This is a genomic window from Bacteroides pyogenes DSM 20611 = JCM 6294 (assembly GCF_000428105.1).
In the GTDB taxonomy this organism is placed as follows: Bacteria; Bacteroidota; Bacteroidia; order Bacteroidales; family Bacteroidaceae; genus Bacteroides; species Bacteroides pyogenes.
In genome coordinates this window covers 1-57,671 of record NZ_ATZH01000018.1, presented here as the reverse complement: position 1 = coordinate 57,671, position 57,671 = coordinate 1, and the positions used below count along the sequence as shown (strand labels likewise).

Annotated in this window: 49 protein-coding genes, 1 other RNA gene and 1 pseudogene; 16 read left to right on the top strand and 35 right to left on the bottom strand. The window is 46.1% G+C overall.

Annotated features, from left to right (window positions below):
- Positions 1-600 precede the first annotated feature (600 nt).
- The 5 genes from C234_RS17355 to C234_RS0105610 form a co-directional block, all read right to left on the bottom strand.
- Positions 601-1,041 carry a hypothetical protein gene (locus tag C234_RS17355; protein WP_148730741.1) on the bottom strand — a complete coding sequence of 147 codons (441 nt, stop codon included), beginning with the start codon at positions 1,039-1,041 and terminating at the stop codon, positions 601-603.
- 406 nt (positions 1,042-1,447) lie between these two features.
- The gene (locus C234_RS0105625) at positions 1,448-2,308 is read right to left on the bottom strand and encodes a sigma-70 family RNA polymerase sigma factor (protein ID WP_027324973.1); all 861 of its coding nucleotides are present in this window, start codon (positions 2,306-2,308) and stop codon (positions 1,448-1,450) included.
- A 178-nt stretch (positions 2,309-2,486) separates the two neighbouring features.
- Positions 2,487-3,995 carry a Do family serine endopeptidase gene (locus C234_RS0105620; RefSeq protein ID WP_021644983.1) on the bottom strand — a complete coding sequence of 503 codons (1,509 nt, stop codon included), beginning with the start codon at positions 3,993-3,995 and terminating at the stop codon, positions 2,487-2,489.
- A gap of 220 nt (positions 3,996-4,215) precedes the next feature.
- A complete protein-coding gene (locus tag C234_RS0105615; protein ID WP_027324972.1) occupies positions 4,216-5,367 on the bottom strand; it encodes a dipeptide epimerase in 1,152 nt (383 codons plus the stop codon).
- Positions 5,357-6,322 carry a C40 family peptidase gene (locus tag C234_RS0105610; RefSeq protein WP_148295168.1) on the bottom strand — a complete coding sequence of 322 codons (966 nt, stop codon included), beginning with the start codon at positions 6,320-6,322 and terminating at the stop codon, positions 5,357-5,359. The genes C234_RS0105615 and C234_RS0105610 overlap by 11 nt, the downstream gene beginning before the upstream one ends.
- A 250-nt stretch (positions 6,323-6,572) precedes the next feature.
- On the opposite strand from C234_RS0105610, the gene rnpB reads away from it, so the two are divergent.
- Together rnpB and C234_RS0105605 are read left to right on the top strand one after the other, a co-directional pair.
- Positions 6,573-6,941, top strand: an RNA gene (gene rnpB / locus C234_RS16745) — RNase P RNA component class A.
- A 73-nt stretch (positions 6,942-7,014) separates the two neighbouring features.
- Positions 7,015-8,340, top strand: coding sequence for a YihY/virulence factor BrkB family protein (locus C234_RS0105605; RefSeq protein WP_027324970.1), 1,326 nt, complete (start codon positions 7,015-7,017; stop codon positions 8,338-8,340).
- 118 nt (positions 8,341-8,458) lie between these two features.
- On the opposite strand, the gene C234_RS0105600 is transcribed toward C234_RS0105605, so the two are convergent.
- Positions 8,459-9,007 (bottom strand): nitroreductase family protein, encoded by a 549-nt coding sequence (locus tag C234_RS0105600; protein WP_027324969.1) that lies wholly within the window; start codon positions 9,005-9,007, stop codon positions 8,459-8,461.
- Between the two features lie 19 nt (positions 9,008-9,026).
- Positions 9,027-9,629 carry a riboflavin synthase gene (locus tag C234_RS0105595; protein ID WP_027324968.1) on the bottom strand — a complete coding sequence of 201 codons (603 nt, stop codon included), beginning with the start codon at positions 9,627-9,629 and terminating at the stop codon, positions 9,027-9,029.
- 480 nt (positions 9,630-10,109) lie between these two features.
- On the opposite strand from C234_RS0105595, the gene C234_RS0105590 reads away from it, so the two are divergent.
- The 3 genes from C234_RS0105590 to C234_RS0105580 are packed head-to-tail and all read left to right on the top strand — an operon-like array spanning position 10,110 to position 13,956.
- Positions 10,110-11,849, top strand: a complete 1,740-nt coding sequence (locus tag C234_RS0105590; protein WP_027324967.1) for a glutamine--tRNA ligase/YqeY domain fusion protein — start codon at positions 10,110-10,112, stop codon at positions 11,847-11,849.
- Between the two features lie 7 nt (positions 11,850-11,856).
- Positions 11,857-13,287 (top strand): tetratricopeptide repeat protein, encoded by a 1,431-nt coding sequence (locus C234_RS0105585; RefSeq protein ID WP_027324966.1) that lies wholly within the window; start codon positions 11,857-11,859, stop codon positions 13,285-13,287.
- Between the two features lie 33 nt (positions 13,288-13,320).
- Positions 13,321-13,956, top strand: coding sequence for a DedA family protein (locus tag C234_RS0105580; RefSeq protein ID WP_027324965.1), 636 nt, complete (start codon positions 13,321-13,323; stop codon positions 13,954-13,956).
- An 88-nt stretch (positions 13,957-14,044) separates the two neighbouring features.
- On the opposite strand, the gene tpx is transcribed toward C234_RS0105580, so the two are convergent.
- Positions 14,045-14,545, bottom strand: a complete 501-nt coding sequence (tpx, locus tag C234_RS0105575; protein WP_027324964.1) for a thiol peroxidase — start codon at positions 14,543-14,545, stop codon at positions 14,045-14,047.
- Between the two features lie 202 nt (positions 14,546-14,747).
- On the opposite strand from tpx, the gene C234_RS0105570 reads away from it, so the two are divergent.
- The 3 genes from C234_RS0105570 (at position 14,748) to C234_RS0105560 (ending at position 16,972) form a co-directional block, all read left to right on the top strand.
- On the top strand, positions 14,748-15,227 hold the full coding sequence (locus C234_RS0105570) for a DUF4494 domain-containing protein (protein ID WP_027324963.1): 480 nt from the start codon (positions 14,748-14,750) through the stop codon (positions 15,225-15,227).
- A gap of 6 nt (positions 15,228-15,233) precedes the next feature.
- Positions 15,234-15,905, top strand: a complete 672-nt coding sequence (locus C234_RS0105565) for a YggS family pyridoxal phosphate-dependent enzyme (RefSeq protein ID WP_027324962.1) — start codon at positions 15,234-15,236, stop codon at positions 15,903-15,905.
- Between the two features lie 89 nt (positions 15,906-15,994).
- A complete protein-coding gene (locus tag C234_RS0105560; protein ID WP_027324961.1) occupies positions 15,995-16,972 on the top strand; it encodes a dihydroorotate dehydrogenase-like protein in 978 nt (325 codons plus the stop codon).
- Between the two features lie 154 nt (positions 16,973-17,126).
- On the opposite strand, the gene C234_RS0105555 is transcribed toward C234_RS0105560, so the two are convergent.
- Entirely contained in the window at positions 17,127-18,452 is a 1,326-nt protein-coding gene (locus C234_RS0105555) for a PhoH family protein (RefSeq protein ID WP_027324960.1), read from the bottom strand.
- A 148-nt stretch (positions 18,453-18,600) separates the two neighbouring features.
- Here C234_RS0105555 and C234_RS0105550 point away from each other — a divergent pair, with 148 nt between their 5' ends.
- The gene (locus C234_RS0105550; RefSeq protein ID WP_027324959.1) at positions 18,601-20,028 is read left to right on the top strand and encodes a bifunctional folylpolyglutamate synthase/dihydrofolate synthase; all 1,428 of its coding nucleotides are present in this window, start codon (positions 18,601-18,603) and stop codon (positions 20,026-20,028) included.
- Here C234_RS0105550 and C234_RS0105545 read toward each other — a convergent pair.
- The 17 genes and pseudogenes from C234_RS0105545 to C234_RS0105470 all read right to left on the bottom strand — a co-directional run bounded on the left by C234_RS0105545 (position 19,996) and on the right by C234_RS0105470 (position 40,726).
- Positions 19,996-20,370 carry a RidA family protein gene (locus C234_RS0105545; protein WP_021644966.1) on the bottom strand — a complete coding sequence of 125 codons (375 nt, stop codon included), beginning with the start codon at positions 20,368-20,370 and terminating at the stop codon, positions 19,996-19,998. The two genes, C234_RS0105550 and C234_RS0105545, sit on opposite strands and share 33 nt — an antisense overlap.
- A gap of 229 nt (positions 20,371-20,599) precedes the next feature.
- Positions 20,600-20,986: pseudogene (locus tag C234_RS15905) on the bottom strand (DUF805 domain-containing protein); the annotation flags it as partial.
- Positions 20,987-21,399: 413 nt separating this feature from the next.
- Complete coding sequence (locus C234_RS0105535) at positions 21,400-22,161, bottom strand: creatininase family protein (RefSeq protein WP_027324957.1); 762 nt, start codon at positions 22,159-22,161, stop codon at positions 21,400-21,402.
- Between the two features lie 344 nt (positions 22,162-22,505).
- The gene (locus C234_RS0105530) at positions 22,506-23,537 is read right to left on the bottom strand and encodes a discoidin domain-containing protein (RefSeq protein WP_027324956.1); all 1,032 of its coding nucleotides are present in this window, start codon (positions 23,535-23,537) and stop codon (positions 22,506-22,508) included.
- A 20-nt stretch (positions 23,538-23,557) separates the two neighbouring features.
- Positions 23,558-24,814, bottom strand: coding sequence for a BT_3987 domain-containing protein (locus tag C234_RS0105525; RefSeq protein ID WP_027324955.1), 1,257 nt, complete (start codon positions 24,812-24,814; stop codon positions 23,558-23,560).
- Positions 24,811-25,995 carry a glycoside hydrolase family 18 gene (locus tag C234_RS0105520; RefSeq protein ID WP_034540748.1) on the bottom strand — a complete coding sequence of 395 codons (1,185 nt, stop codon included), beginning with the start codon at positions 25,993-25,995 and terminating at the stop codon, positions 24,811-24,813. Before C234_RS0105520 ends, C234_RS0105525 begins: the two co-directional genes overlap by 4 nt.
- A 19-nt stretch (positions 25,996-26,014) precedes the next feature.
- Positions 26,015-27,685 (bottom strand): SusD/RagB family nutrient-binding outer membrane lipoprotein, encoded by a 1,671-nt coding sequence (locus C234_RS0105515; RefSeq protein ID WP_027324953.1) that lies wholly within the window; start codon positions 27,683-27,685, stop codon positions 26,015-26,017.
- Positions 27,686-27,700: 15 nt separating this feature from the next.
- A complete protein-coding gene (locus C234_RS0105510) occupies positions 27,701-31,012 on the bottom strand; it encodes a SusC/RagA family TonB-linked outer membrane protein (protein WP_027324952.1) in 3,312 nt (1,103 codons plus the stop codon).
- A gap of 173 nt (positions 31,013-31,185) precedes the next feature.
- Positions 31,186-32,190 (bottom strand): FecR family protein, encoded by a 1,005-nt coding sequence (locus C234_RS0105505; RefSeq protein WP_027324951.1) that lies wholly within the window; start codon positions 32,188-32,190, stop codon positions 31,186-31,188.
- Between the two features lie 48 nt (positions 32,191-32,238).
- Complete coding sequence (locus C234_RS0105500; RefSeq protein ID WP_027324950.1) at positions 32,239-32,778, bottom strand: RNA polymerase sigma-70 factor; 540 nt, start codon at positions 32,776-32,778, stop codon at positions 32,239-32,241.
- A 123-nt stretch (positions 32,779-32,901) separates the two neighbouring features.
- A complete protein-coding gene (locus C234_RS18155) occupies positions 32,902-33,036 on the bottom strand; it encodes a hypothetical protein (RefSeq protein ID WP_278961143.1) in 135 nt (44 codons plus the stop codon).
- A 633-nt stretch (positions 33,037-33,669) separates the two neighbouring features.
- Complete coding sequence (locus tag C234_RS0105495; RefSeq protein ID WP_027324949.1) at positions 33,670-34,791, bottom strand: AMP-binding protein; 1,122 nt, start codon at positions 34,789-34,791, stop codon at positions 33,670-33,672.
- 31 nt (positions 34,792-34,822) lie between these two features.
- Entirely contained in the window at positions 34,823-35,863 is a 1,041-nt protein-coding gene (locus tag C234_RS0105490; RefSeq protein ID WP_027324948.1) for an o-succinylbenzoate synthase, read from the bottom strand.
- 23 nt (positions 35,864-35,886) lie between these two features.
- Positions 35,887-36,714, bottom strand: a complete 828-nt coding sequence (gene menB / locus C234_RS0105485) for a 1,4-dihydroxy-2-naphthoyl-CoA synthase (RefSeq protein WP_021644948.1) — start codon at positions 36,712-36,714, stop codon at positions 35,887-35,889.
- A gap of 11 nt (positions 36,715-36,725) precedes the next feature.
- The gene (menD, locus tag C234_RS0105480; RefSeq protein ID WP_027324947.1) at positions 36,726-38,387 is read right to left on the bottom strand and encodes a 2-succinyl-5-enolpyruvyl-6-hydroxy-3-cyclohexene-1-carboxylic-acid synthase; all 1,662 of its coding nucleotides are present in this window, start codon (positions 38,385-38,387) and stop codon (positions 36,726-36,728) included.
- Between the two features lie 18 nt (positions 38,388-38,405).
- Positions 38,406-39,497, bottom strand: a complete 1,092-nt coding sequence (locus C234_RS0105475; protein ID WP_027324946.1) for an isochorismate synthase — start codon at positions 39,495-39,497, stop codon at positions 38,406-38,408.
- Positions 39,494-40,726 carry a Cof-type HAD-IIB family hydrolase gene (locus C234_RS0105470; RefSeq protein WP_021644945.1) on the bottom strand — a complete coding sequence of 411 codons (1,233 nt, stop codon included), beginning with the start codon at positions 40,724-40,726 and terminating at the stop codon, positions 39,494-39,496. Before C234_RS0105470 ends, C234_RS0105475 begins: the two co-directional genes overlap by 4 nt.
- 392 nt (positions 40,727-41,118) lie before the next feature.
- Between C234_RS0105470 and C234_RS18150 the strand changes: the two genes are divergently transcribed.
- A complete protein-coding gene (locus C234_RS18150; RefSeq protein ID WP_282705524.1) occupies positions 41,119-41,250 on the top strand; it encodes a hypothetical protein in 132 nt (43 codons plus the stop codon).
- Positions 41,251-41,311: 61 nt separating this feature from the next.
- On the opposite strand, the gene C234_RS0105460 is transcribed toward C234_RS18150, so the two are convergent.
- Both C234_RS0105460 and C234_RS0105455 read right to left on the bottom strand, forming a co-directional pair.
- Complete coding sequence (locus tag C234_RS0105460; RefSeq protein WP_027324944.1) at positions 41,312-42,208, bottom strand: LysR substrate-binding domain-containing protein; 897 nt, start codon at positions 42,206-42,208, stop codon at positions 41,312-41,314.
- A 275-nt stretch (positions 42,209-42,483) separates the two neighbouring features.
- The gene (locus tag C234_RS0105455) at positions 42,484-43,068 is read right to left on the bottom strand and encodes a DUF6621 family protein (protein ID WP_027324943.1); all 585 of its coding nucleotides are present in this window, start codon (positions 43,066-43,068) and stop codon (positions 42,484-42,486) included.
- Positions 43,069-43,422: 354 nt separating this feature from the next.
- On the opposite strand from C234_RS0105455, the gene clpB reads away from it, so the two are divergent.
- The 6 genes from clpB (at position 43,423) to C234_RS0105415 (ending at position 53,302) form a co-directional block, all read left to right on the top strand.
- A complete protein-coding gene (gene clpB, locus C234_RS0105445) occupies positions 43,423-46,011 on the top strand; it encodes an ATP-dependent chaperone ClpB (RefSeq protein WP_027324942.1) in 2,589 nt (862 codons plus the stop codon).
- A gap of 401 nt (positions 46,012-46,412) precedes the next feature.
- Complete coding sequence (gene pheS, locus C234_RS0105435; protein ID WP_021644938.1) at positions 46,413-47,432, top strand: phenylalanine--tRNA ligase subunit alpha; 1,020 nt, start codon at positions 46,413-46,415, stop codon at positions 47,430-47,432.
- Positions 47,433-47,620: 188 nt separating this feature from the next.
- Positions 47,621-48,820: an MFS transporter gene (locus C234_RS0105430; protein WP_027324940.1), complete on the top strand. Its 1,200-nt coding sequence runs from the start codon at positions 47,621-47,623 to the stop codon at positions 48,818-48,820.
- Positions 48,817-49,494, top strand: coding sequence for an endonuclease III (nth, locus tag C234_RS0105425; protein WP_027324939.1), 678 nt, complete (start codon positions 48,817-48,819; stop codon positions 49,492-49,494). Before C234_RS0105430 ends, nth begins: the two co-directional genes overlap by 4 nt.
- A gap of 92 nt (positions 49,495-49,586) precedes the next feature.
- Positions 49,587-50,846 (top strand): phosphoglycerate kinase, encoded by a 1,260-nt coding sequence (locus C234_RS0105420; protein ID WP_027324938.1) that lies wholly within the window; start codon positions 49,587-49,589, stop codon positions 50,844-50,846.
- Between the two features lie 248 nt (positions 50,847-51,094).
- Positions 51,095-53,302 (top strand): tetratricopeptide repeat protein, encoded by a 2,208-nt coding sequence (locus C234_RS0105415; protein WP_027324937.1) that lies wholly within the window; start codon positions 51,095-51,097, stop codon positions 53,300-53,302.
- Positions 53,303-53,404: 102 nt separating this feature from the next.
- Here the strand turns inward: C234_RS0105415 and C234_RS0105410 are convergent, their stop codons facing one another.
- The 7 genes from C234_RS0105410 to C234_RS0105380 form a co-directional block, all read right to left on the bottom strand.
- A complete protein-coding gene (locus C234_RS0105410; RefSeq protein WP_034536983.1) occupies positions 53,405-53,989 on the bottom strand; it encodes a Maf-like protein in 585 nt (194 codons plus the stop codon).
- A gap of 28 nt (positions 53,990-54,017) precedes the next feature.
- Positions 54,018-54,539, bottom strand: coding sequence for a KdsC family phosphatase (locus C234_RS0105405; RefSeq protein WP_027324935.1), 522 nt, complete (start codon positions 54,537-54,539; stop codon positions 54,018-54,020).
- Positions 54,526-55,314 (bottom strand): Rossmann-like and DUF2520 domain-containing protein, encoded by a 789-nt coding sequence (locus tag C234_RS0105400; RefSeq protein ID WP_027324934.1) that lies wholly within the window; start codon positions 55,312-55,314, stop codon positions 54,526-54,528. The genes C234_RS0105405 and C234_RS0105400 overlap by 14 nt, the downstream gene beginning before the upstream one ends.
- 14 nt (positions 55,315-55,328) lie before the next feature.
- Positions 55,329-55,664, bottom strand: coding sequence for a hypothetical protein (locus C234_RS0105395; protein ID WP_027324933.1), 336 nt, complete (start codon positions 55,662-55,664; stop codon positions 55,329-55,331).
- A 3-nt stretch (positions 55,665-55,667) separates the two neighbouring features.
- Positions 55,668-56,204 (bottom strand): nitroreductase family protein, encoded by a 537-nt coding sequence (locus C234_RS0105390; protein WP_027324932.1) that lies wholly within the window; start codon positions 56,202-56,204, stop codon positions 55,668-55,670.
- A 462-nt stretch (positions 56,205-56,666) separates the two neighbouring features.
- The gene (locus C234_RS0105385) at positions 56,667-57,320 is read right to left on the bottom strand and encodes a MarC family protein (RefSeq protein WP_027324931.1); all 654 of its coding nucleotides are present in this window, start codon (positions 57,318-57,320) and stop codon (positions 56,667-56,669) included.
- Positions 57,321-57,400: 80 nt separating this feature from the next.
- A partial coding sequence (locus tag C234_RS0105380; protein WP_154656391.1) for a transposase occupies positions 57,401-57,671 on the bottom strand: 271 nt, incomplete at its 5' end.

Below are 57,671 nucleotides of genomic sequence, written 5' to 3'. Positions count from 1 at the left end.
AAGAAGACCTAAGGTTACTTCAAACATGAGATATAGCTTCAGACATGAGATGTAGTTTTAAACATGAGATACAACTCCGGACATGAGTGTAGCTCCGGACATGGGATGCAACTTCAAACATGGGATGTAGCATCAAACATGGGATTTAGCTTCGAACATGAGGTGCCGCTTCGAGCATAAGATATAGCTTCGAATATGGGATATACCCTATGCCTGCTGCTACGAACACCGCCGATGGTTACTCACTCTCATGGGCTGGGAGAAGCCGGCTATTTCTTTGAATAATCCTGACAGGTGAAGGAATTATTTTAGCCTTCATCCATCCTTTTTTACCACAAAAAAGGTATACGAAGTAGCTGCACCGACGAACTGAGAAACAGCGTGGACATAAGAGGGAAAAATCATATAAATAAATTGATAATCAATAATATAACCCATCATCCCCATGAAAGGTATCAAAAAAAAGGGGACATAGTGACTTTTTGGCGTTTTGGCGTTTTCAAAAACCTGAAAAATCTCCGGAACGCTTCTTCAATCAGCCTGAAACAGCACCACCCATAATGGTAATTTATTATTACTCCTAGAATGTGATTAAACGTTTTATAAGAAGCTCCGTCGGGGTTCGTCCGGGTTTGGAGAAGCTCCGTTTGCAGAACGCTCCGGAACGTCGAAACTGTTCGGAGATAAATCCGGTGTGACGACGAATTCGGTTGAAGAGATGGAATGGAACATCGAAGCTGTACAGGACACAGCTCCGGGTGACGGGTAAGCTTTTGGTGAAACCACACACGCGCACCGGGTAGCGAGCAAGCTTTCGGTGAAACGGCCACCTAAATGCTTAAGATGCTTCGGAGTAAATTTTAAGGTGGCGACGAATTCGGTTGAAGAGATGGGATGCGACATCGAAGCCGTACAGGAGACAGCTCCGGGCGGGAGATACGCTTTCGGTGATGACCGACCGAGTCCCTGCCCCCGAAGCCTGCGGAGTTTCATCACAAAGCCCGCCGTGTCTGTTTCCAAAGCCCGCCGGCTTTTTTTCAAAGCCCGCCGTGTTTGATCTCAAAGCCCGCCGCCTTTTTTTTCAGAGCCCGCGGGCTTTTTAGCCATACGCTGCGTCTGTTATTTTACAAAGAAATATTAGTGTCCACTAATATTTAAAGCTGCGCAGTGAACAGAGGGCGCATCAAAACCGAATACGACGGAAACAAACTTCGAATCTGAAACTTGACGATCTTCAGTGGCTGTAAGAATGGCCTTATCATTACCTCAAAATGAAGTTTGATAGGGCTGTTTTATCGGTGTCTATCACAATCCGCAACTTTTCCGGGAACTCAGTTTTGTTTTGATATACCCTCATGAAAAAAGCCGCAAAAGCACCGATCCGGGAAATACCTTCCATCGCGACACTTTATGCGGCTTTATTTTTTCGGAAATTAATATTTCTTACTTATCCCAAGTAAGATTTGAGCAGATTACTACGATTACCTTGTCTTAGTCTTCTAATTGCTTTTTCCTTAATCTGACGAACGCGCTCACGTGTGAGGCCAAACTTATCGCCGATTTCTTCCAATGTCATTTCCTGCTGTCCGATACCGAAAAACATCTGAATGATTTCTTTTTCCCTATCGGTTAACGTAGAAAGAGCTCTATCAATTTCCCTCGCAAGAGACTCATTAACCAGAGAGCGGTCCGCCATAGGCGAATCATCGTTCACCAACACATCCAACAGGCTGTTGTCCTCTCCTTCCACAAAGGGGGCGTCCACCGAGATGTGGCGTCCGGACACCTTCAATGTATCGGAGATTTTGTCAACCGGAATTTCCAGTTCGTCTGCCAACTCTTCGGGAGACGGGCGCCGTTCGTTCTCCTGCTCGAACTTGGAGAAGGCTTTGCTGATTTTATTCAGCGAACCTACCTGGTTCAACGGAAGGCGAACGATACGCGACTGTTCTGCCAACGCTTGCAGAATAGACTGGCGAATCCACCATACAGCATAACTGATAAACTTGAACCCACGTGTTTCATCAAACTTTTCGGCAGCCTTGATCAGTCCTAAATTGCCTTCATTAATCAAGTCGGGCAAACTCAAACCCTGGTTCTGGTACTGTTTGGCTACAGATACGACGAAACGAAGATTGGCACGTGTCAGTTTCTCCAATGCTACACGGTCACCCTTACGAATGCGTTGAGCGAGCTCCACTTCTTCTTCCACAGTAATCAGGTCCTCGCGACCGATTTCCTGCAAATACTTGTCAAGAGAAGCACTCTCTCTGTTAGTGATACTTTTGGTAATTTTTAGTTGTCTCATTCTTAAAAAACAGATTTGGAGTGCAAAGTTACTACAAATAATCTGTTCAATGGCATACTTGAGTAACTTTTTCATTATATCATGCACATAATAAAACAAAAAAGACGCCAACAAGTTGCATGCCGGCGTCTTTTTTCTACTTTATTAGCTTATCTTACAATCTTCTTACCTAAAAAGACTAATCCTGTGTCAAATCGACCGCAAAGTATCCCCGTTTACCTGAGGGGAACACGCCCGTCAAGAACAGCACTTGATTGGGAGATTTGACAGCCGCTTTCAGCACCTCTTCCAAATCGCTGACCTTGCGCAACGGTTGGTCGTTGGCTCTTAAGATGATAAATCCTTTGCGAATGCCGGCATCCGCCATCTTACCCGAAGACACTCCGGTCACTTGCAAGCCGTAACCCAGATTCAGCTGCTTCTTCAAATCGTCGGAAAGTTCCTTGAAGGCTGCGCCGAGAACCTCCATTCCGGCATCTTTCACGATTTTAGTCGTTCCCTGCTCATTCTTCAACAGCACTTCGACTGTTTTCTCTTTCTTATTACGGATCAACTTCACTTTAACTTTATCACCCGGACGGTGCTTGGCAAGGGATTCTTGCAAGTCGGCCATATTTTTCACACGCTTGTTATCGATCCCGATGATCACATCGTCTACCTTAATATCGGCTCCGGAAGCGGAACCGCCGTCTATAACCTCAGCCACCAATACTCCTTCCACTACTCCAAGCTCTTTCGCTTTCTTTTTCAATTCGTCGCTGAATTGCTCGTCGGTGATAGATCCTCCGCGAATGCCCAACAAAGCGCGTTGCACGGTTCCGTATTTCTTCAGGTCCGAAACCACCTTTGTCATAATGCTGGTCGGAATGGCAAAACCATAGCCGGCGTAAGCGCCCGTAGGAGACGAAAGCACAGAGTTGATACCCACGAGTTCGCCCCGGGCATTCACCAACGCTCCCCCACTGTTGCCCTGATTAATTGCCGCATCTGTCTGGATGAACGATTCGATTCCGCCATTGTAGACCCCCAATGTACGAGCTTTCGCACTCACGATGCCCGCCGTGACGGTGGAAGTGAGATTGAACGGATTGCCTACCGCCAACACCCATTCTCCGACTTTCAACGCGTCCGAGTCGCCCACCGGAATGGTCGGAAGATCGTCTGCTTCCACTTTAACCAAGGCCAAATCGGTACCGGGATCAGACCCGATTATCCGTCCTTTAAATTCACGGTTGTCATTCAGCTTCACACTGATTTCATCGGCTCCTTCCACCACGTGGTTGTTCGTTACTATATATCCGTCTTTCGAAATGATTACGCCCGAACCGAACCCTACACGGGGCTGAGTTTGTATCTGACGCTGTTGCCCGCGCCCGTCACCGAAGAAAAAATCAAAAATATCCGGTGCCTGCTGAATGGTTTTTGTTTTCGACTCTTGCGTGGATTTTATATGCACAACAGCATGAAGAGAGTTCTCCGCTGCTTGAGTAAGGTCGACAGGCTGACTGCTTACGGCATCGAAGGCAGCCAGTTTCACATTCGAATTCTGTTTAAACAAGTCATTGAAAGAAATTTCTTTCGACTCTTCATGAGCTTTCACCAGCTTATAGGTCGTCAACCCCGCAACTCCCGAACTCAAAAGGATTATCGCCCCTATACCCAGAATGTTTCTCGTTGTCTGTTTCATGATTTATAATTCTTTTAAATGTTAACACCAAGATTTGTTTTAACTTTTACGACGTTAAAATAATAACAAAAAACAGTCTATTATCTCACTTGTCATACATTTTTGTTCACTTTTAACAGAGACAGTTTAAGGGTTAACAGCGATTAACGGCAGCGGCTGACAAATTTACATTCATTGTATGCCATATTTGACTTAACATTAAGAAGGTCATTCCGTCGGATCAGAGTGGCACCACCCCGATTCCCGGCAAATCATTCAATGCGATTTTGCCTTTCACCACCTGCATGCCTTTAAACCGGTCGTTGGAAATCAACAAATTTCCATCCAAATCGGCAAAATCCGCCAATGGCGACAACTGTGCCGCCGCAGACACCGCGCAAGAAGTTTCGGTCATACACCCTATCATCGCACGCATGCCCAAAGCATGCGCCAAGTTCACCATTTTCCACGCCTCGCGCATGCCCGTACATTTCATCAATTTAATATTGATGCCTGTAAACACTCCCCGCAACGCCGCCACATCTTTCAAACGTTGCACAGACTCATCGGCAAACACCGGCAGCGGGCTGTGCCCGGTCAACCAGGCAGTGTCATCGATCCGCTCTATCGGCATGGGCTGCTCCACCATCACCACTCCTTTTTCTTTCAACCAATGTATCATATCCAGCGCAAATTGCCGGTCTTTCCAACCTTGGTTCACATCCACCGCTAACGGAAGAGAAGTGACGGAACGGATCGTCTCAATCATCTCCTTGTCATTCTCCTTGCCCAGTTTCACCTTCAATATATTGAAAAGGCCGGCGCACTCTTGGGTTTTCGCCCGAACCACATCAGGCGTGTCGATACCGATCGTAAAGGTGGTAGACGGAGCGTTCTCTTTATTCAGCCCCCATATCTTATACCAAGGAGCTCCCAACAGCTTTCCCGCCAAATCATGAAGGGCGATATCGATAGCCGCCTTGGCAGCGGTGTCTCCGGGAGAAAGGCTATCGACATACGCCAATATTTCTTCCAGCCGGAAAGGATCTTCAAACTGATCCAAGTTCACCTTTTTAAGAAAGGCCATTACCGTTTCTACCGTTTGTCCCAGGTACGGAGGAAGCGAAGCCTCTCCATATCCGGTAATGCCTTCGTACCGGATTTCCACCTGCACGTCAGGGGTGGTGGTGCGCGAATGTGCGGCTACCGTAAACACATGCTTCAACTTCAACTCGTAAGGAAAGAACGAAAGTTGCATCTTCCCTTTCAGGCCGGTGCGGTTGATGGAAAACCCGGCGGGCACGGAAGCTGCACGCAAAGCATCGTCGATCATCATTCCGGAACCGGCGACTGCCAGAGCTGCGGTTTTCAAAAAATCTCTTCTATTTTGCATCCGAATCAATGGTAAAGTCCGTATAATAAGAATTGGTGAGCGTTGTATTTATCTCTTTCTCTTTATTGATATATGGTAAGAAACGTACAGCAAAAAGCAAACGTTCCGTATTGCTTTCATCATAATCGCTGTCTTCCGGATTGAAGCTGTTGACATGCACATCCCCCAAAGCATGGATGAATCGTTTGCCTCCCAGATAGATGCCGACATGCGAAACATTTTCGTCGGACTTCTCCGTCGCCCTTCGCCCAAAGAATACCAAGTCTCCCCTCTGCACATTCGAAAAATCGGGAAGAATCTCGATACGCCTCCCGACAGCGGCTTGCTGAAAGGCGTCTCTGGGAATAATAATATCGTGCATGAACAAGACGGTGCGGACAAAGCCGCTGCAATCCACCCCTTTCGTAGAGGTACCCGCCCACAGATAAGGAATCCCTATCATGGTGTAAGCAGTCCGGACGATGCTTTCCGCATCTTGCTTCACCCCTGCCCTCCACTTCGTTTCGGGCTGCGAAAGCGATTTCGCAATGTATCCTTTTCGCCCGTCCGGATAAGAAACCTTATAAAAGTCTCCTTCGCTTCCTTCCCATTTCAACCGATTGCCCGCCACCGCGTCCGAGACGCATTGAGAACGTTCGTCCGGTTTTTCATATATAAAGCCATAATGAGAGGTAACCACAATTTTTTCGGAGCGGTTCCAGTCGTCGTACTCTTTTTTAGACATGGGAGTTATCACCAGGCGGTGCACCCATCCGGTATAGTCGTCAGGGGTCTGAATTTCGTACCAACCGGTATACTGCAATATCCTGACGGGCATTCCCAATAAGGCCTGCGTGGTCATGCCCGAAGTAAACTTCCCTTCTGCGCGCAAATTGCAAACAGATATGCGGACTACTCCATAGGCAGAATCCGCCGGCATGGCGTTTGTGTCTTGAGCTTTCAATGCCGTGAACATCACCGGCAGAAAACAGCAGAGCGTAAAACTTATTTTTCTTAAAAAAGCATTCATATATTACCTCATTCAATCGTTCAGCAGGAATCGGGTTGCTTGGTATACATTTGCCACACATCTTATTATACGACAAATATCGAGCGGTTGCTCGTCATAACCATAAGAGTTAGCGGAAACAAAGATAGAAATTTTTTCGATTTATGACGCATTCTTTGGCTAAAACCAAATAAATGACGTATTTTTGCACACTAAAGCAGTCGGTCGGTCTGTCGCGTGCACGGTTTCGTGCAGGAGGAAAGTCCGGGCAACACAGAGCGTCCTACTTCCTAACAGAAAGCTGTCCGCGAGGGTAGAGTAACGCAGAAGAAAAAAACCGCCGCTTCTTTCGGGAAGAGGCAAGGGTGAGAAGGTGGGGTAAGAGCCTACCAGCCAGATGGTGACATACTGGGCTGTGCGTCTTAGGAGTTGTAAGGTCATGTATACCGGCGTTATGAGAGTTGCTCGCTCCATGTCGGAGGGTAGACCGCTAAAGTGTCGTGGCAACACGCCACTCAGATAAATGACAGACACCTCGTGTCATCGACATGAGGAACAGAACCCGGCTTACAGGCTGACTGCTTTTCTTTTATCCAAACTGCCAACAGGTCGTTACACATATTGTTTACTTTGCAATTTGAAAATGCCCGGAGATACCTATGAAGAAAAAAATAAACGATATCTGGAGATTCCTGACTTATGACATCTGGCGTGTCAGGGAAGGTGAGGTGACAAAAGCCAAATTTTCACTATATAATATCATCAAAGCGCTTTATCTCTGCATTGTACGCTTCAACAAAAACCGCCTTATCGATCAGGCATCGGCGCTAACTTACAGCACTCTCTTAGCCATTGTTCCCATATTGGCCATCCTGTTTGCCGTAGCGCGCGGCTTCGGCGTTTCGGCGCTGCTCGAACAACAGCTCCGTACCGGCTTTCGCGGCAACGACGAGGCTACGGAAACCATCCTGCGTTTTGTCGACTCTTACCTTGCGCAAACAAAGACCGGCGTATTCATAGGCGTAGGCTTAATCACTTTATTATGGACCATAGTAAATCTGGTAGGAAATATAGAAACTACCTTCAACCGCATTTGGGAAGTAAACAAGGAGCGATCGATCTACCGCAAAATTACAGACTACTTCTCGATGTTTCTGCTCATGCCCATACTCATAGTCCTGTCGGGAGGTATTTCCATCTTCATGACCACCGCGCTGAAACAAATGGTCGATTTCATCCTTCTGGCTCCCATCCTGAAGTTTCTGATACGGCTCATACCCTTTGTGCTCACTTGGTTTATGTTTACCGGACTGTACATTTTCATGCCCAATACGAAAGTCAAGTTTAAACACGCATTTATCTCCGGAATTGTCGTGGGAACGGCTTATCAGACGTTCCAGTTCATATATATCAGCGGCCAGTTGTGGGTGTCGAAATACAACGCTATTTACGGAAGTTTCGCCGCTTTACCGTTATTCCTGCTGTGGCTGCAAATCTCGTGGACAATCTGCCTCTTCGGCGCCGAGCTGACTTACGCGGGACAAAACGTGCGGAACTTCAGTTTCGACCAAGAGACACAGAACATCAGCCGCAGATATCGCGACTTCATATCCATCCTGATCATGTCGATCATAGTGAAACGCTTTGAAAAAGGCGAACAGCCTTATACGGCTTGCCAGATTTCGGATGAATATAAAATTCCTATCCGGCTGACCAATCAAACTCTTAATCAGTTGCAGAAAATAAACCTCGTATACGAAGTAGTGACCGACGCCGATCCTAAAAGCGAAGACATCTCTTACCAGCCGGCGATGGATATCAATCAACTGAATGTCGCAATACTTCTTGAACGTTTGGATACTTACGGCTCTGAAGACTTCAAAATAGACAAGGACGAAGAATTCAATGCCGAATGGAAAATCTTAATCGAGTCCAGAGAAGAGTATTACAAAAAAGCAAGCGACGTTTTGTTTAAAGATTTGTAATTTTGAGATCGGAATAATCATCCGAAGCATAAATCAGGAATAGAGATTCGAGGCATTTACCGAATATCCCAGAAGAATCATCGGTGATAAGATTCTTCTAATAAAATGCTTATCAACTCTATTTGTAGCTGTTGTAAGAGATCACTTTGTCTTTAGGCTTCCTGCTCTTCTTGCGCTTCTCCTTTACCGGATACCCGATCACGACATCCAGCAGCAAACGCTTGGAAAGGGGGATACCCGCAAGTTGCTTTACCTCTTTTTCGTCCATCCAACCCAAGATACAGGACCCCAGCCCTTCGCTTTCGGCAGCCAGCGTAATGTAAGCAGCGGCTATCCCGATATCGATGAGCGGAAAATATTTATCTTTCACCTTTCCGCCCAGCATCGAAGAGATGTTGGCCGATTCCTCTACAATCAAGATATGCACGGGAGCGTCTTTGGCAAACTTATTCATCCCCAATCCCGCCGTAGCCTTGCCGATTTTGAACGACAATTCCCGTTCGGTGATCACCACAAACCTCCATGGCTGCGCGTTGCATGCCGAAGGAGCCATGCGGGCAGCTTCCAATATCCGCTCCAACTTATCGGCTTCTACCGGGCGTTCCTTGTCATACGCCCGGTCGCTCTGGCGCGAGAGCGCCAACTCCAGAAAACTCTTGTATTCCATCATCATCACGAATTTACGCTTACTTGTATTGAATCATCCGGCTGATATATTTTCCTATGATATCGAACTCAATATTCACCACACTGCCTATCGTGAATGTATGGAAGTTGGTATGTTCGTAGGTATAAGGAATTATCGCCACCTGAAAAGTATCATCCGTCGGATTGCAAACCGTGAGGCTGACGCCGTTTACCGTCACCGATCCTTTGTCCACGGTAATGTAGCCGCGCTGCGCCATTTCTTTGTCGAACGCATAACGGAAAGTGAAATACCAGCTTCCCTCCGCGTCGTTAATGTCTATGCACGTAGCCGTCTGATCGACATGCCCTTGCACGATGTGCCCGTCGAGCCTTCCGTTCATCATCATGCTGCGCTCCACATTTACCTTATCTCCCACTTTCAGCAACCCCAAATTGGAACGTTCGAGCGTTTCCTTCATGGCGGTAACCGTATACGAATCGTCCGTCAAACTCACTACCGTCAGGCAGACGCCGTTGTGTGAAATACTCTGGTCGATCTTCAACTCATCAACAAACGAACACTTGAAAGTGAAATGTATATTTTCCTGGTCTTTCACCAGAGCCACCAGAGTGGCATATTCTTCTACAATTCCCGAGAACATATGAATTATGGTTATTAGTTATCAATTATTTCAGGCTTCAAAGATACGAAATCAAAAGAAAGTGGGAAAAGAATGGAAATAAAAAATGGAGCTTTTCACAAAGCTCCATTTTTCAGTTTTCAATAGGTATTAGTTTTTTTTAAGGTAAAAAGATTGTTTTCAGGATAACGGTGCAAAGATACTTGCTTTTAATGATACTATCCAAATTCTAAAACATGTCTTATAACATCTTTTTGAAATATCTTTGAAATTATTATCATTTTGTGCAAAAGCTTCGATAACTCGACCGTTACAAAGGACAAATATACAACTTTTTTCTAAGCAGAGCTAATTTTTGTTTAAAAGAGAAGTATGATTTTCCTCTTTTCCGAATATTCGACAGATGAAAGGCAAGAGAAAGAAAAAAGAATAGATATATCTCTGTAAAATTAAAAAAATACTCTACTTTTGCAGTCTAATAGACAGTTAACACAGATCGTTATGACAGAGATTAAAAACGAAGATTCGGGCGAAAAGAAAAGCCTGAACTTTATTGAGCAAATGGTAGAAAAAGATTTGAGGGAAGGAAAGAACGGCGGAAAGGTACAAACCCGTTTCCCGCCCGAACCGAACGGATACCTTCATATCGGACATGCGAAAGCCATCTGCCTTGATTTCGGCATTGCCGCCAAGCATGGCGGCGTATGCAACCTTCGTTTCGACGATACGAACCCGACCAAAGAAGACGTGGAATACGTAGAAGCCATCAAAGACGATATCCGATGGTTGGGTTATGAATGGGGAAACGAATATTACGCTTCCGATTATTTCCAACAATTATGGGATTTCGCCGTCCGTCTTATCAAGGAAGGCAAAGCCTATATCGATGAGCAGAGTTCCGAACAGATTGCACAGCAAAAAGGGACTCCCACACAGCCGGGTATAGAAAGCCCATATCGCAACCGTCCGGCAGAAGAGAGCCTGGAACTCTTCCGGAAAATGAACAGCGGTGAAATAGAAGAAGGGGCTATGGTGCTTCGTGCCAAAATAGATATGGCAAATCCCAACATGCACTTCCGCGATCCTATCATCTACCGGGTAGTGAAGCATCCGCACCATCGCACGGGCACTACGTGGAAAGCGTATCCGATGTACGACTTCGCGCATGGGCAAAGCGACTTTTTCGAAGGAGTGACTCACTCTTTGTGTACCCTCGAGTTTGTGGTGCACCGCCCGCTTTACGACCTTTTCATCGACTGGCTGAAAGAAGGGAAAGACTTGAACGACAACCGTCCCCGCCAGACTGAGTTCAACAAACTAAACCTCAGCTATACGCTGATGAGCAAGCGAAACCTTCTTACTTTGGTAAAAGAAGGGTTGGTGAACGGATGGGACGATCCGCGCATGCCCACTCTTTGCGGGTTCCGACGCCGCGGTTATTCGCCCGAATCGATCCATAAATTCATCGATAAAATCGGCTATACCACTTACGATGCCCTGAATGATATCGCATTGCTGGAAAGCTCTGTACGTGAAGACCTCAACAACCGTGCCACACGCGTATCCGCTGTGATAAACCCGGTGAAGCTAATTATCACCAACTATCCGGAAGGTCAGGTAGAACCATTGGAAGCTATCAATAACCCCGAACGCCCGGAAGACGGAAGCCACCTTATCGAATTCGCGCGCGAATTGTGGATAGAACGGGAGGATTTCATGGAAGACGCACCGAAGAAATATTTCCGCATGACTCCGGGACAGGAAGTACGACTCAAAAACGCATACATCGTAAAATGCACCGGATGCAAAAAAGACGAAAACGGAACGGTAACGGAAGTTTATTGCGAGTACGACCCGAACACACGCAGCGGCATGCCCGACGCGGGACGCAAAGTAAAAGGCACGCTACATTGGGTAAGTTGCGCCCACAGCCTGAAAGCAGAAGTTCGTCTGTACGACCGGCTTTGGAAAGTAGAGAATCCCCGGGATGAACTGGCGGCCATTCGTGAAGCCAAAAACTGTGACGCGCTGGAGGCGATGAAAGAAATCATCAATCCCGACTCCCTGAGAGTTCTGCCAAACTGCTATATAGAAAAGTTTGCAGCCACGCTACCTAAACTCTCTTACTTGCAATTTCAGCGTATCGGCTATTTTAATATCGACAAAGAATCAACCCGGCAAAAAATGATATTTAACCGCACAGTGGGTTTGAAAGACAGCTGGGGAAAAATTAATAAATAAACGAATAATGGGAAGAAAAAATTCAAAAACGGAAAATAAGGAAATCGAGCAACTGATGGCCCGATACGAAGAAGCTAAAGCCCAAGGGCAACAACTCTATCTCGATCCGGACCAGCTGGCCGACATCATTAACCAATATGCCTATCAATCTCTCTTTGAAAAAGCACAAGAAGCCGTCACATACGGTCTCTATTTACATCCGAGGAGCACAAGGCTGCTGATAGAACAAGCATATCTTTATCTGGATGAAAGAGAGATAGATTTAGCCGAGCAGGTAATCGAAAGTATCTGTGAAGAGTATGATCCGGAAGTAAAATTGTTGAAAGCAGAGCTGTTGCTGAATAAAGGGGATATAGAAGGCGCCTACGAATTATTGATCACGGTAGGTACGACGGAAGGCATTGATGTCTTTATCGATGCCGTGTATCTTTTCTTAGACTCAGGATATCCGGGCATTGCCAAAGAATGGCTCGACAAAGGAGAAGCCAAGTATGGACAAGAAAAAGAGTTCATAACGGCAAAAGCCAATTACCTGACGATGACCAATCAGATGGAAAAAGCTGCCGCTTACTATAACCGATTGATCGATGATGAACCTTACAACCCTTGTTATTGGGTAGCCTTGGCAAAATGCCGTTTTTCGGAAGACGAATATGAAAAAACGATCGAAGCCTGCGATTTCGCTTTGGCTGCCGATGAAGAATATGGGGAAGCTTATCTTTACCGGGCCCATAGCCTCTTCTATGTAGGTAATTCGGAAGCAGCCGTTGCCGATTACAAGAAAGCCATCGCACACAAAGTCATATCTCCGGCCACGGGATACATGTTTATAGGAACAGTTTACATGGGCGATGAGAACTGGGAGAAATCGAACCTGTACTTCGAAAAAGTGATTCACACACTTGAAGAGAAACAGGAGAACGACCCCTCGTTATTGGCAGAAGCTTACATCAACAAAGCGAAAGTCGCTTTCAATTTGGGCAACAATGAAGAGGCTCACCACTTGTGCGAGCAAGCCAAATCCATTGATCCGGAAGAAAAAAGCATCTATCTGACAGAAGGGAAGGTTTATCTGGATGAAGATATGCCGGAAAAAGCGGCGGAGGCATTTCAGCAGGCGCTAAAATACGACGCTGACATAGAGACACGGTATATTATCGGCTCAATTTATACGAATCTAGACATATTGGAAGAAGCCAAAGTGTATTATAATGAAATATTCGAAGAAGACCCTCATTATGCGGATGTCGCTGAAAAATTAACAGCTATCTCTCTCGTACATAACGAAATTGACAACTTCTTCAAATACAACGAGGCATCGCCCAACCCTCTGAACGAAGCCACTATTACAGAAATGCTGAACCTGCCCAATCATACCGAAGAAAGCAGGAAAATGCTTCACGAAATTATCAGACGAATGAGAAACAAAGAAGAATAATCGTCCGATAATCAAACAACATCACTATCATATATGGAATCGGTAGCCTTTATTCAATGGTGTCTGGACCATCTTAACTATTGGACAATCAGCCTGCTGATGGCAATAGAAAGTTCGTTTATCCCCTTCCCGTCGGAAGTTGTGGTTCCGCCCGCAGCGTATAAATCAGCTGTAAACGACGAACTCAATGTGTTTCTGGTGGTTGTGTTCGCAACCTTGGGAGCCAATATCGGGGCGGTAATCAACTATTATCTGGCCAAATGGCTGGGACGCCCCATTGTCTATAAATTCGCCAATAGCCGAATCGGGCATATGTGCCTTATAAATGAAGCGAAAGTGCAACGTGCCGAGAATTATTTCGACAGACACGGCGCTCTGTCTACTTTTATCGGGCGTCTGATTCCCGCTGTACGCCAGTTGATTTCCATTCCGGCAGGTTTGGCAAAAATGAAACTATCGACTTTTTTGCTCTATACCACCTTAGGCGCAGGAGTTTGGAACAGCATTCTCGCAGCCATCGGATACAGTTTGTCGACCGTTGTCAAAAGCGAAGAGGAGTTGTTGTCGAAAGTGACCGAATACAGCCATGAGATAGGTTATGTGTTTATCGGGGCAGGCATACTGATTGTGTCTTTTCTGATATACAAAGGCATGAAAAAGCCCGCATAAGCCAAGTTATGACCGTGAAACAAAAAAGCGGAAATGCAGATAGAAAAGTCTATCATACATTTCCGCTTTTTGTTTATCCTTCGTAATCTCACTTAAGGGCTGCCAAGGCTTTATCGTAATCCGGCTCCTGAGTGATTTCAGGCACCAATTCCGTATAAGCCACTTTCCCGTCTTTCCCGATTACCACCACAGCGCGCGCCAATAATCCGGCCAACGGACCGTCTGCCATGCGCACCCCGTAACTTTCATCAAAATCGGAGAAGCGGAAATCGGACAAAGAAACTACATTCTCAATACCCTCCGCAGCACAGAAACGCGCGGCCGCAAAAGGCAGGTCTTTCGAAATAGCCAACACGACCGTATCTTTCAGCCGTGCCGCCTCTTTGTTGAATCTACGCACAGATGCGGCGCAAACACCGGTATCCAGACTGGGGAAAATATTCAAAACCACATTCTTGCCACTCAGTTCCTTCAATGAAAAGGAAGACAGGTCTGTCTTTACCAATTCGAAATTCGGAGCTACCTTACCTACTTGTATAAATTCACCGATCAGTTTCACCGGTTGTCCTTTAAAATTCGTTGTTGCCATAATTACTTATTATTTAAAAAATGCTTTATATACGAAACAACCGAATCGGCGAATATGTTCATCGGAAATCTTCTCTCCCCCGCCCGGAACAAAAGAAAGATTTAGCGTTTTTTGAAAAAGCTTTCGGCACACACATCGGTATTTTGCTTATCTTTGTAGACAAATTACAACATTCAAAAAAACTAATAAAGAAGAAAGAATTATGGCAATGCATACTTGGTTTGAGTGCAAAATACGTTATGAAAAGGTAATGGAAAACGGAATGCAGAAGAAAGTTACGGAACCTTATCTGGTCGATGCACTCAGCTTTACAGAAGCGGAAGCCCGCATCATTGAAGAGATGACTCCGTTTATTACCGGCGAATTTACCGTTTCGGATATAAAACGAGCCAACTACAGCGAACTCTTCGCCAGCGATGAAGAGAGCGCAGACCGATGGTTCAAATGCAAGCTCATCTTTATCACACTCGATGAAAAGAGCGGAGCGGAGAAAAAGACTTCCACGCAGGTCTTGGTGCAGGCGGCGGACTTGCGCGACGCAGTGAAAAAGCTCGATGAAGGCATGAAAGGCACTATGGCCGACTATCAAATCGGTGCGGTGGCGGAAACTCCCATCATGGACGTCTATCCTTACAGCGCAGAACCGAATGACAAACCGGAGTTCGATCCGAATAAAGCATAACCGGCTATGAGTATTGCTGACAATTTAAAGCAAGTGACAGTCGGACTCCCGCAAGGAGTCCGACTGGTTGCCGTTTCAAAGTTCCATCCCAACGAAGCGATAGAGGAAGCCTACGCGGCGGGACAGCGTATTTTTGGAGAAAGCAAAGCGCAAGAAATGACAGCTAAATACGAAAGTCTGCCGAAAGACATTGAATGGCACTTCATCGGGCACCTGCAAACCAACAAAATCAAATACATGATACCCTATGTGGCGATGATTCACGGAATAGACTCTTACAGGCTGTTGGAAGAAGTAAACAAGCAAGCCGCCAAAGCGGGACGCAAAGTCAACTGCCTGTTGCAAATCCATATTGCCCGGGAAGACACCAAATTCGGTTTCACTCCGGACGAATGTAAAGACATGCTGAACCGGGCTCAATGGAAAGAGTTGTCGCACGTGCGCATCTGCGGGCTGATGGGAATGGCAAGCAATACCGACGATGTCGAACAAATAAAAGCCGAATTTTGTTTTCTAAATAGTCTTTTTCAGGAAATAAAGGCCACTTGGTTTGCCGACTCGACAGATTTCCGGGAACTATCGATGGGCATGTCTCACGACTACCATGAAGCCATAGCTGCGGGAAGCACATTGATACGAGTGGGAAGCAAGATATTCGGAGAAAGAGAATACAAGTAATTAACCTGTTTGCCCGTATGTTTCCCCACCATGATGTTTCGCAGAAGCATCTGCATACGGGGCAATCAGCAAATAAAGCATTATTTACCATGACCGATTTAAAAACGACTTTTGCAGGGCTTTCGCTTAGAAACCCTATTATCATCAGCAGCTCGGGACTGACCAACAACGCCGGTAAGAATAAAAGGCTGGCAGAAGACGGAGCCGGAGCGATTGTGTTGAAATCATTGTTCGAAGAGCAGATCACGATGGAAGCCGAACAGCTGAAAGATCCCGTCTATTTTCCGGAAGGCAGCGATTATCTGGAAGAGTATATCCGCGAACATAAGCTGTCGGAGTATCTTACTTTAATCAAAGAAAGCAAGAAGGTATGCGATATTCCCATCATTGCGAGCATCAACTGCTATACAGACTCGGAGTGGATCGATTTCGCCAAACAGATAGAAGAAGCCGGAGCCGACGCACTGGAAATTAATATTTTGGCTCTTCAATCAGACGTACAATACACTTACGGCTCATTCGAGCAACGTCACATCGACATCTTGCGACATATCAAGAAAACGGTCGGGATACCCGTAATCATGAAGTTGGGCGACAACCTCACCAATCCCGTGGCATTGATCGACCAACTGTATGCGAACGGAGCGGCCGCCGTAGTGTTATTCAACCGCTTTTACCAACCCGACATCAATATCGAGAAAATGGAGCATGCCTCGGGCGAAGTATTCAGCAAACCTTCCGACCTTTCCACTCCGCTTCGCTGGATAGGGATAGCGTCTGCGTCGGTAGACAAAATAGACTATGCCGCCTCCGGAGGCGTGTCCACTCCCGAGGCCGTTGTGAAAGCCATCCTTGCAGGAGCGTCCGCCGTGGAAGTTTGCAGTGCCGTCTACCTGAAGACGAACGCTTTTATCGGAGAGGCCACCGCTTTCCTCGCCTCATGGATGGAACGCAAAGGATTCAGCAGCATCGGGCAGTTCAAGGGAAAACTCAATGCGGCGGATATTCAGGGCATCAATATGTTCGAACGTACACAATTCCTGAGATACTTCGGAAAGAAAGAATAATCGCTCTGCTGCGGCTTTGTGAAAAAAAGACGGCGGGCATTTATATTTGAAGCCGAATGATGTGTGAGACGAACCGGAAAGGTTCTGTAATATACATCATTCGGCTTCAAATATAAATGCCCGCTATCTGCATTCCCGCAAACAAGATGCGGGATTACAAAAGATTGCTTGCCAATTCGCTCAATTCACTGCGTTCTCCTTTTACCAGATTCACGTGGGCAAAAATGTGCTGGTCTTTCATCCGGTCGATCATGTACACCAGCCCGTTCGACTGGCTGTCCAGATAGGGTTGGTCGATCTGCTGGATATCACCGGTGAACACCATCTTGGTTCCTTCGCCGGCACGTGTTATGATGGTTTTTATCTCATTCGGAGTCAAATTCTGCGCTTCGTCCACGATACAGTAAGTCTCGCTCAGGCTTCGCCCGCGAATAAAAGCCAAAGCCTCGATCACCAGTTGCTCGTTCTTCTGCATGTCTTCCAAGCGTTTCGCTTCCGGTGAATTAGAAGCAAACTGGCGTTTGATGACATTCAGGTTATCGAACAACGGCTGCATGTAGGGAGCAACTTTCTCTTGAGCGTCTCCCGGAAGGAACCCGATGTCTTTGTTGGAAAGAGCCACAATCGGGCGTGCCAGCAACACTTGCTTATAATCGTTCACGTTTTGAAGAGCCGCCGCCAACGCCAGCAACGTTTTTCCCGTCCCCGCTTTTCCCGTCAATGCCACCAGCTTCACATCCGGATCGTTGAGCAACTCGAAAGCAAAGCTCTGCTCGGCATTACGAGGCTCTATCCCATAGTTTCTTCCTTTCGTCACCCTCCCGATGGTACGAGTAAAAGGATTATAACGCGCCAACACACTGTTGCGGTCGCTCTTCAAGACGAAGCATTCGTTGGGATGAATCAACTCTTTGAAATCGAACTCACTTATATCGATACCCTCTTTGGTGGAATAAATGCGATCTATCAGCGCCGGATCTACACTATCGAATATTTCATTCGATTTTTCGAAGATATCTACATTTATCACCTTATCGGTAATGTAATCTTCGCTGACAATGCCGATAGAACGAGCTTTCACACGCAAGTTCACATCTTTGGTTATCAAGATCGTTTTCATTTTCGGATACTTCGCCATAAGATATTCGGCAGTGGCAAGAATCAAATGGTCGGGTTTCCTCGTCGGAAACGATTCTTGCACGTTCGGAGCTTCGGGATTACCTGTGATGATAAACAAATTTCCCAGTCCTTGTCCCAAGCTTACCCCTTTGGTGAAAAGCTCTTCTCCGGTGAGCAAATCTATCTCACGTACAAACTCACGAGCATTGTAATTTATTTGTTCATTCCCCTTCTTGAACATATCCAATTCTTCTAACACGACTATAGGCAGATAAATGTCATTTTCCTGAAAGTTCTTCAAACAATTCGCGTCGTGAAGGATTACATTCGTGTCGAGTACAAAATTTTTCTTGGTTCCCATGATTTCTTAGATTTTAATGTTGATATTTGCAGTTCCATTACTTTATTCATTAACCAATCATCAGCATATTAATCCGTATGATTGATAATTTAAAGATAAACAAATTACCGGGCAATAAAGATTTCTCGGTAGTTAAATATTACAAAACATGGACTATCAGAACACTTTAAAGTACTTATATGAAAGCATACCTATGTTTCAGCAGATAGGCGCATCCGCCTATAAGCCTGGACTGGCGACGATGAATAAACTGGACGAATACTTTAAACATCCGCACCGGCAATTCAAGACCATCCACATAGCGGGAACAAACGGAAAAGGTTCATGCTCGCATACCGTTGCGGCAGTGCTTCAATCGGCGGGCTACCGGGTAGGTTTGTTCACTTCTCCCCACTTGATCGACTTCCGAGAGCGCATCCGGGTAAACGGAGAAATGATTTCCGAAGAATACGTAGTCGGTTTCGTGGAGCAACATCGTGCCTTCTTCGAACCGCTTCACCCTTCTTTTTTCGAACTGACCACCGCCATGGCGCTCCGTTATTTTGCCGACGAGGAAGTAGATGTGGCGGTGATCGAAGTAGGCATGGGAGGACGGCTCGACTGTACGAACATCATCCGTCCCGACCTGTGCGTCATCACCAACATCGGCTACGACCACATGCAGTATTTGGGAGGTACGCTGCCCGAGATAGCGCAAGAGAAGGCCGGCATCATCAAAGAAGGCATTCCGGTGGTTGTGGGCAGGGCGGAAGGAGACGTCAAAAAAGTGTTGAGCCACAAGGCCCGGCAAATGAATGCTCCTTGCTTCTATGCCGAAGAGGCGAAAGACACAGACGCCGAATACTTTGCCCGCCCCATGCAACGGGAGGAACTGAAAGCGTATAGGGAGCGATTGGGGGAAGCGTTCTTTGCCGGATTGCCACCCATGGAATACTTCAAGGCCATAGATGAGATACTCGAAAAGCAGAAAAGCGTAGTCGCCATCCGCACATCGAGATTCCCGCACGGGTTGTTTATGGAAATGGGAGGACACTATCAGACGGAAAACTGCCTGACGATTCTCACCGCCCTGCAAATTCTGGAACAACTCGGATATGAACTGAGAAGAAAAGACTACCTGAATGGCTTCGCTCATGTATGCGATATGACAGGCCTCATGGGGCGTTGGCAGAAACTCCGTTCGCACCCCGACCTGATATGCGATACGGGACATAACGAAGACGGAATCAAGTGGATCGCACAGCAGCTCGACGACATCCACCGGAAGCAACAAAAGGAGCTTCATATCGTATTCGGCATGGTAAACGACAAAGATATCAGCGGAGTGCTTCCGTTGCTTCCACCCTATGCCACCTACTATTTCACGAAAGCCGGCGTCAAAAGGGCTTTGCCGGAGAACGACCTGATGGAAATGGCACGAAAAGCCGGATTAAAAGGAGAAGCGTACCCGAATGTGCCGGAAGCGGTGAAGGCAGCCCAAGAAAAATGCCTCCCGGAAGATTTTATCTTTGTGGGAGGCAGTACCTTCATTGTAGCCGATTTGTTAGCGAACCGCTATACACTCGATCTCGACTAACGCGTTTTTAGGCAGGGCTTTCACGGCAAAAGCCGAACGTGCCGGGAAAGCTCCGTCGAAATACGTGCTGTAAACACTGTTCATCTCGGCAAAGAGACTCATGTCTGCAAGGAATACGGTTGTTTTCACCACATTCGCCATCGTCAGACCGGCCTCTTCCAGAATATGTTTCATATTCTCCAATGACCGGCGCGACTGCTCTTTCACACCCTCCGCCATGTTTCCGGTAACGGGGTCGATAGGCAACTGCCCCGACACAAATACCATTCCGTTAGCCTCTATCGCCTGACTGTAAGGGCCGATGGCTCCCGGAGCTTTTTCACTGCAAATTACTTTTTTCATTATAATATAAATATTTAATCGTTCATTTTACCTGCGAACTCAATTTAAGAAGGCACTAAAAAATCAGTACTTTTATGGGAGATATGCTTTCGCATCTTTTTCTATGCCCCACACAACTTTCTTAGTACGCTCTTTTCGTCATTACCGAATTTCAACCTCACCACATTCTGTGTTTTCAAGCTTTCCGACATCAACCCGCACAGCATCAGAAGCATGATGCAGGTTACAGCCGATACGGCATCCGGTTTTTAGGGTCATCGCCATATCTGTTCGGACCTACCGTACCGTCGGCAAACAACATATAAAGCGCAAATATCCAACCGACAACAGGAATAAAGCATAACAAAATAAGCCAACCAGATTTATCCAAGTCATGCAACCGCTTTACGCCTTGCGCCAAAGAGAACCAAATGATGGCTCCCCAAACGAAACAGCCAAACAGACTCCCCAAAGTGGCCCCAATCCCTAAACTGAGATTAGAATCCGAAGCGGGAATTATCCATAAAAGAGCTGAGAGCAATATAATCACGCAGACAATCAAAGCTACAATTAAGCCTGAAAGAAAGTATTCTATTCTTCGAATACGCCCACTAAAAGAAAAAGGAGATTTAAACATAGTATATAAAGTTTATATAATATCCATATATATCAGACAACAAAAACAAAGATATAAAAAAGTAAAGGAAAGCCCCCCTCTTCTTCTCAAGAAAATGCAAAAAATTCCAACAGAAGCCTTCATTGTCATTCAAAAAAGAAAAAAAGAAGCAAAGCGGATGCAATATTCCAACCCATTACTTATTTAATTAATAGAAACATTTAATCAGACCTGATATCATTAGTACAACCTAAACCTTAACTAAAAAAAGGCCGGTTGAAAGTCTGAACAGAGAAAGCACACCTCTTCTTCAAGAAAAGTTTCTGAGAGAAGGAAAAGACTTTTTAGTCGGCAACAAGAAGCCCCCGTTCACTGAGAAGTAAGCGAGGGCTTATTTTTATAGAGTCGGCAGAGTCCGGCGACAAATCAAAAAATTATTCAGGATAAATTTCACCGTTCACCAATTCCTCGAAAAGTTTCGCATACTTTTCCGCTACCGCCTTAGCAAACCTCTCTCCTTTCGCAGCAGAAGCCTTACACGGATTACCTATCCCGGTATCTTCCGATACTTTACTCCAGTCTCTCGGAATCCAAGCTACTTTCTCATTCAACGACTCTATGGCAAACTTCTTATAATCACCCTTTCCCGCCTCCTGCAAGTTCACCAACTCCGGATGATAATACATCATCACAGATGTTTCCAATTCATCGGCATGATCGCCCGGATCTTCGAAGAAATCTCCGGCTTTCAGTACGGCAAACCATTCGCTCGAGGCAATCAGGAAATCGGGATAATCGACAGACAAGTCGCGAATCATGCTTTTAAACGTATTGCCTCCATGCCCGTTGACAATCACCAGCTTGCGGAACCCCTGCGCGTAAAGCGACGCAACGATGTCCGTCAGTATCGCCTTCTGCGTCTCGTAGCGAGTATGAATACAGAACGGCAACTCCCGTTGTCCCGGATTCTGCGAACCCATAGTCACCGCCGGCATCACCATGCAATGGATATCATACATCTGTTGTGCCAACAAAGCAGCTTCCACCGCCACGTCGTGCGACAAAATACAATCCGTCAAATAAGGCAAATGCAAATTATGGGGTTCCGTAGCTCCCCATGGCAATATCACCAAATCGTACATACGTCCTTTCACCTTCCCGTAACACGAGACAGACAAATCGACCTCTTTATTTATCATAGTTTCTTAAAAATATAATATCCATCCTTACTATTCTCATCATCTTTTTAGCAAAGCCAACCTCACTTGTGATTTTTCAACTAAAACACATCGTCACTTATCGCTATCGCAACTTATCAGATAGCAACAAACCATTTTCTTGACAAAAGTAATAAACCTTTTTATTATTAAACAACATTACGGAATTATTTGGCAAGGAAAAACAGCATTTACCATAAGTTACCTTATCATGGATGATTATACATCCGTCTCAACATCTATTAAACTTGAAATAAAAGATAAGAGGATGAACCGTATCAAACCGATTCATCCTCTTTTCAATAAAATCAACCTTTTTACTCCTATTCAACAATCAATTCTATTTCATGCAAATCGATGTATCGGGCAATTCCTGTAAAATCTGTCAACTTCAAACTATTCACTTGGATAGGCTTCTTAAATGAAACAGGTACAGTATAATAACTTTCGGCACCTGTCACAACGCCCTGTTCTACATACGTCGTACCTCCATCTTGCGAAGCCCAAACTTTTACAGATTTCAATTTTTGATTTGAAGTGCGAGTTGCCAAAGTAAAACCCTTTACTTTGGCGGTTTCTTTTAAGTTCACCTTTAACCAAATTGTAGAAATATTAGTATCCACCCACCAGTTGGTATAAATATTTTCATCATTTAGCTTGTACAAATGCCCTTTAGAGAAATCAGTATCCAAAACTAAAGAATTTCCGGAAAGTGTTTTACCTGATACCTGAGCAAGCTCCACATTGTTTCCTTCAGGAATCCCCTCCACATCTTCAATAGAAATATTCAATACATAATAATTTACTATTTTGGCCTCTCCTTCTTTCAGCTGCATGATAAGAGGCAAAGCGTATTCTTTCGTCTTATCTAAAGTTAAAAATTTCTCCTTCTTAAATTTAAGAGTAATAGTCGCTTGTTTTTCACCTTTTTCAAGAGTCACAGAATTTCCTTCCAAAGAATAAGCATCAGCCGGTAATGCAAGAGTAGCCCCCTTTATTACTTTAGGATAGAGATTTTCGGCATTTTCCGCAGTCATTGTTACAACATCAAACTTAGTAACAACCTCGACCGGAATACTTGTCTTTAAAATTATTTCTTTGTCTTGCATATCCTCTATAACCGGATCTTCCTCTTCCGGCTTTATAGTTCTCACCACTATTTGCTGTTCTACATTATTGTGAAAATAAGCGTAAACAGTCAGCAAATCTACCGGAGGCAAAGGATCTCTTTTCCCCGGTGTCGGTTTTTTAGGACTATAATTCTCATCAAACTCAAGAACAACAGGGTCTTTTTCACAACTGCTCAAAAAGATTAATCCACTTATAAGCAGATAGAATATATTTTTAATTTTCATATCATTCTTTGTTTATAACATTAATTTTCATCTTCAACCGGGAAAGTAAATTCATCGTTAAAAGTAGTAGTCCCTTCAGAAATATCAATCCAATCATTTTCTTTTCCTTCTATAATACCCTTTTTATCTGTAGAAAGCGGTAAATACACTTCAAGACCTTCAGATTTCGGATTAGCAAACCATAAGGTTTCATTTATCTCCCCTTCTGTTAGCGCCCTGCTCCAAAAGCGCAATTCGCGGACATAACCTTGGAAACTATTATTTCCAAGATAAATAATAGGCCACTCGTCTACTTTTTTAGGCCAAACGCTCTGATAAGCCAACTGTCCGTTGATATAAAGACGCAAATTAGGACGGCCACCCTCTTCTTTGAAAGAGATAGCCATGTGATACCATTTCCTCGCTTTAAATACAAAATCTTTGAATGCCGGCTGATTCAGACCGACTTTTCCACCGGCTGCAAAAAGGGTCAACGAACCACCATAAAGGGTCATGTATAAAGGAGAATCCGTGGAAGTTCTCAAGTTAGGATACATCAATCCGGTATTGTTATTCACAACATCCAAACAGAATGAATATTGACATGTCCATTCGGGGTACTTAATATCATTTGCATATACCTTACCCGGTACTTGCGGTCTTGTGTCTTCTTTATAGATAAGCCCCAAACGTCCACTAAGGTGCATCACCGGCATAGTAAATTTACGATTTAAAAAGAAAATCCCCGAATTAGCCGTACTTTGCAAACGAGCACCACCTTCAACATTTGACAGACACACAGGAATCGCATAATTTTCATAATACGAAAGAGGTTTACTTATCACTTCTCCTCCTTCTCCTGTTTCCTCCGTCATCATCGTTTTTACGGCAATTTTTATTTTCTTACCATATTCGTTAGGGGCTAGACTTAAATCCAACTTCTTACCTTCTTTCAGGACTTTACCTTCATCATCCAAAAGCTGAAAATCATAAACTTCTGCAGGCAACACACTGAACGAAGTATTGTTCGCTTGATTATAAGCCTCTAAAAGAGTCGGATTCATTTCCACTGTAAGTGAAACCTTATTAGGAGTTGGATTAGCCAACCGGGCAGTGAAAGCGGACGAACCTCCATTATCGTCCACAGTAAACCGAATTTGAGAACTTTTTTCAAATTCTTCAATATATCCCACATTTTGTTTGGGACCTCCTTCTGTCTCCGGTAAATCCTTGCAACCAACAAAAGCACTTAAAGACAAAAGAAAAACGATTTTATTTATAACACTATTCTTTTTCATTTGAGTATATCTTTAGGAATATAAACATCAGTAGGATTCATAATTTGAGTAACGCTTCTTACATTGCGATAATTGTAAATCTCTTCCAATTCTATGTGATAAGCTCCCCAACCACCATAGTTGTTTTGGGCTACCACTTGAGCTTTCCGCTCTGCGCAAGATTTACCGCCTGAAGAGCCGCAAATACCTCCTTCCGCAACATTTTTTTCAAACTCATCACACATTATATACTTCTTCCAAGACCAATCTTTAATTTTGGATACAACATCACTTGTAAATTCATGATTTGGATATATATTAGGATAATTTTGATTCAGGAAATAATCAAAATAATCCCCCATATCTCCTAGCCTATTAGCAAAATTTCTAACTTCTCCGTCAAATAGAAACATTGTTCCTGTGCCTCGCGGATTATAATTTTCGGTTGCTTTGGGACCAAATGTCTTACCCATTTCTGTAATAAATGCACGAATAGGATCCTCATCACTTCCTCCCCCTTCACAATTATGATATAGATTATGACAACCCGATCCATGGTCTCCTACGTTTGGCTCCCAGTCAATATCATATCCATTGAGATTATGCTCCTTAATAAATTGGGTCAACTCTTTCGCATAGGCTTTGGCTTTCTCTGTACTGGTTTTTCCTTCATGTCGTTTATTGAATTCAAACACTCCGCCGGGAAGTCCTAAACCGGAAGTTCCGGTCTGCCAACACAACAGAACTTTCAAGCCTTTGACTTCTTGAGCATATTTTAAATCAGCATATCTGGGATCATCTTCTCCAAAAGCACTCGTACCTCCCCAAATAGAAACAACATCTACACTATCCGGCAACTTGGAAAGCCAAGTTTTATTAATCCCTTCGGTAGCCGACCAGCCACCAAACCAACCATACACAATTTTGTGGTCAGAATTTTTATATGCCCGCAAAGATTCCCAATATTTATCATACATCTTCGCTACACGCTCATTATATTCTCTATCCGATTCGTCTTGAAGGCGTTGAAGTTCTTTCTCTTCCGCCCACTTCTTAATATCTTTTTCACGAATCTGATCCATAATCGCTTTAGTTTCTACTTTTATCGGAGTGATTTCATTCTGATTTTCACACCCAATGATAATCCCTGTCACAAGCGCAACCAATGCAATTATCGGTAATTTGTATTTATTTGTTTTCATTGATCTTAAGCATTTAAGTTTAATCAAGTTTTGAATTAGCATCCCACCATACTCTTGAATTAGAATCGTCAACTCCGGATTTTAAAAGCGACTTGGCTTTTATCACATTTTCGCTGTTAAGTCCATCGTATTCGCTTCTTGGAAAAGGCATCCGTCTAACACCATATTTATATCCATCAGAATCAATTACATTTCCATGAGTTCCATCCGTTCTATTCGTATAAGCAGTGATCTGCTTGGGATATCCGGTTCTTCTCCATTCCGTCCATGCTTCCTGTCCATCGGGGAAAATAGCCAAATATTTCTGCGTAATAATCTTCTCCAATTGTTCTTCACTTCCACCACTCCAACGTACATTAACAGAAGAAGGTGCATCAGCGTTATATTCATTTTTCTTAGGATCCTCATATGCGCTGGGAGAGCTATTTTGAGATAAGTAAGAACCTAATTCCACATTGTTTTCTTTGAAAGACATTCTTATGCCATCTTCATAGAATTGCTGCGCAGAACCTCCTATGATACCGAACAAGGCAGCTTCAGCTTTCAAGAAATAAATTTCAGAAGCTTTCATCCAATAAACCGGAGTTTTGTTGTACACGTTCGGTATGGAATAATTTTTATAAAAATCAGGAACTTCTGCCATAGGAATACCTGTACGCACAGCTTTCAATCTAAATTCTTCGGGATCTTTTTCAAACTTCGCAAAGTAGGCATTTTGTCTCGGATCATTATATCCCTTCAGATAGCAATAAATCGTAGCCCCCATCCGGCAGTCGTCATAACTTTTCCAAAGGAGTTCCAATGAATTCAAGAATGGATGAGAATCACTCGATTCCAATTTTGCGATGTCTTCTATGTTTTCAATCAATCCACCTGAATTGCCAACGGCTTTGTTAGCCCATTCACGAGACAGGTCTTCATCCACATATCTCACACGCATAGCCAAACGAAGCATAAGCGAGTTACCCAATTTCATCCATTTTACAACATCCCCTTTATATAAAGGATCAAAATCCTCAAGCGCCGGAATCTTCGCCCCTCCTTTTGATAAATACTCACCAAGCGTTACCACAGCTACCTGCAATTCATTAAAGAATGATTTGTAAATAGACTCTTGGGAATCATAAGGCAGAGTTAGCGTTCCCGTACCGATTTTACTATAAGGCATCGGTCCGAATGTGTCGGTAGCTCTATGCATCCCCATCACTTTAATAATTTGCGCCACAGAGAATACAGCCTGATCGGATAATGCTTTCTTTTGATATTCAACAGTACCTCCTTCTACCTTACGGAGATGAGTCTGTTCTCTAATCTGTTGCCAGGGATTAATAATGTTTGTAAAGAATGTACTATAAGCGTAGTTTACCCATCCTTCTTTCATATAATAAGTCGTGAAATTTAATCCCAAATCCCATTTATTATTCATGGGAGACATATATCCTGCCCAGTTATCACCTGCCAAATTAATAGCGACCTGATATCTATTAGGCAAATCGGTCCCTTCACCTTCTGAGCTGCGGGTGGGAATAATTCTCTTTTCAAAAGTAACAAAATAAGCTCCGGCAGCTACACCGTCAGTTCCTTTTTGTTCTTCGTTCGGATACAACAGATTGGTGTTTATATCTTGATAACTATCCAGACAAGAACTGCCCAATATTAATATCAATGTATATAGAAATAGTTTTTTCATATTCTTAGTTCATTATTAGAGTTGGATTTTTACGCTAAAGCCCACACTGCGAAGGCTCGGCATCATGAAAAACTCACTGGTATATTTAAACGATTTGGTATTGGCTGACATTTCCGGATCATAAGGAGCTTTATTATAAAACATAATTAAATTCCGTCCAATCAAAGATACTGTCACGTTTTTCACTACATTACCCAAATGTTTACCATCAATAGTGTAACCAAGACTTGCTTCCTGCAAGCGGATATTAGTCGCATCATATGTGTAATATGTCATGAGACCGTCGATCGATTCATAATATTTGCGAGCGTCATACATCACTCCGTCCACCATTACACCACCTCTATCACGAGCCTTAGCAGATTCTTCCGATACTCCGTAAGTGTTCAAGAAAGATTGTGTATTAGATTGAACGATACCGCCAAAACGTCCGTTAACCAAAAAACCGAGACTAAGATTTCTCCATCTGAAATCATTTCTCCATCCGATAGAGAAGTCAGGGTCAGAGTTACCCAGCAATATTAATTGTGAGTTATCAACCTCATACCTGCTTCCGTCTTTATTCGGTCTCAACTTACCGTCTTCACCTCTTGCCAAAACTCCTTTAGCGGTAATGTCGCCCATTGATCCGTTTTTGCGAATATCGCTTGAAATCTTATTCAACGCTATTAACTCTCCGGTAATAGGATTCTCATACTCATCTTTCAAATTTAAGATTTTATTCTTATTACGAGTAAATGTAACGTATGAAGAGAAATCAATTTTATTTTTAGAGTTGCCAAGATAAGAATCTGTATAGCCTAATGCCATTTCTATACCTCTGTTACGTACATTACCAGCCTGAAGGTAGAAGTGTGTATACCCCGAAGATTCAGGGAGCGGCGCTCTGAATGTCTGATTGTAAGTATTAGAATGGTAAAGAGTTAAATCGAAATTAATTCTGTTTCTCCAGAATTTCGCATTCAAACCAAACTCCCATGAACGAGTCTTTTCCGCTTTAAAATTGGGATAAGGCAAATCGCTGATAGGCACCAAACTACCACCTTTAATTTCATAAGTAATTGTTCCCGGTGTAATTCCCGTGAAACTGATCGGCGAACCTACTTCGGTATAAGACCCTCTTACCTTCAAATAGTCGATAAATTTGGGTAAAGTAGTCATTTGGGAAATAACCCCGGACAGTCCGACTGAAGGATAAAAGACCGACTCCTGCTGAGAGTTGACTAATTGAGAAGGCCAATCGTTACGTCCGGTAACCGTCAAATACAAATAGTTTCTAAACGCCAACTCCGCGCTACCGAAAACTGCAATATTACGAGTGTGCCTCAATGTTTGTCCGGATCCTTGCTGATTCTGAACAAAATTAGGAGCCGAGAAGAGGTTCGGTATGAGATTTAAGCGACCTCCAATACTGATTCCTTCAGTTTTATAATCTTCATAACTGGTTCCAAGGTTAGCGGTCAAATGGAACTGCTCCGTTTTCACGCCATCCAGCATATAGCTGCCAAAACCTTTGTTGAAATTAAGCATTACATCAGCGTATGTCTGCTTAAACTCTTCGTGACTGCGTGCATAAGAACCTTTTGTTCCCGGCGATAAAGTCTCGGTAGTTGAAGCATACATCTTTTTCTCTGCTGTAGTATAAGTATTATCCACGCGTACGCGACCTGCTACATTCATCCAAGATGTTATGTCGTATTGAAGACTTCCAAACAACATGTACCTGTTTTTATCTGCCGAATACAATTCCCGATTAATAATCCAATAAGGGTTTTCGGACACCAAATTCCCAATTTTACCTCCATATGGCCAATACTGCTCGGAAATATTACGCAACGGATTATAGTGTTCGAAGACCTTAATATCTTCAAAATTATCACCTCTCGGGAATAAGTAGAGGGGTAACAACGGATTACCATATCCTCCTTGAGAGAACATGTTTTGATGACCCTGAATTACATAGTTAGCACTGAAGTCAGCATGCATTTTATTATTTAAGAAATTTGCCGTGTTCCGTGCAGAAAAGTTATAACGGTAATATCCGTTGGTGGGTAAAATACCTCTTGCATCGGTGGAAGCGAAAGATAAGAAAGTTTGATTCTTTTCTGTACCCATAGAAGCATTAACAGCCGTGGTGAAGTTCGTTCCCGTTTTGAAAAAATCCATTGGGTCAAATGAAGTCGGAGTCGGTAGTTTTTCTCCCCAGCTCACTTCTTCACCTTTCAGGTGACCATAAGTGTTTTGGAAGCGAGGCTTAATAAAAGGTTCCATCAATTCGAGAGAAGTAGAAACATTTAACTGCAATTTTCCCTCTTTACCTTTCTTTGTATTGATGAGCACCACACCATTGGCAGCTGCCGCACCATACAAAGCCGCAGCCGAAGGTCCTGTGAGAACAGACACACTCTCGATATCTTCCGAGTTGAAATCGGCTATACCCTCACCTCCGCCATTTCCGGCAGCAGCAAAAGTTCCTCCGTCCGAAGCAGTCGTTTGATTGCCGATAGGCATACCATCGACTACATACAACACATTATTATTTCCGGCAATTGATTTCGAACCGCGCATTACCACTTTAGTAGCACCTCCCATTCCGGCAGCACTACGCTGAATATTCACACCGGCAACTTTACCGCTCAAACTGTTCATGAAGTTCGCGTCTTTCACAGTGGTAAGCGCTTCGTTACCTACTTTCTGCACATTATAGCTCAACGCTTTCTCGGAGCGTTTGATACCCAATGCGGTAACCACTACTTCATCCAGAGTTTTAGAATCTTCTTGCAAGACAACCGACAATGTGGTTACGTCTCCCAATGTGATTTGTTTTGAAACATAACCTACATACGAAAATTCGATGACTTCACCTTTGGCTGCTTGCAGAGAGAAGCGGCCTTCAATGTCGGTGATTGTTCCGGTAGAACTGCCTTTCACAGAAACGTTCACACCGATAAGTTCTTCCCCTTTCTCATCTTTCACCACTCCCGTCACAGTTTTCTTTTCGCCCACAGGTTTGGCTTGGGGAACGATCATGATGTAATTGTCTTTGATTTTGTAAGAGAACCCGGTTCCTGACAGAATAGCGGAAAGGGCTTTGTCAAGCGATTCGCCGTTGATATCCAAATCTACCCGTTTGGTTTTTTCCAGTTTAGATTCATTAAAGGCTACCAGGTAAGTTGACTGTTTTTCTATTTGTTGTAAAGCCTCCTGCAACGTAATATTCTTTTTTTTTATTGTTATTTTGGCGTTGCTTTGGGCAAAAAGTGCTGTCTGTATAACGAAACAGCTAAAAAACATAAAAAGAAAAGCTTTAAATCGATAATAATTCATAGATTAGAGCAATTTTTTAGTGTTAGATCATAATATATTTTATTTCTCGCGGAATAAGCATATTGTTTTAATGCTAAAAATACGATTTCACATCCGGAACGAGGCGGCATCCTTGTTCCGGATACTTTTTTTCATACACACTCTTTATTAAAAGGTTAACAAATAAATTATCTCTATTTTCTCTTATGGCTTTTTATGTAGCAAGTATCTCCTTCCATCTTATAGGTGAATCCACCCACGACTTCCCGGATAATTGCCATGATATCTCCGATATCCGACTTCTCGCGAAAGCGGAAATTATATCTGTCATCATTGAATGAACTTGCGTTGTACTGAAACGTGACGGCATAGCGACGCTCCAGAGTAGAAAGCACCTCTTTCACGGTGCATCCGCGGAAGACGAACATTCCCCGTTGCCAAGCGGTCACATCTTCGAGATCGGCTCGGGCCAATGTGCTTTGTTTGGTGGAGGAATAGTAAACCACTTGTTCGGCGGGATTCAGGATATAGCTTTCGGCACCGTTATTGCAGTCCACTTTCACTTTTCCATGAATCAATGTGGCAATCATCTTCTCGTTTTCAGGGTAAGCGAAAACATTAAACTCTGTGCCTAAAGCGGTAACTGCCATCGTGCCCGACTTTACGATAAACGGTTGGTCGGGATTCTTCTTTACTTTAAAATTCGCTTCTCCGATCAGATATACCGTGCGCGTATTGCCTTTAAAGGCTTCGGGATAAAGCAAGAGCGTCCCCGAATTGGTTTGCACGGTGCTTCCGTCGGGCAGCTCGATCACTTCCATATCGCCTGCGGGGGTGAACTGCTCCACCATTGCAATCTCAGAATACATGTTCTTCGTCAGGAAGAACGTGCCCGATATCGACACAGCCAACAGAACGACCGCTGCGGCGGCATACCACCGGAATCTACGCATAGAGAAAGTATTCGACGCGGTTGCATGCCGTTCGTTCACTCCCAAGCGTTCGTACACTTTGGATAAAGAGGCTCGTGTGGAAGCATCTTTCGTTGCTTCCGTCTCTTTCCACAGGTCGTGCAGGGCGGCTTCCTTTTCATCCGCATGCGTCTCATCCACCAACCACCGGTGTATTTCCGCAGTCAGTTTCCGATCGTGCCGGGAAGCTGCAAACGCGCGTATTATTTTCTGAACGTAATCTTTCATATTTGTACTTGCCTTACAATATAAAGACAACTACCCGAAACGGACTACTCAACAGAAATATAAAAAAGATGCGATTAAAATGATTTTCTTTAAATCTTGAAGGGCTAAATAGATGTGACGCTCCACTGTACGTACGGAAAGTTGGAGCCGGTCGGCTATCTCCTGATTGCTCATCCCCTTTTGCCGGCTCATCACGAAGACCTTCCTGCGTTGCTCGGGCATGTTCTCCAAAGCCAGCTTCACCAGGAGTTCGATCTCTTTGGCGTAGATCTGATCGTGGATATCCACTTCAAAAGCCGAAGAGTCTTCCTGCGCCAAACGCTCCTGATAGGTGTATTCCACCGACTTATGTTTCAGGAAATTGTAAATATGGTTGCGCACCATGGTGTAGATATAGCTGTTCCACGTCTCCCGCGATTCCCAGATCTCCGGATTATCCCACAACTTTACGAACACATCCTGAGCAATGTCTTCGGCGTCGTCTTCCGACTTCAGAACTTTCCACGCAAAGGCTTTTACCTTCGGGAAAGTGGCAATAAAAAATTGCTCGAATTTCTTCTTTTTTTGTTGTTCGCTGAGAGAGATCATTAGAAAATTACACAATTACGCCATTGATACGGCAGTCAAAAGTAGATGCTTTTAATGTAAAAAGCAAAAAAAAGGGGTAAAATCGACTTTCGGAAGATTCGGTTTGCCCCTATCGTTCCTTTTTCATACCGAAGGAGTGGAGGCAAACGACCGCTCTGTTTGAGCCGTTTCACTCAGACGGAACAGGCGGTTTATCGGTGCAGAAACATGGCTGTGTCCGAACGAAAGTTCCGCCGGTCCGCACAGAACTTTAGCCACGACGAAACGGAGCTTTTATTACGTTCGGACAGAGCTTCTGTTTCATCGAAACAGAGGCTCCATTCACCGCAACAGAGACTCCATTGCATCGAAACAGAGCCCTCGTTACACGCAAACAGAGACTCTATTGCATCGAAACAGAGCCTTCATTGCACGCAAACAGAGGCTCTATTGCATCGCAACAGAAGTTCTGTTTCACTGAAAGCGAGACTCTATTGCATACGAACGAGGCTTCTGTTCCCGCTACCAGCCAACACCTTTAACCGACGACTCTCAGTCTGATGAATAATATAGATTGTCGCAGTTCGCCCTTCCCTGTACACGATGCTCACTTGTTTATTACTCAGTCATAGTCCCGACGGGGTTCTTTGAACTTGAAAGGAAGGTATAAAGAAGAAAATCCGCCGCCCTATAAGAAGGCAGATACAAGGCCGGCTACCCAACCACACAAAACACTCTTTCTGCAAAACAACCCGGCAAATTCAGTCTTTACAATAGCGGTTGCCCAACCACACAAAACACACTCTCTGCAAAACAATCCGGCAAATTCAGTCTTTACAATAGCGGTTGCCCAACCACACAAACACTCTCTCCCCCAAACAACCCGCAAATTCAGTCTTTTGCAAAAGAGGTTTACTCCGCCCGCTGCGCTTCATCTGCGCCGTTCGAGGCAAACAGTGCGTGCGCCAGCCTGCGGCATCCGGCACGGTCTACCTTTCCGTTTCCCGCTCCGGGCAGTTCTTTTACGTAGCGGATGCGCTTGGGACGATGGTAAGGCGGCAGTTGCGCCAACCAATCGGGGCATGCTTCGAGACGTCCGCCCGAACCTTCCACCAGCAGGACAAGAGCCTCGCCCAACCGCTTGTCGGGGACGGAGGTGACAGCAAACGGGGCGCGAATGAACGGACGCAGTTTCTTTTCCACCTCTTCGGGCTGAATCTTAACGCCTCCGCTATTGATGATGTTGTCTTTTCGTCCCAGAATGAAAAAACCGCCGTCGGGACGGATACGGGCGATGTCGTTGGTCGTCAACACTTCGTCGCAGACAAGGGGGGCGTCGATGACCAGCGTGTTCTCGGCAGACAGGGAAAGCCTCACCGAAGGAAACGGATAATAACACTCGGAAGCCTCGACGCCGCTAAGCCTCCGCAGCGCGATGTGAGAAAGCGTTTCGGTCATTCCGTAAGTCGAGTAAACAGCTCCCGGAAAGTCACGAAGCTCATTCTCCAAAGCCTCATCGACGGCTCCCCCGCCTATCAGCAGCGTTCCGATCTGCTTCAACCGCTCTTTCTCTTGGCGCACCTGAAGGGAATTATAAACCTGAAGAGGAACCATGGAAGCAAAGCGAACGGGTGTCGCGAGCTCTGCCAAAGGGTGTCCGGAAGGTTCCCGGACAAGGAGTTCCAGACCGGCGACCAAGGCACGCACGACAACCATCATCGCTCCGATGTAGCGTAGGTTCATGCAGAGCAGAGCGGTGTCTCTTTCTTGCAAATGCAGATACCCGCAGGTGATGCGGGCGCTTTGCACCATCTGTTCCTTGCGAACGACCAGTGTTTTGGGGGCGCCCGTAGAACCGGAAGTGCGGACGGTTACCGTGGGCGAGCCGTCGAACCAACTCTCCAGAAACCGAAAAACATCCGCCAGAGCAGGGTTGCCGTCGCTCATTATCTCCGTCGACCATAACTTATAGTTCCCTGCGTCGACTCTTCTACCGTCGAGATACAAAAACTGCCGTTCGATATTTACTTCCATCTTTTCGTTTGATAAAACATCCGCAAGAAGGTCAGACAACGGGCGTCCGTTGCCGATGCGGATAAAACCAAAGCTCATCGCCCCTCAGAGCGAGCGGCATAGCTACGTTTTCCACGAACAAATGCCCCGTTCCCAATCCCTGAGGCAGGGGATTGTCGTACGCGCTCACCCATTGGGCGATGGCATTCAGACCGATGTTCGACTCCAAAGCGGAAGTCGCCCACCAGCCGATTCCCGCTTCTTCCGCCAGCCTTATCCATCGATCCCTGTTTCCATGAAGCGAAGGTTTGATGATGATATATTGCGGCGAAAGGGTTTGCAGCAGTTCGGCCTGTTTCGCGCAACTGTTGCAACCGATCAACTCCTCATCCAATGCAATGGGCAAAGGAGTCTCGCTGATCAGTTTCGCCATCTCCTCCCACTGTCCGGCGCGAATGGGCTGTTCGATGGAATGCAGTTCCAGCTCCGACAAGCGTTTCAACTTCTCCGGCGCGTCCGAAGGAGTAAAAGCTCCGTTGGCATCCACCCGCAGTTCTATCTCACGGGCCGAAAAACGGCTGCGGATGTAGCGCAGCAATCCCAATTCCTCCTCGAAGTCGATCGATCCGATTTTCAGTTTGATGCAACGAAAGCCGGCTTCTATCTTCTCCGTAATCTGACGAAACATGAATTCGCGGTCGCCCATCCAGATAAGACCGTTGATAGGAATACCCGTTTCTCCGCGCGTGAAAGCCGAATCCCCGAACCCCGGCGTCCCGGCGTCGAAATGTTTGAAAGCCGTCTCCAGCCCGAAAGCGATGGACGGATAGTTCTCCAGCTCCTCCTCCGAAAGCCTTTCTCCGCGCTCTTCCGTTTGCCTGCAAATATCGGACAATAGTTGTTCGTAATCGGGACGGTCGTCGCAACTCAAGTCCGGCAGCGGAGCGCACTCGCCTATGCCCACCCTTCCGAGTTCGTCGGGAGAGGTCAGACGAACATACCATACTTTCCGTTCGGTATACACCCCTCTCGAAGTTCCCGCCGGACGCTTGAAAAACAAGGTTCGCGGAATAATTTCTATTCTATACTTCATTCTTTCCGAAAGATAATGACAGCCTAAGGAAACTTGGGATACTGCTTGAAATTGGGCTTGCGCTTTTCCAGAAAAGCGTTCTTTCCCTCCTGCGCCTCATCCGTGAGATAATAGAGCAGAGTGGCGTCTCCCGCCAATTCCTGGATACCCGACTGTCCGTCGAGCTCGGCGTTCAAGCCTGCCTTAATCATGCGCAGGGCCAACGGACTCAACTGCATCATCTCCTCTGCCCACTGAACGTATTCATCCTCCAACTGTTCCAAAGGCACTACCTTATTCACCAGCCCCATATCGAGGGCTTCCTGCGCGTTGTACTTCCGGCACAGGAACCAAATCTCCCTTGCTTTTTTCTGACCGACCACACGTGCCAGATAAGACGCTCCGAACCCGGCGTCGAAGCTGCCCACGCGCGGTCCCGTTTGTCCGAAGATGGCATTTTCGGAAGCGATGGAAAGGTCGCACACCACATGAAGCACATGCCCGCCGCCGATGGCAAAACCGTTCACAGCGGCAATCACCGGTTTCGGGATGCTCCGTATCTGCTTCTGAACATCCAATACGCTCAGGCGGGGCACACCGTCTTTGCCGATATATCCGCCGCGTCCTTTCACATTCTGGTCGCCTCCCGAACAGAACGCCTTGTCGCCCGCTCCGGTAATCACCACCACATCGATATCCGACTCTTCGCGACAGATGCGCAACGCATCGCTCATCTCGGCCGTAGTGGTCGGAGTAAAGGCGTTACGGTAACGTTCGCGGTTGATTGTGATACGGGCAATCCCGTTATAATAATCAAAAAGAATATCTTCGTATTCCCTGATAGTTGTCCATTCTCTTTTCTGTGTCGACATAATGAGTAAGTTTATTGATTCTTTTTAAAATAGTCTTTCAAGATGCGCGCGTCTTTGTTCTTATTGGTAAACACTTCCACCAGCACCGGCTGCTCCATCGGCTCAGGCCGGGTCAGAATCTGCACGGCTTCCGTCAATTGTTCTTCATTCTCGGCACGAAGATAGAGAAAACCTCTCTCTTCCGCCCATCCCTTGGCGGATGTTTTATGAACGGCCGTGATGAACTTATGCGAAGTGCCCGACATTTCCAATCCGGGCAACGTATGGAAAATCCCTCCGCCGCCGTTGTTGAGCAACAGAATGCGCAAGTTGGCGCCGATATGTCCATTCCACAAAGCATTCATGTCGTAGAAGAAGCTCAGATCGCCGATAACGACAAAGTTCAATTTATCCGAACAGGCAGCATAGCCGATTGCCGTGGAAAGAGAGCCCTCGATTCCGTTTGTTCCGCGATTGCCGCACACTTCCACCGCAGAAGGAATCGGATACAATTGCGCGTACCGAACTGCCGAACTGTTGGCCAAATGCAGGGCGCACGATTCCGGCAACGATTTTATCAAGCCCCCGACCGCCGACATGCCGGAATATCCGAACTCCGGTTCGGGAATCGTTTTACAATAATTCTCCCACACGCGGGGATATTCGGGCGTACGGTTGTCCAGCCAGCCGGCTATCTTCTCCAGAAACTCGAAAGGATCCATTTCGATGACGCAGGTCAACGCCCCGTATAGGTCTACCACTTCGCCGTCGGGCGAAACGTGCCAATGCTCTTTAGGCGGATGTTGGCGCAAGAACTTCTTCAGGCGTTTGGAAATCACATGTCCTCCGTACGTAATCAACAGCTCCGGAGCCATTTGTTCCGCCCTCTCTTCGGGCATGAATGACAGCGCCGCGTCGAAATTCTTCACCGGAATGCCGGGAACCGTCTGATTGCCGATATGTTCCGTGAACCAGGCAAAGTGCTTATACAGCAGTTTCACATATCTTTTTTCGAACAGATAAATCAGGCTCATCTGACCCACTACAATCATTCTCCGGTTGTATTGGTTGAGCCGGTCGATCAATCCGTTGTAATCACGGTCGTACACATTCAGCCCCTGATAGCGTGTAATCGCGCGCACCGCAGGAAGCGATTCGACGGTAAAGCGGAAGAGAGGTTCCGAAATAGGAACATTGATATGCACCGGGCCTTTTCCATGATGGTTCGTTTCGAGTAATGCTTCGTTCACCAGCCTGTTGCAATACCACTCGTCTTCCTCCGTATGAATCTCCGGCAGGTCGACCGATTTCTTCACCAGCGAACGGAACACTCCCGGCTGCGGCACGGTCTGTCCGTCCATCTGTCCGATCCATGCGCCGGGACGGTCTGCCGAAATAACGACTAAGGGGATATGTTGATAAAAGGCTTCCGCCACGGCCGGATGAAGATTCAGCAAAGCCGTTCCCGAAGTACAGCAGACAGCCGCCGGCTTCCCGCCGTTCAAAGCGAGCCCTATTGCAAAATAGCCTGCGCTCCGCTCATCCGTCATGGAATAGCACGTAAAGCCCGGATGAGTGGAAAGCGTATGCACAAGCGGAGCGTTCCGGCTGCCGGGGCACAACACCACTCTTGTAATTCCGTGCGCTTCGAGCAAAGCGACCAGTTGAAGTACATTTTTCTTATCCGAATACATATCTTTTGTTGTTTTAGTTTATTGAGTCAAACGCTTCATCGTTTGCATTTTCTTTTCCGTTTCCATCCATTCGTCATTCAGTTCCGAAGAAGCGATCAGTCCGCCTCCGGCATACAACACGAGGTTTTCCTCTTCAATGTGCATACAGCGCAGATTGACGTACAAGTCTGTCCGGTCCCGGGGATCCATCCAGCCGATAAAACCCGAATAATAGCTGCGGTCGTAACCTTCATTCTCCAAAATAAAGGCGTGAGCCCGTTCTTTGGGCAGGCCACATACGGCCGGAGTGGGATGAAGAAGCGCAAGCAAGTCGCCCGGACGAATCCGGTCATGCAATGAAAAACGAAAGTCTGTCTTAAGGTGCGACAAAGCTCCGGCATAAACCGGATAAGGCCCCTCTTCCGCAGCATGAATGCCCAGCGAATGCAATTGCTTCCGTATGTAGGCCGATACGTACTCCTGTTCTTTCCGGTTCTTTTCGCTCCAGGCATGGGGCAAACCTCCGTTTTGCAAAGGCAATGTGCCTGCGAGGGCCACCGTATGCCATTCGTTGCGTTCGCCCGACAGAAGTATCTCGGGAGTGCTTCCGAGCCATAGCCCGGTATGAGGAGTGTAGCATAAATAAACATACGAGTGCTTGTAACGGACACAAGCGGCACGGAAAGCCCCGACCGGAGAGAAACCGGGCGTCCGCTCTACGGTCTGATTGCGTGAAAGCACCAACTTATCGAATACCCCTTCGCCCAACTTCTCCATAAAAAGACGGAAGCATGCTTCATATTCTTTCGTGCAAGAGATTTTGCAGCCGTTTTCATCGCCATCATAACCGGTAAGCCTCCCCCCGTCCTGCCAATTCGTATAGACCGTCTCCGGCTCCTGTTCGCACTCCATCAGCACAAGCGGAGAATTTCCATTCACCTCGAACGGCGCCATAACGAATCCTCTCTTTCCGTTCAGTTCGTCGAAACCGGAAAGCAAGCGGAGGGTATGTATGTTTCCTTGCAGCAGGCGGATATTCTCTTCGCCGGGCAGACGATAACATGCGAACGGACGCTTCTCCCCCACCAATGCTTCTATCCTTACCGACAACTCTTTTTCCTCAACAATCATCTTTTTTTCATAATACTGTTGGTCACTCGTATGGAAGACACCAGTTTATTGGTAGATGTGAATACATCCACATTCCATACATGAGACGAACGTCCTTTATGTACCACAGTGCCCACGGCACGCACCGTATCGCCTTCGTGGGCCGATGAGATGTGGCTGCCGCTGACTTGCATCCCCACAACCATTTCATCGGGGCGGCAAAGAATCATCGACCCCATCCCCGCCACCGTCTCCGCCAGCGCAAGCGTAGCGCCCCCGTGAAGGATACCGAACGGCTGGCGCGTGCGGTGGTCTACCGGCATCGTCGCTTCCACACGGTCTTCGGCGGCATACGTATATTGAATACCCAAATTTCCCATCAAAGCATGACGCGCCCGGGCGTTCAGTTCGTCGAGCGGAACATCCGCCGCCCGCACTTCCGCCAGAATGGCTTTTTCAACCGCTACGGCCACGCCGTCTTCCTGATTCGAGAGGGTGACAAAATCGGCACACGCTTTCACCGAATCGGGCGCATGCCCCATCGCAATGCCCAAACCCGCCAATTGAATCATGGTTACGTCGCACACCCCGTCTCCTATGGCGATGATCTCTTCACGCTTCACGCCCAACTGCTCGAGCAACGCTCCCAAAGAATTCGCCTTATCGATGGAACTCGGCACCACCTCCAAGAAATAAGGCTCCGAACGGAAAGCGTCCAACGCTCCGTCCAACCTTTTTTTCCAATGGTTCTCCAAGCCGATCAGCGCTTCCTCGTCGTCGCTCACCAACATACATTTGCATGGAGCAAAATCTACCGAAGTGGAAAACTCTTCTTCCTTGATAATCTTCAGATTATTCAGAAGCGCTTCGTTACGGATATGCCGGTTGTCCGAGTCGTTCGTGATAATGGTATCATCGTGATAAGTAAATATGGCGAATCCGTTCTTACGGGCTTTTTTCTCCAGATACGGCAGCATCTCAGGATTAATGCGCCGTTCGAACAACACCTCGCCGTTCTCCGCCCTGATAATCTGGCAACCGTTATAAGAGAGGATAAAACCGCCGTAATTCCCCAGCTCCAAAGCTTTAGCCAAGGGCATCAAACCATACGTAGGTCTGCCCGAAGCCAAAACAATGCGCACTCCCATTTGCTGAACTTTCAGCAAAGCCGACAATGTGCGCTTCGTGATTTCCTTTGCCTCATTGAGAAGCGTTCCGTCTACGTCGAGAACTAACAATTTATACTTCATCGCCACACAAATATTGGTTTAGACTACAAAGGTAGAAAATTAGACGAACCACGGAAAGCCGAACGCGATAAAAAACACGACATCGGTTCAATCTTGATTTAACCGAATCCGTTTTTATATCGGTAAAGAAAATAATATTGGGCAATCCGCCTCAAGATAGCGGAAATGAATCGATTTCAGGCATAATCCGTATGTACGGAAACAGCCCATTGCCCGGAAAAGAAAAAGGGTGGAGGGTTTTCATGGAAAAGGTCGAGGGTTTTCGCGAAAAGGGTCGAGGTCTTTTGCAGAGAAGGTGGAAGATTTCTCGCGAAAGGCAGTGGGCTTTCACAGAAGAGGTGGAGGGTTCTCGCAGGAAGGACTGTGGGTTCGCAGAAAAAAGGCGGCGGGCTTTGAAAAAGACACTGCGGCCTTTGAAAAAAAGGCGGCGGGCTTTGAAAACAAACACGGCGGGCTTTTTTTCAAAGGCGGCGGGCTTTGAAAACAAACACGGCGGGCTTTTTTTCAAAGGCGGCGGGCTTTGAAAACAAACACGGCGGGCTTTTTTTCAAAGGCGGCGGGCTTTGAAAAGACCGCCCAAGCCCCTCAACATTTCTTGCCGCAGCCGATTGCAAAATCCATAAACCGTTGTGCCAGTCCGGCTTCTTTTCCCTGCAATTGCACGAAGTCGAACTCGCGCATCATCGGCATGCCTGCTATTTCGAGCACCCTCAATTGTCCCGCCGACAATTCCCGGCAAATGGAACGGACGGAAATAATGCCCATGCAATCGGTATGTTCTATAAAACATTTGATGCTTTCGGTACTGCCGAGATACATCAGGACATTGAGCGACGAGAGTTTGATGCCGAAACGCGAAAGCGCGCGTTCGAACACATCCAGCGTTCCCGAACCGCGTTCGCGAAGAACCAAAGGAATTCGCCGCAAGTCTTCGGGAGTTATTTCTTCGGGAAGAGACAGGCGGTTGCAGGCATTGACCACAGCTACCAGTTCGTCTTCCAAAAACCGGGTGTATTTCAGGTTGGGCAGGCGCGAGATTCCCTCCACCAATCCCAAATCGATGCGATGTTCCTGCAAAGCAGTTTCAATTTCACGGGAGTTCCCGTTGAGCAAAGAAAGGTTCACCTTGGGATGCTTTTCGATAAAGTTGGCAAGCAACGGAGGCAACACATACTGTGCAATGGTGGTGCTGGCTCCGAGCTTCAGCTCGCCTATAAACTCGTTGTGCAGCAAATGCATCTCATATTCCAGCTGTTTGTAATCATCCAGCACTTTCTCGCTATGCTTCAGCAACAGTTTCCCCGCCTCCGTCAAAGAGATTTTGTTTCCCTCGCGGTGGAACAACCGCGCCTCATAGCAGCTCTCCAGTTCCTGAATGTGCTTGGTGATGGCGGGCTGGCTGACGAACAGCTCCTGCGAAGCCTTGGTAAAGCTGAGATTCTTCGCTACGCTTCGGAATACTTTCAAACGAAAATCGGACACGGATTATTGAATTTTGGTAATCGGGTGGTTAAAAAACAATTATTTGTGGGGCTTATTTTACGGTTCACACTTGGGGCATTCAGCTACCGCGTGACTAAAAAACAAATGTTTGCGGGAGTTATTCTTAAGCATATTCTGTAAAAGAGCATCCCGGCAAGCCTCCATTAACGTTTTCACGTTTTCTTCTTGAAAGTCTCGCCTGCCGACTGCCCTAAAGTTTTTCGGCCCTGATTCCGCCCCCACGCTGCAACAGCACATCGAAACGATAGTCTGCCCTAAAGTTCTTCGGCCCTGATTCCCATCGCCTGCATCACAGAGAAAGCCAGCATATCCCACTTGTATTCCAACGTATTTTCCGGCTCGTTCATCCGCAACTGAATCACCTCCTTTTTCTTTACTTCATCCAAAGCTGCACTTACTCTGTCTCCATATTCCTCGTTGAACGAAACTACAATCATCTTTTTCACTTCGGCAGAATCGGAAATTATCGCCAGAATATCCATAAACAATTCTTCGCGCGATACCATTCCTTCGGAAGAGACACCGGCAAAACTGTATTCCCCGTACCGGCACCGGAAAGCAACCCCGTTCAGTTCTTCCTTCAAGTCGGAAGGATGGCAATGAAGCAGACGGGCGGAATCCTTATCATACACGAATATGAATTGCACATCGTTATCCCCTTCTGCAATCCCGGCGTCCAAAGTCAGGTAAATGGCCAATGCGGAAAGGTCGATCTCTTGCAAGCTACGTTGTAAATGGGCTTCAAAATAAGCTTTCATATCGGCGATTACGAAATTCAAGAAAGCGGCGTCTATCAGCACCACTGTTTCCGAAAGTTTTATCTGAGGTTTCTCTGTCATACACATAGTCTTATTTTGATTACAAAGTGTAAAGATACTATTTATAGTTTGATGACATGGTGTATTCCCGCCGTTTTTTATCATTTCGAATCGAAATTGTTTATCTATAAGAAAGAAAAAACACATCTGTAGCAGCTTGCCTCAACCGGACGACAAAGCGAGTTCGATAGAAAAGAGATACATTTAGAATAGTCAAAAAATATGTAATTTTGTCATAACCAAACAATTACATCGAGCCATTCTGTCTTTAAAACGGCTGTTTACGATGCAATATTGGCAGTTTTCCCACGCTGGCAAATCTTTTGAGCGTTGAAGGGTGTTATTAAAAATAGAAAAGAAAGGAGAAATAAAGATATGAATTTCAACAATTTTACCATTAAATCGCAAGAAGCGGTACAGGCAGCCGTAAATCTGGCGCAAAGCCGGGGGCAACAGGCTATCGACCCCGCACACCTTTTGCTGGGAGTAATGAAAACAGGCGAGAACGTCACCAATTTCCTTTTTCAGAAGTTGGGAATGAACGGGCAGCAAGTAGCGCTCGTAGCAGAACGCCAGACGGAATCTTTGCCGAAAGTATCGGGCGGAGAGCCGTACCTGAGCCGTGAAACGAACGAAGTGCTGCAAAAAGCGACACAGTATTCCAAAGAGATGGGCGACGAGTTTGTTTCTCTGGAACATATTCTTTTGGCATTACTGACGGTCAGAAGCAGCGTCTCCACCATTCTGAAAGATGCGGGTATGACGGAGAGCGAACTGCGCAATGCCATCAACGAACTCAGAAAGGGCGAGAAAGTAACGTCGCAATCGAGTGAAGACACTTATCAGTCTCTCGAAAAATATGCCATCAACCTGAACGAAGCCGCACGCAGCGGAAAGCTCGATCCGGTAATCGGGCGTGACGAAGAGATACGGCGAGTGCTTCAGATTCTGAGCCGGCGTACCAAAAACAATCCTATATTAATAGGTGAACCGGGTACGGGTAAAACGGCCATTGTCGAGGGGTTGGCTCACCGCATTCTGCGGGGCGACGTTCCGGAGAACCTGAAAAACAAACAGGTCTACTCGTTGGATATGGGCGCTCTCGTGGCAGGCGCAAAATACAAAGGAGAGTTTGAGGAACGATTGAAGTCGGTTATCAACGAAGTGAAGAAGTCGAATGGCGACATCATCCTGTTCATCGACGAGATTCATACGCTGGTAGGCGCCGGGAAAGGCGAAGGAGCGATGGATGCCGCCAACATCCTCAAGCCTGCGTTGGCGCGTGGGGAACTCCGTTCCATCGGGGCAACGACTTTGGACGAATACCAGAAGTATTTCGAAAAAGACAAAGCTTTGGAAAGACGTTTCCAGATTGTGATGGTCGACGAGCCGGATACGCTCAGCACCATCTCCATTCTTCGCGGACTGAAAGAACGTTATGAAAATCATCACCACGTGCGCATCAAAGACGATGCCATCATTGCTGCCGTAGAGCTGAGCAGTCGATACATTACCGACCGCTTCCTCCCCGACAAGGCCATCGACCTGATGGATGAAGCGGCAGCCAAGTTGCGTATGGAGGTCGACTCCGTACCGGAAGAGCTGGACGAAATCTCCCGGAAAATCAAACAACTGGAGATTGAACGAGAAGCCATCAAACGTGAGAACGACATACCTAAACTCGAAGTTATAGGCAAAGAACTTGCCGAACTGAAAGAACAGGAAACCTCGTACAAAGCGAAATGGCAAAGCGAAAAAGCGCTGATGGACAAGATACAGCAGAACAAGGTGGAAATAGAGAATCTGAAATTCGAAGCGGATAAAGCCGAGCGCGAAGGCGACTACGGGAAAGTGGCCGAAATACGTTACGGAAAACTTCAGGAATTGAACCGGGAAATCGAAGAGACACAGAAACAATTGCATGAAATGCAGGGAGACAAAGCGATGATCAAAGAGGAAGTGGACGCGGAGGACATCGCCGATGTGGTTTCGCGGTGGACCGGAATTCCCGTAAGCAAGATGCTGCAAAGCGAAAAGGACAAACTGCTGCATCTGGAAGAAGAACTCCACAAACGTGTAATCGGACAGGATGAAGCCATAGAGGCCGTATCCGATGCCGTGCGCCGGAGCCGCGCAGGCTTGCAGGATCCGAAACGCCCCATCGGTTCGTTTATCTTCCTCGGTACCACCGGTGTGGGAAAAACGGAGCTGGCGAAAGCATTGGCGGAGTTCCTCTTCGACGACGAAAGCATGATGACCCGCATCGACATGAGCGAATATCAGGAGAAGCATAGCGTTTCGCGTTTGGTGGGCGCGCCTCCGGGATATGTAGGCTACGATGAGGGCGGACAACTGACCGAAGCGATCCGCCGGAAGCCGTATTCGGTAGTACTGTTCGACGAAATCGAAAAAGCGCATCCCGATGTTTTCAATATTTTGCTACAGGTGCTCGACGACGGACGGCTGACAGACAACAAAGGCCGGCTGGTGAACTTCAAAAACACCATCATCATCATGACCTCGAACATGGGAAGCGGCTATATACAAAGCCAGATGGAAAAAATGAACGGCGGCAACAAAGAAGAAATCATCGAGGAGACGAAAAGAGAAGTGATGAATATGCTGAAAAAGACGATTCGTCCCGAATTTCTGAACCGTATCGACGAAACAATCATGTTCCTGCCGCTGACGGAGAAAGAAATCAGGAAGATTGTTCTTCTCCAAATTAAGAGTGTGCAAAAGATGCTTGCCGATAATGGAGTGGAACTGAAACTTTCGGAACCCGCCGTAGACTTCCTGTCGCAAGTGGGATATGATCCCGAATTCGGCGCACGTCCCGTGAAGAGAGCAATTCAACGCTACTTGCTGAACGACTTGTCGAAAAAACTTCTCTCGCAGGAGGTAGACCGAAGCAAGCCCATCATTGTGGATGCCGGTAAAGACGGATTAGTATTCAGCAACTGATAAGCTTCGACAGTTGGAGCTAAAGCAATTAGAATTCTCACAATAAACTTGCAGCTAATCCTGACAAACTTCGGCAGTTGCGGTTAAAGAGGCAGTGTAATTTTCCGGTATATACCGGAAAATTACACTGCCTCTTTCGCAAATGGCGAACGACAATCTTTTTTGCATCGGAAAGAGCGGAAGCTTCCCTCCGCATAAGAAGAAATAAGACAGAACAGAACGAGCTTATTCCTACGGCGACTTCTCCGGTATCCCGCAATATTTTTTCGTTTTTTAAAACCGATTGCAGCGCCGGAAAAAGAATATATCCGCACAAAGCCCTAAATTATTTCGATGGTTTCTGATAAAGTTGTATCTTTGCAAGGTTTTTATCTACGAACTGAAATACAATATATAGAAAGATGATAGCTAAGATTGAACAACTTCTGCAAGAAGTGGCAGCTTTGCACGCTTCCAATGCCGAAGAGCTTGAAGCGCTCCGCATCAAATACCTCAGTAAAAAAGGAGCCATAAACGATTTAATGGCAGACTTCCGCAACGTTCCTGCCGAACTGAAGAAAGAAGTCGGGATGAAATTGAACGAATTGAAAAACAAAGCGCAAGAAACGATCAGCGCATTGAAAGAACAGTTCGAATGCCAGAATAACGACAGCGAAGGATTGGACCTGACAAGAACGGCATCGGCCGTTAAACTGGGTACTCGTCATCCGCTTTCTATCGTACGCAATGAAATCATCGATATTTTTGCCCGTCTGGGATTCAGCATTGCCGAAGGCCCTGAAATAGAGGACGACTGGCATGTGTTCTCCGCCCTCAACTTTGCGGAAGATCATCCCGCACGCGACATGCAAGATACGTTCTTTATCGAGTCTCACCCCGATGTGGTATTGCGTACGCATACATCTTCCGTACAAAGCCGGGTGATGGAGACTTCACAACCTCCCATCCGCATCATCTGTCCGGGGCGTGTATATCGCAACGAAGCCATCAGCTACCGCGCGCACTGTTTCTTCCATCAGGTGGAGGCGCTCTATATCGACAAGAACGTATCGTTTACCGACCTGAAGCAAGTATTGTTGCTTTTCGCCAAAGAGATGTTCGGCGCCGACACAAAGATACGTTTGCGCCCGTCGTACTTCCCGTTTACGGAACCGAGCGCGGAAATGGACATCAGTTGCAATATATGCGGCGGAAAAGGATGCCCGTTCTGCAAACATACCGGATGGGTGGAAATTCTCGGTTGCGGCATGGTGGATCCGAACGTGCTCGACTCCAACGGAATCGACAGCAAAATATACAGCGGATATGCTTTGGGAATGGGGGTAGAACGAATCACTAACCTGAAATATCAGGTGAAAGACCTCCGCATGTTCTCAGAAAACGATACTCGCTTCCTGAAAGAATTCGAAGCAGCCTATTAAAAAATCGTTGAAGGTGTGTCTCTTTTTTGCAGACACACCTTCAACGATAATAAACAGGCAAAATTTACATCATAAATAATATATGGTGCAAAAAGGCTGAAAAGCTGAAATAAGCAGAGAAACGGCCGACGACCAACTAAAACAGCATGATCGGTTACCGGTTACAAAACGTTCTAATCTTTTAAAAAGTGGCAAAGGATAGACTCATAACTTACAGCTACTGTTTCATCCTGGCAGCCAATTTCTTATTATATTTTGGCTTCTGGTTGTTGATTCCCGTACTCCCGTTCTATCTTTCCGAATCTTTCGGAGCAGGAAACTCCACAATCGGCATCGTGCTCTCATGTTATACGGTGGCAGCCCTCTGTATCCGTCCTTTTTCCGGCTATCTGCTCGACACATTTGCCCGAAAGCCGCTTTATCTGTTCGCCTACTTTATTTTCACAATGATGTTCGCCGGCTACCTCATTGCCGGGTCGCTCACCCTTTTCATCATGTTCCGCATCATACACGGCGTCTCGTTCGGAACGGTAACCGTAGCAGGCAATACGGTGGTGATAGACATTATGCCTTCTTCACGCAGAGGAGAAGGATTGGGATACTATGGACTGACCAATAACATAGCCATGTCCGTCGGTCCCATGTTCGGATTGTTCTTGCACGATGCGGGCGTTCAATTTTCCACTATATTCATTTATGCTTTTGCTTCCTGTATGCTGGGAATGCTCGCCGCATGCATCATCAGAACACCATATAAACCGCCGGTAGAAAGAGAGCCTATTTCACTCGACCGCTTCATCCTGCTGAGAGGAGTGCCTGCGGGTTTCAGTTTGCTTTTGCTGTCCATTCCCTATGGAATGACCACCAATTACGTGGCGATGTACGCCCGAGAGATAGGACTCGACACGAAAACAGGATTTTTCTTCACTTTCATGGCCCTGGGAATGGCTGTCTCGCGTATATTCTCGGGCAAACTGGTAGATAAAGGGAAAATCACCCAGGTGATCTCTGCCGGGCTGTACATCGTTGTGTTCAGCTTCTTTCTGCTTTCCGCCTGCGTATATCTGATAAGATGGGACGAGAACGTTTGCCGCACGGTATTCTTCGGCATTGCCCTACTGCTGGGCATCGGATTCGGCATCATGTTTCCGGCGTTCAATACGCTGTTTGTCAACCTTGCGCCGAACAGCAAACGCGGAACCGCCACGTCCACTTATCTGACATCATGGGATGTCGGCATCGGCATCGGCATGTTAACGGGAGGGTACATTGCAGAAATCAGCACGTTCGACAAAGCATATCTGTTCGGCGCTTGCCTCACAGTACTCTCCATGCTTTACTTCAACCTGAAAGTAACGCCCCATTACCATAAAAACAAACTGCGATGAGAAAAAAAGAACGATATGAAAAAGTAATCGCCTGGTTCAAGGCAAATGTCCCGGTAGCCGAAACGGAATTACATTACAACAATCCGTACGAATTGTTGATAGCAGTGATTCTTTCCGCCCAATGCACCGACAAACGGGTAAACATGGTTACTCCTCCTCTGGTTCGTGATTTCCCCACTCCGGAGGTGTTGGCAGCGAGCACTCCCGAAGTGATTTTCGAATATATACGCAGTGTGTCTTACCCGAACAACAAGGCCAAGCATTTGGTCGGAATGGCACGCATGCTGGTCGAGAAGTTCGACAGTGAAGTTCCCGACAATCTTGAAGACCTGACTAAACTTCCGGGTGTGGGACGAAAGACAGCGAACGTCATCCGGTCGGTAGTATTCAAAAAAGCAGCCATGGCGGTAGACACACATGTGTTCCGTGTAAGCCACCGCATCGGTCTGGTGCCGAAAAGATGCACCACACCGCTTAGCGTAGAAAAAGAGTTGACCCAAAACATTCCGGAAGAACTGATCCCCATCGCTCATCATTGGCTCATTCTGCACGGTCGCTACATCTGTCAGGCACGTGCCCCGAAATGTGATATATGTGGTTTGCAATTAATGTGCAAACATTTCTCAGACACCTATAAAGTAACCAAAGAGGATTCTAAAGCAGCGAATAAATAAAGAATTAATTGCGAAGAAACAGAAATAAATAGTAACTTTGCGGTCTATCGAAGAAGATTTTTTAAAACACTTTTAAATAAAAATAGAGTATTATGCAAACAATTGACAATTTCAATTTTGCCGGTAAAAAGGCATTTGTTCGCGTGGACTTCAATGTACCTCTGGACGAAAACTTCAACATTACAGACGACACACGTATGCGCGCGGCTCTTCCTACCCTGAAGAAGATTCTTGCAGACGGCGGAAGCATCATCATCGGTTCTCACTTGGGCCGTCCGAAAGGCGTGACTGACAAATTTTCTTTAAAGCATATCCTGAAACATCTTTCCGAATTGTTGGGTGTTGAAGTTCAGTTTGCCAACGATTGCATGGGCGAAGAAGCTGTCAAGAAGTCGGCGGCATTGAAACCCGGAGAAGTATTGTTGCTCGAAAATCTCCGTTTTTACGCAGAGGAAGAAGGCAAACCGAGAGGCTTGGCAGAAGACGCTACGGATGAAGAGAAAGCGGCTGCAAAGAAAGCTGTGAAAGAAAGCCAGAAAGAGTTCACCAAGAAGCTGGCTTCTTATGCCGACTGTTACGTGAACGACGCCTTCGGAACCGCTCACCGCGCTCATGCTTCTACCGCACTGATCGCTAAACACTTCGATACTGACAATAAGATGTTCGGCTACCTGATGGAGAAAGAAGTAAAAGCGGTAGATAAGGTTTTGAACGACATCAAGCGTCCGTTTACCGCTATCATGGGTGGTTCTAAAGTCTCTTCGAAAATCGAAATCATCGAAAATCTGCTGAACAAAGTAGACAACCTGATTATTGCCGGCGGTATGACCTATACCTTTACCAAAGCAATGGGCGGCAAAATCGGTATCTCTATTTGTGAAGACGACAAGCTCGATTTGGCTTTGGACCTGATGAAAAAAGCCAAAGAAAAAGGCGTTAATCTGGTTTTGGCTGTAGACGCAAAGATTGCCGACGCTTTCTCTAACGACGCGAACACTAAATTCTGCGCAGTGAATGAAATTCCCGATGGATGGGAAGGCTTGGATATCGGCCCGAAAACAGAAGAAATTTTCGCAAAAGTAATCAAAGACTCCAAGACTATTCTTTGGAACGGTCCGACAGGGGTATTTGAATTTGAAAACTTTACGCACGGTTCGCGCGCGGTAGGCGAAGCTATTGTAGAAGCTACGAAAAACGGCGCGTTCTCTCTCGTTGGCGGCGGCGACTCCGTAGCTTGTGTCAATAAATTCGGCCTTGCAAGCGGTGTATCTTACGTATCTACCGGTGGCGGCGCATTGCTCGAAGCGATCGAAGGAAAGGTTCTTCCGGGTATTGCTGCTATCCAAGAGTAATCCATTGTCGGAAGATAATAACTTGAGAAGCCGGAAATATCATTTTGCCTGTGCAAGCAGAGCTAAAACGGTATTTCCGGTTTGCTGTTTTATGGGCGGTGGGAAAGTTATTCCATAGCGATTATAATACCCTTTCATATTCAGTTAAGGTACAAGTTAATTTCGTATTTGGCATTCTTTTTGTACTTTTATAACCGAATAGGATACTTTGCGGGAAGATAAAGAGAAGCATAAATATGAGAATTATGATGAATGAAAAAACAATAAACGAACAATATGCCTACATAAGCATTTTGCTCCAAGAAAAAAGGCTCAAGGAAGCATTGACACAACTGGAGTCTTTGCTCTGGCAGTGTGCCGACTGGAAACTGCGAACGCACTTGGAGCAGCTGCAAACTTCGTACAACTACATGTTGGATTACATGCGTCAGGGAGCAGACGACCCCGAACGTCCGGAAGTATATCGTAAACTGTTGAAAGAAGCCTGGGAAATTGCCGATCGGGCAAGGTTGTTCACACTCGATGGCGTATCCTCCAAATATTATCATATCGTGCGGCATACCGCTCAAACGACAGATTCCGGTACAAACAATCCGACACAAACGACGCATATCCTCGAAGGTTTTAATGATGATTTGGCCATAAGCGGATTACAGTCGGACGAAAAAATAGATGAAGCCCTGAAACGGCACGAAAACGCCCTTAAAACACTTTTTCTAAACACATGGACCAATAGCGGATGGAGCGATGATGAAGAGAAAAACGCGCAGGCTATGCTTACATCCGAATTGTCCGGCGCAAACGATTTGTGCTTGTTTGCCAGCGCCGTGACGTTAAGCCTGATGGAATGTTTCGACTTGAGCAAAGCCATGTGGCTGCTGGATGCCTACACGCACCCCAACGTAAGCGTATCTCAAAGAGCAGTGGTCGGTTTGCTCATCGTCTTACACATATACCGGAATCGAATTTATCTTTATCCGGAACTGATTCAAAGAATCGTACTTATGGGCGATACCGGTTCTTTCAAGGAAGACGTCGCCCGCATCTACCGTCAGTTATTGCTTGCTCAGGAAACGGAAAAGATTGACAAGAAGATGAGGGAAGAGATTATACCGGAAATGATGAAAAGCGTCTCCTCCATACGCGATATGCGGTTCGGCCTGGAAGAAAGCGATGATGAAAGCGATGATAAAAATCCGGATTGGATGGACGCTTTCGAACAAAGCGGACTTGGCGACAAGCTTCGGGAGATGAGTGAGTTGCAAATGGAAGGAGCCGATGTATATATGAGTACATTTGCTGCCTTGAAGAATTTTCCTTTCTTCAGAGAGATTCACAACTGGTTCTATCCGTTCAGCAAACAGCAACCCGATGTTTACCGGATATTAAAAGACGCGAAGGAAAAGAAGGGCACGCTGGACTTCATTCTCGAAACAGGTTTCTTCAGCAACAGCGACAAATATTCCTTTTTATTCATAATCCAACAGCTCCCCAAAGCGCAAAAAGAAATGTTGCTAAGCCAACTGAGCAGTCAGCAGGAACAGATTTCGGAAATGGCGGAACAGTCGAATGTGGAGAATATCAAACAATTCAACGAGCGTCCCGGAACCATCAGCAATCAATACCTGCAAGACTTGTATCGTTTCTTCAAACTCAGCACACGGCGACAGGAATTCAGAGATTTCTTCAAAGAAAAACTCGACTTGCACCATATCCCGGCGCTTAGCAATATGCTTTCTCAAAAAGAAGTGCTGTTCCCCATCGCCGACTTCTACCTGAAAAAAGAACGGTGGGAAGAAGCTACCGAAGCTTACAAAGAGATGGAAGCCGCCGGACTGTTCGCCGAAGATGCCGCCGAATGTTACCAAAAACTGGGATATGCCCGGCAAAAACAAAAAAAATATGCCGAAGCAATTGAAGCTTACCTGAAAGCGGACACACTCAAACCGGACAATGTATGGAATAACAGACACTTAGCCGTATGCTACCGGCTGAACAGAGATTACCGTAAGGCTTTGACGTATTACAAGAAGACGGAAGAAGTAAGCCCGGAAGACACGAAGATTGTTTTCCACATCGGCAGTTGTCTGGCAGAACTCGGACAAAACGAAGAAGCGTTAAACTACTTCTTCAAGCTCGACTTCATACAAAACAACAGCATAAAAGCCTGGCGAGGAATCGGGTGGTGTTCGTTTATCGGGCACAAACACGAGCAGGCAATGAAGTATTATGAAAAAATTATCGACAGAAAGCCGTTGGCGATTGATTACATGAATGCAGGGCATGTGGCATGGGCAATGGGAAATATCCGGAAAGCGGCCGACCTTTATAAGGAAGCGATTGCGGCGGGCGAAAGCAAAGAACAATTTATTATTATGTTCCGGAAAGATGAAGCCGCGCTTCTCGAACAAGGCATCCGCGCAGAAGATATTCCGCTGATGCTGGATTTGTTGTAAGTTTCATCCATGGCAATCGGAAATTATCCAAAAGCGACGGGCCGGATACCACAGACTGTTTCCAAAGGCATTGCCTCCGGTATTCCCGGCACCGGCTTTTTTTTACAAACGCTTCAGCTCTCCGTACAACCTCTGTATGGGAAGTCCCATGATATTATAAAAGCTTCCCGATATAGACTTCACACCGATGTATCCGATCCATTCCTGCACGCCATACGCTCCTGCCTTATCCATCGGCCGGTATGCGTCGACGTAATATTGAATCTCGTCCTCGGAAAGTTCATCGAACACGACGTCTGAAGAAGAGGTGAAGCTTTTCTGCCATTCTGTCGTAGTAAGACAGACACCGGTGAAGACCTGATGCGCCTTTCCCGAAAGCGAACGCAGCATTTCTGCCGCTCCTTCCCTGCCTTCAGGCTTTCCAAGCAGTTTGCCGTCGAGCCAGACAATCGTATCGGCGGTAATCAGCAGTTCTCCCGGCTTCATGGAATCACGGTAAGCCGCCGCTTTTTCACGGGCTATATATTCGGGAATTTCACAACCTTTAAGGTGTTCCGGATAAGACTCATCCACATCGGGTAAAGTGCGCACCGTGTAATCGACTCCCAGCCCGGACATCAATTCTTTACGACGGGGCGAATTGGAAGCCAATATAATCTGATATTTCTTCAGGTTTTCAAGAGGCATAATCAAAATACGAATTCATTATTTACAATCACCAGCCGAACGCATCGGCCGCCATCCATTTTCCATGCGCTTTCAACACCTGCTCTATCACATCGCGACCGCATCCTCGACCTCCGTCGGCATAAGAGATGTAGCGGGAAACGGTCTTTACTTCGGGCACGGCATCTTTGGGACAACAAGGCAATCCGCATTCGCGCATCACTTCTATGTCGGGGACGTCATCGCCCATATAAAGAATTTCTTCGTCCTTCAGCCCGTATTTGTCACGGAAAGCGCGATAATCGTGTATCTTGACAGAAGAACCCATATAGATATCGGTTACGCCCAAAGCGACAAAACGAACCCTTACGGCCTCTGTCCGCCCGCCCGTGATGATGGCAATGGGAAATCCTTTTTTAACCGCCAGTTGGATGGCATATCCGTCTTTGATGTTCACCGTACGCATCGGTTCGCCCGAAGGGTGCAACGGTACGGTAGTGGAGCTAAGTACGCCGTCTACATCAAAAGCCAATGCCCTGATCCGGGCTAAATCGTAATTAATGGTGCTCATGGATACTTTTGCTAATTAGTTTATAAATCTCCTGCAACTCCGGAGAATCGGAGAGAAGGGACAAATGCCGGTTCATTACGTTCTCGTCGTAGCGCACCGCAGGCCCTGTCTGGGCATCGTGAGGCGACAATGCATGCACTTTCCGGGCAGTTTCATCGATCAACGGCAACATGACCTCGAACGGAAGATGATACTTCTCAAGCAATGCGGCTGCCAACGCATACATGTGATTGGTAAAGTTACAGGTAAAAACAGCCGCCAGATGAAGGCTCTTCCGCTGTTCGGAAGTAGCGTCGTACACTTTGGTCGAAAGCACAGCGGCAATCTTCTTCAGCAATTCGGCATCTTCGGCAGTACCCGCCTCGATAAAGAAAGGAACTTCGCGGAAATCGACTTCACGCTGCTTGCTGAAGGTCTGCATAGGATAAAGCACTCCATAGCGCCGGGCATGTCCCTCCCATACATCCATCGGGATGCTTCCCGCCGTATGCACCAGCAACCCCCGCTCCTTTCCGCAGGCGATGCGGGGCAAAAGGCTCACAAAAGCATCGTCTCGCAGAGAAACAATGTACACCTCCGCATCGTTCACCACCTCCGACAAGTCTGTCGTGTGCTTCGCTTCGACTTCCTTTGCCAAAGCGAAAGCCGACTCTTCGGTACGGCTATATACTTGCACGATGCGGAAACCTTTGCGGTAAAGCGTTTTTGCAAGATTCACCGCCAGATTTCCCGCACCGATAAAAACAATTGACGTATCTTCAATACTTCTCTTCATCCGTCACCCTCCTCTTATCGTTTGGAAGCAAGCAAGAGTATCCCGCCCGCCACGAGCAATGCCAACGGCAGCAGATAGCCGGAAATAGAACCGAGCCATGAAGTCACCAAACCGATGTTGATCACCAGCCAAAGTCCGAGCAGTACCAATCCGACTGATTTGTCGCGTTTGAAAATCAGGAAACAGATGGAAACGTACAACAGCAAGTTGTCTTTATGCATCACCCAAGGTAACCCGACCGATGCGAAATGCATCAGCTTATCGATCAGAAAAAGCAGGCCGATCACGATAAAAGAGACGGCCGTCGCCCTGTAAGTATCTTTTTTATTGTTCGCCTTTACAGCAGCCATAGCTTACTTTCCTCCGAATCTATTGATATGAATTTTTTCCCATTGCAGATGCGCTTCATCGAAAGGCTTGCGTTCCATACCTTTATGCCCGATGGCAATCACCGAAAGCACCTGAAGTTGCAAAGGAATATCGAGAAGCCCGTGAATAAATTCATCCGACGGAATTCCCGCTGCCGTGAACCGCTCTCTGACCTGAACCCAGCAGCTTCCCAAGCCTAAATCTTCCGCCTGCAACTGTATCATGATGGAAGCGACGGACGCGTCTTCAATCCACACATCGCTCTCCAGCGGATCGGCCATGACGACGATTGCCAATGCTGCATCGGCAATGAAAGAAGACGAATGCTCTTTACAGCGCGACAACTCTTTCAGTGTCTCTTTGTCATCAACCACAATAAACTGCCAGCTATTCGTCCGTTTCGATGTGGGCGACATCAACGCCGCTTTCATCAACGCAACGACTTCGTCCTGCGACAACTCTTCACCGGTAAACTTACGCATGCTTCTGCGGTTTCTGATCAATTCACTAAAGTTTTCCATTCCGTTTTTCGTTTCATTTAATTTATATATGCAAATATACGCACATTTCGTCCTTTAAGAAACATCCTGTCGATTAAAATCATCTATTGCCTCTATTATATCAATGGTTCATTAAGAAAACAACCAATCCTAAGCGACTCGGCAGTAAATAAAATGAGTTCATTGAAAAGGCTGTCAATAACTTGCCGGAGTAAGCCCAGTCGGTACACGCACATCACTCGTTCAAGCATATAAACATTGTGTGTGACTGACTTGCATGAAGAAAAGGAACTATTTCCGTCCGCCAAAACAGCTATTTTATCCATGCTTGTTGTATGGGATGTGGCAACCGCTGAATAGCCATAAAACGCTTTTTATCGAAGCAATAAAATTAAAAGAATAAAGCACTTCTTCCCAAAGAATCCTCTCTATCACACAGGATGGAAAAGGAAATACAGACCTTTTTTAATGATTTGCAGTTTTTCAAATCATCAATATTCCGTCTTTTACGATATCGGTCAATATCGGTTTCACTCCGCTGACGAAACATTCAACCGCGATAACCATCAGAATAAGTCCCATCAGACGCATCATTACATTATTTCCCGTTTCACCGAGCAAATCGACCAAGCGGGTGGAAGCGCGAAGAATGAAAAAAGTAAGTAAATAGATAAAGGCGATAGTTCCGATAAGCACTCCTTTCATTTCATAGGTATGGGCGTCCTGCATCAGTACTATGGCATTGGCAATAGCGCCCGGACCGCAAAGCATAGGTATGCCGAGGGGAGTTATGGAAATATCATCCGCATAAGTTTTGATTTCCTCATCTTTCAGTTTCATGGGCGTATATCGGGCCTGCAACATGTCGAATCCTATTTTGAAGATGATAAATCCGCCCGCAATACGAAAGCCGTTGGTGGAAATCCCGAAAAATTTAAAAAGAAATTGTCCGGCAAAGGCAAACACCATTAAAGTGACAAACGAAACGATGGTGGCGCGGCGTACAATACTTTGCCGTTCGGCATCGGTCATGCCGCGAGTCATGGTGAGAAAAACCGGCATCGTTCCCAAAGGATTGGTCAAAGTAAAAAAGGAAGTAAGGCAAAGTAGAGCGAATGGTAAAAGCGCGGTATCCATAATTTTGTCTTTTTATGCATTGATTATTTTCAGACAAAAATACGATTAAATATACTAAAGTTAACGTGAGTTCGACGAATTTAGAATAGTGCAAGTTGTGTATCCAGTGTCCTCTGTACATTGATGCACGGCTTCTTTGGGAACAAGCAATATGCAGCAATAGCACCGAGCAGATTGACGATGAAATTATCAAAGCATCTGTGTCTGGAATGCTCTATCTGTGCAATATTCTTCAGCTCATCATTCACGGTTTCTATAATAGCCCTCTTTCTGAGCAAGAGCTTATCGGAGACGCTCATCAAAGCCCCTTTCATATTGCTCTTCAACTTAGTAATAAGCTGTATTCCATCA

Coding starts and splice junctions, on each gene's coding strand:
- C234_RS0105625 (WP_027324973.1), bottom strand. CDS start 2,308: ATGAGACAACTAAAAATTACCAAAAGTATCACTAACAGAGAGAGTGCT.
- C234_RS0105620 (WP_021644983.1), bottom strand. CDS start 3,995: ATGAAACAGACAACGAGAAACATTCTGGGTATAGGGGCGATAATCCTT.
- C234_RS0105615 (WP_027324972.1), bottom strand. CDS start 5,367: ATGCAAAATAGAAGAGATTTTTTGAAAACCGCAGCTCTGGCAGTCGCC.
- C234_RS0105610 (WP_148295168.1), bottom strand. CDS start 6,322: ATGTTCACGGCATTGAAAGCTCAAGACACAAACGCCATGCCGGCGGAT.
- C234_RS0105605 (WP_027324970.1), top strand. CDS start 7,015: ATGAAGAAAAAAATAAACGATATCTGGAGATTCCTGACTTATGACATC.
- C234_RS0105600 (WP_027324969.1), bottom strand. CDS start 9,007: ATGGAATACAAGAGTTTTCTGGAGTTGGCGCTCTCGCGCCAGAGCGAC.
- C234_RS0105595 (WP_027324968.1), bottom strand. CDS start 9,629: ATGTTCTCGGGAATTGTAGAAGAATATGCCACTCTGGTGGCTCTGGTG.
- C234_RS0105590 (WP_027324967.1), top strand. CDS start 10,110: ATGACAGAGATTAAAAACGAAGATTCGGGCGAAAAGAAAAGCCTGAAC.
- C234_RS0105585 (WP_027324966.1), top strand. CDS start 11,857: ATGGGAAGAAAAAATTCAAAAACGGAAAATAAGGAAATCGAGCAACTG.
- C234_RS0105580 (WP_027324965.1), top strand. CDS start 13,321: ATGGAATCGGTAGCCTTTATTCAATGGTGTCTGGACCATCTTAACTAT.
- tpx (WP_027324964.1), bottom strand. CDS start 14,545: ATGGCAACAACGAATTTTAAAGGACAACCGGTGAAACTGATCGGTGAA.
- C234_RS0105570 (WP_027324963.1), top strand. CDS start 14,748: ATGGCAATGCATACTTGGTTTGAGTGCAAAATACGTTATGAAAAGGTA.
- C234_RS0105565 (WP_027324962.1), top strand. CDS start 15,234: ATGAGTATTGCTGACAATTTAAAGCAAGTGACAGTCGGACTCCCGCAA.
- C234_RS0105560 (WP_027324961.1), top strand. CDS start 15,995: ATGACCGATTTAAAAACGACTTTTGCAGGGCTTTCGCTTAGAAACCCT.
- C234_RS0105555 (WP_027324960.1), bottom strand. CDS start 18,452: ATGGGAACCAAGAAAAATTTTGTACTCGACACGAATGTAATCCTTCAC.
- C234_RS0105550 (WP_027324959.1), top strand. CDS start 18,601: ATGGACTATCAGAACACTTTAAAGTACTTATATGAAAGCATACCTATG.
- C234_RS0105545 (WP_021644966.1), bottom strand. CDS start 20,370: ATGAAAAAAGTAATTTGCAGTGAAAAAGCTCCGGGAGCCATCGGCCCT.
- C234_RS0105530 (WP_027324956.1), bottom strand. CDS start 23,537: ATGAAAATTAAAAATATATTCTATCTGCTTATAAGTGGATTAATCTTT.
- C234_RS0105525 (WP_027324955.1), bottom strand. CDS start 24,814: ATGAAAAAGAATAGTGTTATAAATAAAATCGTTTTTCTTTTGTCTTTA.
- C234_RS0105520 (WP_034540748.1), bottom strand. CDS start 25,995: ATGAAAACAAATAAATACAAATTACCGATAATTGCATTGGTTGCGCTT.
- C234_RS0105515 (WP_027324953.1), bottom strand. CDS start 27,685: ATGAAAAAACTATTTCTATATACATTGATATTAATATTGGGCAGTTCT.
- C234_RS0105510 (WP_027324952.1), bottom strand. CDS start 31,012: ATGAATTATTATCGATTTAAAGCTTTTCTTTTTATGTTTTTTAGCTGT.
- C234_RS0105505 (WP_027324951.1), bottom strand. CDS start 32,190: ATGAAAGATTACGTTCAGAAAATAATACGCGCGTTTGCAGCTTCCCGG.
- C234_RS0105500 (WP_027324950.1), bottom strand. CDS start 32,778: ATGATCTCTCTCAGCGAACAACAAAAAAAGAAGAAATTCGAGCAATTT.
- C234_RS0105495 (WP_027324949.1), bottom strand. CDS start 34,791: ATGGAAGTAAATATCGAACGGCAGTTTTTGTATCTCGACGGTAGAAGA.
- C234_RS0105490 (WP_027324948.1), bottom strand. CDS start 35,863: ATGAAGTATAGAATAGAAATTATTCCGCGAACCTTGTTTTTCAAGCGT.
- menB (WP_021644948.1), bottom strand. CDS start 36,714: ATGTCGACACAGAAAAGAGAATGGACAACTATCAGGGAATACGAAGAT.
- menD (WP_027324947.1), bottom strand. CDS start 38,387: ATGTATTCGGATAAGAAAAATGTACTTCAACTGGTCGCTTTGCTCGAA.
- C234_RS0105475 (WP_027324946.1), bottom strand. CDS start 39,497: ATGATTGTTGAGGAAAAAGAGTTGTCGGTAAGGATAGAAGCATTGGTG.
- C234_RS0105470 (WP_021644945.1), bottom strand. CDS start 40,726: ATGAAGTATAAATTGTTAGTTCTCGACGTAGACGGAACGCTTCTCAAT.
- C234_RS0105455 (WP_027324943.1), bottom strand. CDS start 43,068: ATGACAGAGAAACCTCAGATAAAACTTTCGGAAACAGTGGTGCTGATA.
- clpB (WP_027324942.1), top strand. CDS start 43,423: ATGAATTTCAACAATTTTACCATTAAATCGCAAGAAGCGGTACAGGCA.
- pheS (WP_021644938.1), top strand. CDS start 46,413: ATGATAGCTAAGATTGAACAACTTCTGCAAGAAGTGGCAGCTTTGCAC.
- nth (WP_027324939.1), top strand. CDS start 48,817: ATGAGAAAAAAAGAACGATATGAAAAAGTAATCGCCTGGTTCAAGGCA.
- C234_RS0105420 (WP_027324938.1), top strand. CDS start 49,587: ATGCAAACAATTGACAATTTCAATTTTGCCGGTAAAAAGGCATTTGTT.
- C234_RS0105415 (WP_027324937.1), top strand. CDS start 51,095: ATGAATGAAAAAACAATAAACGAACAATATGCCTACATAAGCATTTTG.
- C234_RS0105410 (WP_034536983.1), bottom strand. CDS start 53,989: ATGCCTCTTGAAAACCTGAAGAAATATCAGATTATATTGGCTTCCAAT.
- C234_RS0105405 (WP_027324935.1), bottom strand. CDS start 54,539: ATGAGCACCATTAATTACGATTTAGCCCGGATCAGGGCATTGGCTTTT.
- C234_RS0105400 (WP_027324934.1), bottom strand. CDS start 55,314: ATGAAGAGAAGTATTGAAGATACGTCAATTGTTTTTATCGGTGCGGGA.
- C234_RS0105395 (WP_027324933.1), bottom strand. CDS start 55,664: ATGGCTGCTGTAAAGGCGAACAATAAAAAAGATACTTACAGGGCGACG.
- C234_RS0105390 (WP_027324932.1), bottom strand. CDS start 56,204: ATGGAAAACTTTAGTGAATTGATCAGAAACCGCAGAAGCATGCGTAAG.
- C234_RS0105385 (WP_027324931.1), bottom strand. CDS start 57,320: ATGGATACCGCGCTTTTACCATTCGCTCTACTTTGCCTTACTTCCTTT.